45 protein-coding genes and 1 tRNA gene (2 of these 46 running past the window's edge) are annotated in these 57671 nt (G+C 66.4%); 21 read left to right on the top strand and 25 right to left on the bottom strand.

Annotation, left to right across the window (positions count from 1 at the left end):
* The 7 genes from dnaG to ACXI0U_RS26815 all read left to right on the top strand — a co-directional run.
* Positions 1–1855: the 3' portion of a DNA primase gene (dnaG, locus tag ACXI0U_RS26845; protein ID WP_431483264.1), read on the top strand. Its footprint begins 137 nt before the window's first position; only the last 1855 of its 1992 coding nucleotides appear in the window; its start codon lies beyond the left edge, outside the window; it ends in the stop codon at positions 1853–1855.
* A 67-nt stretch (positions 1856–1922) separates the two neighbouring features.
* Positions 1923–3773, top strand: coding sequence for an RNA polymerase sigma factor RpoD (gene rpoD / locus ACXI0U_RS26840; protein WP_031288519.1), 1851 nt, complete (start codon positions 1923–1925; stop codon positions 3771–3773).
* Between the two features lie 101 nt (positions 3774–3874).
* Positions 3875–7609 (top strand): bifunctional diguanylate cyclase/phosphodiesterase, encoded by a 3735-nt coding sequence (locus ACXI0U_RS26835; RefSeq protein WP_431483263.1) that lies wholly within the window; start codon positions 3875–3877, stop codon positions 7607–7609.
* Between the two features lie 16 nt (positions 7610–7625).
* Positions 7626–7702, top strand: a tRNA-Ile gene (locus ACXI0U_RS26830).
* Between the two features lie 317 nt (positions 7703–8019).
* Positions 8020–8637 (top strand): adenylyl-sulfate kinase, encoded by a 618-nt coding sequence (gene cysC / locus ACXI0U_RS26825; protein ID WP_431483262.1) that lies wholly within the window; start codon positions 8020–8022, stop codon positions 8635–8637.
* 337 nt (positions 8638–8974) lie between these two features.
* On the top strand, positions 8975–9967 hold the full coding sequence (locus ACXI0U_RS26820) for a glycosyltransferase family 2 protein (protein WP_431483543.1): 993 nt from the start codon (positions 8975–8977) through the stop codon (positions 9965–9967).
* Between the two features lie 278 nt (positions 9968–10245).
* Entirely contained in the window at positions 10246–10539 is a 294-nt protein-coding gene (locus tag ACXI0U_RS26815) for a BRO-N domain-containing protein (RefSeq protein WP_431483261.1), read from the top strand.
* Between the two features lie 92 nt (positions 10540–10631).
* Here the strand turns inward: ACXI0U_RS26815 and ACXI0U_RS26810 are convergent, their stop codons facing one another.
* A complete protein-coding gene (locus tag ACXI0U_RS26810; RefSeq protein WP_009615518.1) occupies positions 10632–10790 on the bottom strand; it encodes a YqaE/Pmp3 family membrane protein in 159 nt (52 codons plus the stop codon).
* 129 nt (positions 10791–10919) lie between these two features.
* Here ACXI0U_RS26810 and ACXI0U_RS26805 point away from each other — a divergent pair, with 129 nt between their 5' ends.
* From ACXI0U_RS26805 to ACXI0U_RS26795, 3 genes are all read left to right on the top strand, one after another.
* Positions 10920–12383: a sigma-54 interaction domain-containing protein gene (locus ACXI0U_RS26805; RefSeq protein ID WP_479551063.1), complete on the top strand. Its 1464-nt coding sequence runs from the start codon at positions 10920–10922 to the stop codon at positions 12381–12383.
* Positions 12384–12836: 453 nt separating this feature from the next.
* Positions 12837–14222, top strand: coding sequence for a GntP family permease (locus ACXI0U_RS26800; protein ID WP_479551062.1), 1386 nt, complete (start codon positions 12837–12839; stop codon positions 14220–14222).
* 136 nt (positions 14223–14358) lie between these two features.
* Positions 14359–15918, top strand: coding sequence for an acyl CoA:acetate/3-ketoacid CoA transferase (locus ACXI0U_RS26795; RefSeq protein ID WP_479551061.1), 1560 nt, complete (start codon positions 14359–14361; stop codon positions 15916–15918).
* Positions 15919–16083: 165 nt separating this feature from the next.
* Here ACXI0U_RS26795 and speB read toward each other — a convergent pair whose 3' ends face one another.
* Together speB and ACXI0U_RS26785 are read right to left on the bottom strand one after the other, a co-directional pair.
* Positions 16084–17046: an agmatinase gene (gene speB, locus ACXI0U_RS26790; protein ID WP_165673661.1), complete on the bottom strand. Its 963-nt coding sequence runs from the start codon at positions 17044–17046 to the stop codon at positions 16084–16086.
* 43 nt (positions 17047–17089) lie between these two features.
* Positions 17090–18172 carry a polyamine ABC transporter substrate-binding protein gene (locus tag ACXI0U_RS26785; RefSeq protein ID WP_479551060.1) on the bottom strand — a complete coding sequence of 361 codons (1083 nt, stop codon included), beginning with the start codon at positions 18170–18172 and terminating at the stop codon, positions 17090–17092.
* A 112-nt stretch (positions 18173–18284) separates the two neighbouring features.
* Between ACXI0U_RS26785 and ACXI0U_RS26780 the strand changes: the two genes are divergently transcribed.
* Complete coding sequence (locus tag ACXI0U_RS26780; RefSeq protein WP_479551059.1) at positions 18285–19184, top strand: LysR family transcriptional regulator; 900 nt, start codon at positions 18285–18287, stop codon at positions 19182–19184.
* Positions 19185–19372: 188 nt separating this feature from the next.
* On the opposite strand, the gene ACXI0U_RS26775 is transcribed toward ACXI0U_RS26780, so the two are convergent.
* The 3 genes from ACXI0U_RS26775 to ACXI0U_RS26765 all read right to left on the bottom strand — a co-directional run bounded on the left by ACXI0U_RS26775 (position 19373) and on the right by ACXI0U_RS26765 (position 22759).
* Positions 19373–20725, bottom strand: coding sequence for a glutamine synthetase family protein (locus ACXI0U_RS26775; RefSeq protein WP_479551058.1), 1353 nt, complete (start codon positions 20723–20725; stop codon positions 19373–19375).
* Positions 20726–20887: 162 nt separating this feature from the next.
* A complete protein-coding gene (locus tag ACXI0U_RS26770) occupies positions 20888–21445 on the bottom strand; it encodes a helix-turn-helix domain-containing protein (RefSeq protein ID WP_043244086.1) in 558 nt (185 codons plus the stop codon).
* A gap of 24 nt (positions 21446–21469) precedes the next feature.
* A complete protein-coding gene (locus ACXI0U_RS26765) occupies positions 21470–22759 on the bottom strand; it encodes an NAD(P)/FAD-dependent oxidoreductase (protein WP_479551057.1) in 1290 nt (429 codons plus the stop codon).
* Between the two features lie 192 nt (positions 22760–22951).
* On the opposite strand from ACXI0U_RS26765, the gene ACXI0U_RS26760 reads away from it, so the two are divergent.
* On the top strand, positions 22952–23473 hold the full coding sequence (locus ACXI0U_RS26760; protein ID WP_111259532.1) for a tetratricopeptide repeat protein: 522 nt from the start codon (positions 22952–22954) through the stop codon (positions 23471–23473).
* Between the two features lie 22 nt (positions 23474–23495).
* Positions 23496–23816 carry a DUF2388 domain-containing protein gene (locus ACXI0U_RS26755; protein ID WP_479551056.1) on the top strand — a complete coding sequence of 107 codons (321 nt, stop codon included), beginning with the start codon at positions 23496–23498 and terminating at the stop codon, positions 23814–23816.
* Here ACXI0U_RS26755 and ACXI0U_RS26750 read toward each other — a convergent pair.
* A complete protein-coding gene (locus ACXI0U_RS26750; protein ID WP_479551055.1) occupies positions 23807–24577 on the bottom strand; it encodes a COG4705 family protein in 771 nt (256 codons plus the stop codon). The two genes, ACXI0U_RS26755 and ACXI0U_RS26750, sit on opposite strands and share 10 nt — an antisense overlap.
* 152 nt (positions 24578–24729) lie before the next feature.
* On the bottom strand, positions 24730–25929 hold the full coding sequence (locus tag ACXI0U_RS26745) for a GGDEF domain-containing protein (protein WP_184488524.1): 1200 nt from the start codon (positions 25927–25929) through the stop codon (positions 24730–24732).
* A gap of 375 nt (positions 25930–26304) precedes the next feature.
* Between ACXI0U_RS26745 and ACXI0U_RS26740 the strand changes: the two genes are divergently transcribed.
* Positions 26305–26883 carry a hypothetical protein gene (locus ACXI0U_RS26740; RefSeq protein ID WP_479551054.1) on the top strand — a complete coding sequence of 193 codons (579 nt, stop codon included), beginning with the start codon at positions 26305–26307 and terminating at the stop codon, positions 26881–26883.
* A gap of 359 nt (positions 26884–27242) precedes the next feature.
* Here ACXI0U_RS26740 and ACXI0U_RS26735 read toward each other — a convergent pair whose 3' ends face one another.
* The 6 genes from ACXI0U_RS26735 to ACXI0U_RS26710 all read right to left on the bottom strand — a co-directional run bounded on the left by ACXI0U_RS26735 (position 27243) and on the right by ACXI0U_RS26710 (position 35792).
* Positions 27243–29201 (bottom strand): PhoX family protein, encoded by a 1959-nt coding sequence (locus ACXI0U_RS26735; protein WP_479551053.1) that lies wholly within the window; start codon positions 29199–29201, stop codon positions 27243–27245.
* A gap of 37 nt (positions 29202–29238) precedes the next feature.
* Positions 29239–30054 (bottom strand): energy transducer TonB, encoded by an 816-nt coding sequence (locus ACXI0U_RS26730; RefSeq protein ID WP_479551052.1) that lies wholly within the window; start codon positions 30052–30054, stop codon positions 29239–29241.
* The gene (gene tolR / locus ACXI0U_RS26725; RefSeq protein ID WP_021221553.1) at positions 30051–30497 is read right to left on the bottom strand and encodes a protein TolR; all 447 of its coding nucleotides are present in this window, start codon (positions 30495–30497) and stop codon (positions 30051–30053) included. Before tolR ends, ACXI0U_RS26730 begins: the two co-directional genes overlap by 4 nt.
* 8 nt (positions 30498–30505) lie before the next feature.
* On the bottom strand, positions 30506–31207 hold the full coding sequence (tolQ, locus tag ACXI0U_RS26720; protein WP_479551051.1) for a protein TolQ: 702 nt from the start codon (positions 31205–31207) through the stop codon (positions 30506–30508).
* Between the two features lie 72 nt (positions 31208–31279).
* The gene (locus ACXI0U_RS26715) at positions 31280–33208 is read right to left on the bottom strand and encodes a phytase (RefSeq protein ID WP_479551050.1); all 1929 of its coding nucleotides are present in this window, start codon (positions 33206–33208) and stop codon (positions 31280–31282) included.
* Positions 33209–33263: 55 nt separating this feature from the next.
* Complete coding sequence (locus tag ACXI0U_RS26710; protein WP_479551049.1) at positions 33264–35792, bottom strand: TonB-dependent receptor; 2529 nt, start codon at positions 35790–35792, stop codon at positions 33264–33266.
* 402 nt (positions 35793–36194) lie between these two features.
* On the opposite strand from ACXI0U_RS26710, the gene ACXI0U_RS26705 reads away from it, so the two are divergent.
* Positions 36195–37112: a GGDEF domain-containing protein gene (locus tag ACXI0U_RS26705; RefSeq protein WP_184488516.1), complete on the top strand. Its 918-nt coding sequence runs from the start codon at positions 36195–36197 to the stop codon at positions 37110–37112.
* A gap of 8 nt (positions 37113–37120) precedes the next feature.
* Positions 37121–38155, top strand: a complete 1035-nt coding sequence (locus tag ACXI0U_RS26700) for an AraC family transcriptional regulator (RefSeq protein ID WP_479551048.1) — start codon at positions 37121–37123, stop codon at positions 38153–38155.
* Positions 38156–38161: 6 nt separating this feature from the next.
* Here ACXI0U_RS26700 and ACXI0U_RS26695 read toward each other — a convergent pair whose 3' ends face one another.
* Positions 38162–39157 (bottom strand): fimbrial protein, encoded by a 996-nt coding sequence (locus ACXI0U_RS26695; protein ID WP_479551047.1) that lies wholly within the window; start codon positions 39155–39157, stop codon positions 38162–38164.
* A gap of 772 nt (positions 39158–39929) precedes the next feature.
* On the opposite strand from ACXI0U_RS26695, the gene ACXI0U_RS26690 reads away from it, so the two are divergent.
* Positions 39930–40400: an Lrp/AsnC family transcriptional regulator gene (locus ACXI0U_RS26690; protein WP_374979667.1), complete on the top strand. Its 471-nt coding sequence runs from the start codon at positions 39930–39932 to the stop codon at positions 40398–40400.
* A 4-nt stretch (positions 40401–40404) separates the two neighbouring features.
* Here ACXI0U_RS26690 and ACXI0U_RS26685 read toward each other — a convergent pair whose 3' ends face one another.
* Positions 40405–41397, bottom strand: a complete 993-nt coding sequence (locus ACXI0U_RS26685; protein ID WP_479551046.1) for a fimbrial protein — start codon at positions 41395–41397, stop codon at positions 40405–40407.
* 289 nt (positions 41398–41686) lie between these two features.
* Between ACXI0U_RS26685 and ACXI0U_RS26680 the strand changes: the two genes are divergently transcribed.
* Complete coding sequence (locus ACXI0U_RS26680; protein WP_043246987.1) at positions 41687–43369, top strand: flavin monoamine oxidase family protein; 1683 nt, start codon at positions 41687–41689, stop codon at positions 43367–43369.
* Between the two features lie 14 nt (positions 43370–43383).
* On the top strand, positions 43384–44172 hold the full coding sequence (locus ACXI0U_RS26675; protein ID WP_479551045.1) for a carbon-nitrogen hydrolase family protein: 789 nt from the start codon (positions 43384–43386) through the stop codon (positions 44170–44172).
* Between the two features lie 464 nt (positions 44173–44636).
* On the opposite strand, the gene ACXI0U_RS26670 is transcribed toward ACXI0U_RS26675, so the two are convergent.
* Genes ACXI0U_RS26670 through ACXI0U_RS26655 form a run of 4 tightly spaced genes read right to left on the bottom strand, consistent with a single transcriptional unit; the run spans position 44637 to position 47466 of the window.
* On the bottom strand, positions 44637–45341 hold the full coding sequence (locus ACXI0U_RS26670; RefSeq protein WP_479551044.1) for a type 1 glutamine amidotransferase: 705 nt from the start codon (positions 45339–45341) through the stop codon (positions 44637–44639).
* Between the two features lies 1 nt (position 45342).
* Positions 45343–46539 carry an acetylornithine transaminase gene (locus tag ACXI0U_RS26665; RefSeq protein ID WP_479551043.1) on the bottom strand — a complete coding sequence of 399 codons (1197 nt, stop codon included), beginning with the start codon at positions 46537–46539 and terminating at the stop codon, positions 45343–45345.
* Entirely contained in the window at positions 46532–46771 is a 240-nt protein-coding gene (locus ACXI0U_RS26660) for a hypothetical protein (RefSeq protein WP_479551042.1), read from the bottom strand. The genes ACXI0U_RS26665 and ACXI0U_RS26660 overlap by 8 nt, the downstream gene beginning before the upstream one ends.
* Positions 46768–47466, bottom strand: coding sequence for an MOSC domain-containing protein (locus ACXI0U_RS26655; protein ID WP_236206452.1), 699 nt, complete (start codon positions 47464–47466; stop codon positions 46768–46770). Before ACXI0U_RS26655 ends, ACXI0U_RS26660 begins: the two co-directional genes overlap by 4 nt.
* A 102-nt stretch (positions 47467–47568) precedes the next feature.
* On the opposite strand from ACXI0U_RS26655, the gene ACXI0U_RS26650 reads away from it, so the two are divergent.
* Together ACXI0U_RS26650 and ACXI0U_RS26645 are read left to right on the top strand one after the other, a co-directional pair.
* On the top strand, positions 47569–48459 hold the full coding sequence (locus tag ACXI0U_RS26650) for a LysR family transcriptional regulator (RefSeq protein ID WP_479551041.1): 891 nt from the start codon (positions 47569–47571) through the stop codon (positions 48457–48459).
* 406 nt (positions 48460–48865) lie between these two features.
* Positions 48866–49519 (top strand): endonuclease I family protein, encoded by a 654-nt coding sequence (locus ACXI0U_RS26645; protein ID WP_479551040.1) that lies wholly within the window; start codon positions 48866–48868, stop codon positions 49517–49519.
* Positions 49520–49781: 262 nt separating this feature from the next.
* On the opposite strand, the gene ACXI0U_RS26640 is transcribed toward ACXI0U_RS26645, so the two are convergent.
* The 5 genes from ACXI0U_RS26640 to ACXI0U_RS26620 all read right to left on the bottom strand — a co-directional run.
* Complete coding sequence (locus tag ACXI0U_RS26640) at positions 49782–51560, bottom strand: acyl-CoA dehydrogenase C-terminal domain-containing protein (protein WP_021222740.1); 1779 nt, start codon at positions 51558–51560, stop codon at positions 49782–49784.
* Between the two features lie 194 nt (positions 51561–51754).
* Entirely contained in the window at positions 51755–53551 is a 1797-nt protein-coding gene (locus tag ACXI0U_RS26635; RefSeq protein ID WP_265170341.1) for an acyl-CoA dehydrogenase C-terminal domain-containing protein, read from the bottom strand.
* Positions 53552–53667: 116 nt separating this feature from the next.
* Positions 53668–54960 (bottom strand): GGDEF domain-containing protein, encoded by a 1293-nt coding sequence (locus ACXI0U_RS26630; protein WP_431483238.1) that lies wholly within the window; start codon positions 54958–54960, stop codon positions 53668–53670.
* A gap of 191 nt (positions 54961–55151) precedes the next feature.
* Positions 55152–56957, bottom strand: a complete 1806-nt coding sequence (locus ACXI0U_RS26625) for a phenylacyl-CoA dehydrogenase (RefSeq protein ID WP_021222743.1) — start codon at positions 56955–56957, stop codon at positions 55152–55154.
* Positions 56958–57123: 166 nt separating this feature from the next.
* Positions 57124–57671, bottom strand: the 3' portion of a protein-coding gene (locus tag ACXI0U_RS26620; RefSeq protein ID WP_431483237.1) for a putative metalloprotease CJM1_0395 family protein. 154 nt of this gene lie beyond the right edge of the window; only the last 548 of its 702 coding nucleotides appear in the window; its start codon lies off the right edge, out of view; the stop codon is at positions 57124–57126.

Raw genomic sequence — 57671 nt, 5'->3', positions numbered from 1 at the left:
GACGCCCTCTTTCAGCGTCAGCCCCGACAAGCAGTTCTACTACTGCTTCGGCTGTGGCGCCGGCGGCAACGCCCTCGGCTTCATCATGGACCACGACAACCTCGACTTCCCCGAGGCTGTCGAGGAGCTGGCCAAACGTGCCGGCATGGACGTACCGCGCGAAGAAAGCGGGCGCAACAATCGCCCACGCCAAGCCACCGACTCGCCGCTCTACGCCCTGCTCACAGCTGCCTCGGATTACTACCGCCAAGCCCTGAAGAGCCACCCGACACGCAAGGCCGCCGTCGACTACCTGAAAGGACGCGGCCTGTCCGGTGAAATAGCCCGCGACTTCGGCCTCGGCTTCGCCCCACCGGGGTGGGACAACCTGTTCAAGCACCTGGCCAGCGACGCCTTGCAGCAGAAGGCCATGATCGATGCCGGCCTGCTGATCGAGAACGCCGATAGCGGCAAGCGCTACGACCGCTTCCGTGACCGCGTGATGTTCCCCATCCGCGACAGCCGGGGCCGGGTCATCGCCTTTGGCGGTCGCGTACTGGGCGACGACAAACCCAAGTACCTGAACTCGCCGGAAACACCGGTCTTCCACAAGGGCCAGGAACTCTACGGTCTCTACGAAGCCCGCAAGAACAACCGCAACCTCGACGAGGTGATGGTCGTCGAAGGCTACATGGACGTTATCGCCCTGGCCCAGCAAGGCCTGCGCAACGCCGTCGCCACCCTCGGCACCGCCACCAGCGAGGAGCACATCAAGCGCCTGTTCCGCCTGGTGCCCAGCATCCTGTTCTGCTTCGACGGCGACCAGGCCGGACGCAAGGCCGCCTGGCGAGCACTGGAAGCCACGCTACCGTCCCTGGAGGACGGCCGGCGCGCACGCTTCCTGTTCCTCCCCGAAGGCGAAGACCCGGACAGCCTGGTACGCGCCGAGGGTACCGATGCCTTCCGCGCCCGCATCACCCAGCACGCGCAGCCCCTGGCCGATTACTTCTTCCAGCAACTGAGGGACGAAGCCGATCCCAGCTCCCTGGAAGGCAAGGCGCACTTGGTAACCCTGGCCGCTCCACTGATCGACAAAGTGCCCGGCGCCAACCTGCGTACGCTGATGCGTCAGCGCCTGTCGGAAATCACCGGTCTGAACGGTGAGGCCATCGGCCAGCTAAGCCACGACGCGCCGCCGCACAGCGGCGAAGCGTCGCACTACCCCGACGACCACCACTACGGCACCCCTGCCAGCTACGAAGGCTATGGCGATGCCGGCCAGGAGCACTACTTCGAGCCACCCGCCCGGCAACAACAGGGCGAATGGCAGAAGCCCGAGCGCAAGAAAGGCGAGTGGAAAGGCGACTGGAAAAAGGGCGGAAAGCCCTGGGACAAGAAGGGCGGCCAAGGTGAATTCAGGCGCCCCCCGCGCACTGAAATCAAGGTCGAGTCGCCAACCCTGACGGCACTCAGGACACTGCTTCACCATCCAAACCTTGCGCAGAACGTCGAGAATGCCAGCCATTTCGCTGCAGAAGACGACACTTACGCTCGCTTGATGGTGTCGCTCCTCGAAGCCCTGCAGAAGAACCCCAAGCTGCGCTCGCTGCAGCTCATCGCCCGCTGGCACGGCACCGAACAGGGCCGGCTGCTGCAGGCGCTGGCGGAGAAGGAATGGTTGATTTCGAGCGACAACCTTGAACAACAGTTTTTCGACACTATAACTAGGTTGTCGGCCCGCCAACGCGAGCGCAGCCTCGAACAACTGCTACGCAAAGCAAGGCAGAGCGAACTCAGCGCAGAGGAGAAAGACCAGCTGCGCGACCTCCTCAGCCGCAGTCCATCTCCAGCCTCCACCAGCCCAACTGGCGCTTGAGGCCTCTGGTCAGGTATAATCCTCGGCTTGTTTTTAGCCCGCCAAGACCTTAAGTGGATAGGGTGTTATGTCCGGAAAAGCGCAACAGCAGTCTCGCCTCAAAGAGTTGATCGCCCGTGGTCGTGAGCAGGGTTACCTGACTTACGCGGAGGTCAATGACCATCTGCCGGAGGATATTTCCGATCCGGAACAGGTGGAAGACATCATCCGCATGATCAATGACATGGGGATCAACGTATTCGAGAGTGCTCCGGATGCGGACGCCCTGTTGTTGGCCGAAGCCGACACCGACGAGGCTGCAGCCGAAGAAGCCGCCGCCGCACTCGCAGCCGTCGAGACCGACATTGGCCGAACCACCGACCCGGTGCGCATGTACATGCGTGAAATGGGCACGGTGGAACTGCTGACTCGCGAAGGCGAGATCGAGATCGCCAAGCGCATCGAGGAAGGCATTCGCGAAGTAATGAGCGCGATCGCCCACTTCCCCGGTACCGTCGACAGCATTCTCTCCGAGTACCATCGCGTCACTACCGAAGGTGGCCGTCTCTCCGACGTCCTCGCTGGCTACATCGACCCCGACGACGGCAGCGTGCCGGCCGAGGAAGTCGAGCCTGTCGTCCCGAAGGAAGAAAGCGCCGCGAAGGAAAAGGACGAAGACGAAGAAGAGGAAGGTGAGAGCGACGACGCCGAGGAAGAAGGCGACGGCGGTCCCGACCCGGAAGAGGCCCTGCGCCGCTTCACAGCCGTCTCCGACCAGCTGGAAAAGGCCCGTAAGGCGCTGAAGAAGCATGGTCGTTCCAGCAAACAGGCCATCGATGAACTGCAAGGCCTCGCCGAGCTGTTCATGCCCATCAAACTGGTACCCAAACAGTTCGATGCCCTGGTAGACCGCGTTCGTGACGCCCTTGACCGTGTCCGCGCCCAGGAGCGCGCCATCATGCAGCTCTGCGTGCGTGATGCCCGCATGCCGCGTGCCGACTTCCTGCGCCTGTTCCCCGGCAACGAAGTCGACCTGACCTGGGTCGAAGGCCTGACCAAAGGCAAGGCCAAGTACGCCGAAGCCCTGAGCAAGCTGGTCGACGACGTCAAGCGCAATCAGCAGAAGCTGATCGACCTCGAGAAGGAAGTCGACCTCAAGATTTCCGAGATCAAGGACGTCAACCGCCGCATGTCCATCGGTGAAGCGAAAGCTCGCCGGGCGAAGAAGGAAATGGTCGAGGCCAACCTGCGCCTCGTGATCTCCATCGCCAAGAAGTACACCAACCGCGGCCTGCAGTTCCTCGACCTGATCCAGGAAGGCAACATCGGCCTGATGAAGGCGGTGGACAAGTTCGAATACCGGCGCGGCTACAAGTTCTCGACCTATGCCACCTGGTGGATCCGTCAGGCGATCACTCGCTCGATCGCCGACCAGGCCCGCACCATCCGTATTCCGGTGCACATGATCGAGACCATCAACAAGCTCAACCGCATCTCCCGCCAGATGCTCCAGGAAATGGGCCGCGAGCCCACCCCGGAAGAGCTTGGCGAGCGCATGGAAATGCCCGAGGACAAGATCCGCAAGGTATTGAAGATCGCCAAAGAACCGATCTCCATGGAAACCCCGATCGGCGACGACGAGGATTCCCACCTGGGCGACTTCATCGAGGACAGCACCATGCAGTCCCCGATCGACGTGGCCACGGTCGAAAGCCTCAAGGAAGCCACCCGCGAAGTACTGGCCGGCCTCACCGCCCGTGAAGCCAAGGTCCTGCGCATGCGCTTCGGCATCGACATGAACACCGACCACACCCTCGAGGAAGTCGGCAAGCAGTTCGATGTGACCCGCGAGCGGATCCGCCAGATCGAAGCCAAGGCGCTGCGCAAGTTGCGCCACCCGTCGCGAAGCGAGCATCTGCGCTCCTTCCTCGACGAGTGATCGAACAACCCCCGGCCAGTCCGGGGGTTTTTCTTTCTGCTACCAAAGCGCCAGCTGCCGCGTCTACACTTCCGCCTATCACTTCGTGGAACGGGACCGTCATGGCGCGTCTGCCTGCCATTCTCCTGCTGTGTCTGGCGTTCTGGGCAGCCCCGTCCGGAGCGCTCACCTTCACCCAGGAAGAACAGGCATGGCTGCAGGACCACCCCGTCCTGCGCATGGGCATCGACGCCTCCTGGCCCCCCTTCGAATTCCGCGACAGCCAGGGCCGCCACCAGGGCCTCGCCGCCGACTACGTCAAGCTGATCCAGGAACGCCTGGGCGTCCGCCTCGAGCCGGTGGAACCACGCAACTGGGGTGAAGTGCTGGAGCAGGCCCGCAATGGCCAGCTCGACCTGCTGCCCGGCGTCATGTCCACCCCCGAACGCCAGCAATACCTCAGTTTCACCCGCCCCTACCTCGACTTCCCCATCGTCATCCTCGCCCGCGACGGCGGCCCACAGCCCAAATCGCTCGGCGATCTCTACGGCCTCAAGATCGCCGTGGTCGAGGACTATGCCCCTCACGAACTGCTGCGCAGCGGCAATCCCGACCTCAACCTCCTGCCCTTGCCCAACGTCGCCGCCGGCCTCCAGGCCCTCGCTACCGGGCAGGCCGACGCCTTCGTCGGCGACCTCGCCTCCAGCGTCTGGAGCCTGCGCCAACTCAGGCTCGAAGGCCTCTACATCAGCGGCGAGACGCCCTACCGCTACCAGCTCGCCATGGCCACGCCGCGTAGCGACACCCCCCTGGTCGGCATCCTCGACAAGGTCTTCGCCGACATCAGCGCTGCCCAGATCGAAGCCATCCAGGACCGCTGGGTCGGCGGCGTCATCGACCGGCGCCCGGTCTGGACCACCCTCATCGCCTACGGGCTCCCCGCCCTGCTACTGATCGGCCTCGCCCTGGTCTTCGTCCTGCGCATCAACCGCCGCCTCAGCGGCGAAATGTCACGCCGCGCCCTGCTCGAAGACGAACTGCGCACCAGCGAACAGCACTACCGTGGCCTGGTCGAAAGCCTCAACGCCATCGCCTGGGAAATGCGCCTCGACGAACACCGCTTCACCTACGTCTCGCCCCACGCCGAACGCCTGCTCGGCTACCCCCTGGCAGACTGGCTCGAGCCCGGTTTCTGGCAGCGCACCCTCCATCCCGAAGACGCCCAGCACGCCGAATACGTCTGCAACGAAGAAGTCGCCGCCGGGCGCGACCACAGTTTCGACTACCGCATGCTCGCTGCCGACGGCCGCGTCCTGTGGATCCGCGACATCGTCACCCTCGACCCCCAGGGCGACAGCCAGATCATCCGCGGCCTGATGATCGACATCACCGAAGCCAAGGACACCGAACACGCCCTGCGCCTCTCCCAACAGAAGTTCGCCTCCGTATTCCACAACTGCCCCGACGTCATCGCCCTCGCCCGCCGCCAGGACGGCCGCCTGCTCGACGTCAACCGCACCTTCGAGCAACAGACCGGCATCGACGCCGCCCAGGCCATCGGCCGTACCGCCACCGAACTGGGCATCTGGGGCACCCCCGACATGGGGCCCGGCCTCCTCCAGCGCCTGCAGAACGAAAGCCTGCACAACCTGGAAATGACCTTCCGCCGGCAGAACGGCGAAAGCTTCACCGGCCTCATCTCCGCGCAACCCATCGACCTCGACGGCATCCCCGCCCTCATCGTCGTCGTGCGCGACATCACCCTGGTCAAAGAAACCCAGCAGCAACTGAAGATATCCGAAGAGAAATTCGCCCGCGCCTTCCACGCATCCCCCGACGGCCTGCTCATCACCCGCCTGGTCGACGGTCGGCTCATCGAAGCCAACGAAGGCTTCACCCGCATCACCGGCTACGTCGCCAGCGAAGCCGCCGACCGCTCCACCCTCGAACTCGGCATCTGGGCCAATCCCGAAGACCGCCAGCAAATGGTCCGCGCCATCCGCGACCAGGGCAGCCTGCGCAACTTCACCGCCCCGATACGCACCAAGGGCGGCAGCATCCGCCTCTGCGAACTCACCGCCCAGCCCATCCCCATCAACGGCGAAGCCTGCGTCCTCACCATCGCCCGCGACATCACCGAGCGCCAGCAGATGCAGGAAAAGCTCCTGCAGGCCGCCACCGTCTTCGAAAGCACCGCCGAAGGCGTGATGATCACCGACACCGAACAGCGCATCACCGCCGTCAACCGCGCCTTCACCGAAATCACCGGCTACAGCGAAGCCGAAGCCCTCGGCCAATCACCGCGCCTGCTCGCCTCCGGCCAGCACGACAGCGCCTTCTACGCCGCCATGTGGCACCAGCTCGCCGCCGACGGCCACTGGCAGGGCGAAATCTGGAACCGCCGCAAGAACGGCGAACCCTATCCCGAATGGCTGACCATCAGCGCCGTGCGCAACCGCGGCGAGCAGATCACCCACTTCGTCGGCGTCTTCGCCGACATCTCCACCCTCAAGCACGCCCAGGCCCGCCTCGACTACCAGGCCCACCACGACCCCCTCACCGGGCTGCCCAACCGCATCCTCTTCGAAAGTCGCCTGCAGGCCGCCCTGCTCGACGCCACCACCGACGCCCAGCGAGGCGCCGTACTCTTCATCGACCTCGACCGCTTCAAGCACATCAACGACAGCCTCGGCCACCCGGTCGGCGACCTCCTGCTCAAAAGCATCGCCTCCCGCCTCAAGGACCAGCTGCGCGACATCGACACCGTCGCCCGCCTCGGCGGCGACGAATTCATCATCCTGCTGCCCGGCCTGCACACCGCCGCTGACGCCGAGCACATCGCCAGCAAAGTGCTCGCCTGCTTCAGCGCCCCTTTCGAGGCCGACGAACACGAGTTCTTCACCAGCGCCAGCATCGGCATCAGCCTCTACCCCGAACACGGCAGCGACGTCGCCACCGTCGTCAAGAACGCCGACGCCGCCATGTACCGCGCCAAATCCAAGGGCCGCAACCGCATCGAGTTCTACACCCGCGACCTCACCTTCCAGGCCAACGAACGCATGGCCCTGGAAAACGAACTGCGCCGCGCCCTCGAACGCGGCGAACTCAGCCTCTACTACCAACCCAAGCTGTGCCTGCAAAACCGCCGCCTGATCGGCGCCGAAGCCCTGATCCGCTGGCACCACCCCCTGTTCGGCGAAATCTCCCCCGAGCGCTTCATCCCCCTCGCCGAAGAGAACGGCCTCATCCTCCCCCTGGGCGACTGGGTCCTCGCCGAAGCCTGCCGGCAGATGCGCGAATGGCAGGACCGCCACGCCCCCTTCGGCCCGCTCTCCGTCAACCTCGCCGGCGCCCAGCTGCGCCAGCCGCAACTGGTCGAGCGCATCGACCGCCTGCTGCAGGACACAGGCGTCGTCCCCTGCCACCTGCAACTGGAAATCACCGAAGGCTTCATCATGAGCCAGGCCGAAGAAGCCCTCGCCGTGCTCCACGCCCTCAAGGCGCTCGGCGTGCAACTGGCCATCGACGACTTCGGCACCGGCTACTCCTCCCTCAGCTACCTCAAGCGCCTGCCGCTGGACATCATCAAGATCGACAAATCCTTCGTCCGCGGCCTGCCCGACGACCTCGAAGACGCCGCCATCGCCCGCGCCATCATCGCCCTCGGCCGCAGCATGCAACTCACCGTCATCGCCGAAGGCGTCGAAACCCACGCCCAGGAAGCCTTCCTCACCGCCGAAGGCTGCGAACAGATCCAGGGCTACGTCGTCAGCCGCCCCCTCCCCGCCGACGTTTTCGCCCGGCAATTCCTCGATCCCTGTCAACCTGTTGGCACTCCTGAGAAGGCGCCGGTATAATCCGCCGGCCTTCTGGGGGCCTATAGCTCAGTTGGTTAGAGCAGAGGACTCATAATCCTTTGGTCCACGGTTCAAGTCCGTGTGGGCCCACCACCAATCACCAGATGTGCCCAGCGCCTTAGGCTGGCCTTCCTTAGTGCCCGCAGGGAAATGATGCGCTCCGCGCAACTCAACCTCCATATCAAGACGGACACTTATTCCTTAGCGGCCTACAAACAGCGGCGATGATGCCCCCTAACTCTCTTCTTCTAATCTGCAGAAGAGTGCAGCATTTATCCCCTAGCCGCTAGATAACCAAACCCCCCACTTTTCAAGCACATACCTAGTTTATTGCGATAGCTCTTGACTGACTGGCATAGACTGTAATATTAGCTGTGGACTTTAAGTTCTAAAATGGAGCGAGGACTGCATTGAGCGATATTAAATCTTATGAAACCGCTCTGAATCCACAAGCTAGAGCAGCGCTGAAGATGCAACATCCCCGAGTCATCTGGCTGACTGGCCTGAGCGGAGCGGGAAAGTCAACAATTGCGAACGAGTTAGAAGTAGCACTGAATGCACGTGGAAAGCATACTTATCTACTAGACGGCGATAATGTACGAGCCGGACTGTGTAGCGACCTAGGCTTTAGTGACCAAGACCGTGAAGAAAACATCCGCCGCATTGCAGAAGTGGCCAAGCTATTTATCGATGCCGGACTTATCGTCACCACAGCGTTTATCTCTCCCTTCAGGCGCGATAGAGAACTGGCCCGCAAGATAATTGGAGAATGCCATTTCATTGAGGTTTTTATTGACACCCCAATATCTGAATGCGAGCGCCGCGACCCTAAAGGGCTTTATAGCAAAGCAAGATCTGGTCTACTTAAGAACTTCACCGGCATCGACTCAGCCTACGAACCACCCGCAGCACCAAACATCCACATCAACACAATTGAGGACAGCGTCGCGCATGCGGTCAGCAAAATCTTGGAAGTAATTTACAAAGCAGAAAAGACGCATATATTACCCGCCCCCCCCAAAAAATAGGCACTCTAGAAACTCTAAAATCAAATCTCGCCTCTCACCCTCGATAACTTCAGCGCACCAGTCGTTACAATAAGAACCCTCCCAAATCATAAACACTTAACCACACTCTATTTACCGACACACATAACACCCTACACAACAAGCAGCTCGAATTTAGTAGCACAACACCCTTCGCTTACATCAAAAAACACCGGCAGCCGACGAAGGCACCCATACAGCTGCTTGTTGAGTTTCTGATACAAACTCGCTAAAATCCTGTCATTCCAGCTCCGTGCAACATAAGCAATTACCAAAATTCGCATAAGCGAGTTTGGCTCAGGGATGAATAAACGTGACTATGCTTCTTCAAGCTTTTGATGCCAGTATGCCGAACAGCTTGCCCCCCCAAAAAAAGCACACCCTCCCTCATGAAGGTCATGTCGCAATTTTATTATGCACTTATAATGGTGAGAAATTCCTACCCCAACAGCTCAAGTCATTCGAACAGCAAACCCACCGAAACTGGTCTCTGTATATTTCGGATGATGGCTCACAAGACCAGACAGAAGCACTTCTCCAACACTATGCAAAAACTTGGGGGGAGCAAAAAATAGAGATTAACGAAGGTCCACAAGCTGGCTTTGTGCGTAACTTTCTTTCTCTAACCTGTCGAGCTGATATTTATGCTGACTATTTTGCCTGGTCTGACCAAGATGATATTTGGGACAAGGAGAAACTTGAGGTCGCTATCAAGTGGTTAAATGGCATTCCCAGCAACGTGCCCGCACTATACTGCGGAAGAACTCAGATCATCTGCGAAAATGGGACAACTCTTGGTATGTCGCCCATCTTCCCTTATCCTCCACACTTCAAAAACGCCCTGGTTCAGAGTATAGCTGGAGGAAATACCATGGTGTTCAACAAGGCTGCCAAGGCTTTAATCATGGAAGCAGGTTACGATTTAGATATCCCATCACATGACTGGTGGCTTTATCAAATAGTTTCTGGGTCCAACGGAGCTATCTATTACGATCCGAAGCCCAGGGTTCTCTATCGCCAGCACAAAAACAATGTAGTCGGAAGCAACTCTGATTGGCGCGCTCGTATGCAGCGCTTGAGCATGGTATTTCAAGGGCGCTTTCATGAATGGAACAACCAAAATATTAGGGCTCTAGAGTCGATGTCTCACTGTCTGAGTGAAGAGCATCGCCAGACTTTAGCGCTGTTCAAAAAAGCTCGCCAACAGTGCTTACCTGCCCGTGCGATAAACATCCTAAGGTCAGGACTTTATAGGCAAACTATTTTTGGCAATCTCGGTTTATTTCTGGCGACCATCGCAAGAAAAATATAATAATTTAACGCTTAAAAATTGCAAAATAAAGCAGTTAGACCTTCGAGCAGATCACCTCACAACTGCATACAGCTATTTATACCTTATAGATCCTGACAAAATATCAGATTAGTAAATCCCCTACCTTCGCGCTCAGTCTCCATAAATTATTAAAGCGAAATCAGCGGTTGCTTCAAACTCAAAAACTCAACTGCGCCACACCCTCAGCTTATACACGACAACACATCGACGTCCGGCTCCCCCGCAAGCTCGACACGGACCAGTGGCGCAGCGAGCGCGTGGAGAACCACCAGGGCGCGGTGGAAACCCTGTTGCTGATCAGCGAGAGCGCCGTCTGCGAGCTGCTCAAGGTCAACTTCTACCACCCCGAGCACCGTGGCCTGCGCCAGTGGATCACCGGCGAGGTGATCCCCGCGCTGCGTTCCCAGGCCACGCCGCACCTGCCCCGCCAACGCCGGGTGACCTGGCAGGGCAGGGAGTTCAGCGTCATGGAATGGCAGGGCCGCCAATGGGTGCGGGTGAAGGATGTGGCGGAGCTGTTCGACGGCGGCGAACGGGCCACGCTGCAATAGAACGGAGTCGGGGACGCATGGCGTCCCCGTTCCCTTGAGCAGTGTGTCTGGAAGCGCAGCAGCGGCCACGCAGTCAGTTTTTCACCAGCCGGCTAGCGTTTGGCGATGATGTACACGGCATGCACGATGCCGGGGATGTAGCCCAGCAGGGTGAGTAGGATGTTCAGCCAGAAGGCGCCGCCGAAACCCACCTGCAGGAACACGCCCAGCGGCGGCAGGATGATGGCGATGAGGATGCGGATCAGGTCCATGCAAAAGCTCCTTGTAGGGAAATTCGTCTACCTCCTGATCGACTGCCGGAGAGCGCAAAGGGTTCCTTGCCGATGTTTCCGCGCCCCGCCCATAATCCGTCGCTCCCGCCCCTCCGGACCTCACCGCCCATGGCCATTTCCCGCGACGACCTCGACGAACACGGCCTGATCATCGGCGTCTCGCCCGAGCGTTTCCGCGCCGTGGCGATGCCCCTGCTGTTCGACCACCTCAACGCCCAGTGCGAGGGCACCATCGCGGTGAACCGCCAGGCGCGGATCGTCTGGATCAACGACAAGTACGCACAGAAGATCGGCATCGCCGACCCGCGCAGCGTGCTCGGCAAGGAGGTGGAGGAGGTGCTGCCGGCCAGCCGCCTGCGCGAGGTGGTGGGCAACGGGCTGCCGAGCATGCTCGACCTGATGGCCTTCGGCGACGAGCACTTCGTGGTCACCCGCATCCCCCTGCGCGACGAGGACGGCACCCTGGTCGGCGCCCTCGGCTTCGTGCTGTTCGACCGCGCCCGCCACCTGCAGCCGGTCATGGCCAAGTACAACCAGTTGCAAACCCAGCTGGCCGCCGCCCAGCACGAGCTGGCCCGCGCCCGCCGTGCGCGCTACACCATCGCCGGCTTCATCGGCACCAGCGCCGCCGCCAGCGAGGTGAAGCGCCAGGCCCGCCGCGCCGCCCAGCTGGATGCCACCGTGCTGCTGCGCGGCGAGACCGGCACCGGCAAGGAGCTGCTCGCCCAGGGCATCCACAACCTGTCGCTGCGGGCCAGCGGGCCCTTCGTGGCGGTGAACGTGGCGGCCATCCCGGAATCGCTGGTGGAAGCGGAGCTGTTCGGCACTGCGCCGGGCGCCTTCACCGGCGCCGACCGCCGCGCGCGGGCCGGCAAGTTCGAGCTGGCCGACGGCGGCACGCTGTTCCTCGACGAGATCGGCGACCTGCCCCTGCCGCTCCAGGCCAAGCTGCTGCGGGTGCTGCAGGAGCAGGAAGTGGAGCCGCTGGGCTCCAACCAGGTGAAGACCCTGAACGTGCGGGTGATCGCCGCCACCCATGTGGACCTGGAGGCCAAGGTGGCCGCCGGCGAATTCCGCGAAGACCTCTACTACCGCCTCAACGTCCTCGCCCTGCGCGTGCCGCCCCTGCGCGAGCGCCGGGAAGACCTGCCCGCGCTGGTGGACTACCTGCTCGACGACATCGCCACCCGCTCCGGCCAGCCGCCGCTGGAACTGCAGCAGGGCGCCCTCGACCTGCTCTGCGCCCAGCCCTGGCCGGGCAACGTGCGCGAACTGCGCAACCTGCTGGAACGGGCGCAGCTGCTGGGCGATGGCAACCGCCCGCTGGAGGCGCGCGACCTGCGCACCCTGCTGGTGGACCCGCAACCGGCCGCACCCGCCCCGGCGCCCGCAGCGGCTGCCGAGCCCGCCCCGCCCGCCGTGCGCCCGCTGGCGGACAGCCTCGCCGAGGCGGAACGCGCGGCCATTCTCACCGCCCTCGCCGCCTGCGACGGCAACCGCACCCAGGCCGCCGAACGCCTCGGCATCGCCCGCGCCAGCCTCTACAACAAGCTCCAGGCGCACGGGTTGTAGCCAGGCCTGCGGGCCGGCACGCCAGCGGCATACCCCCTGCGAAGCTCCCAGGCCGGCGTAGGGTGGATCGCGCTTCATCGATCCACGCGGTGCGGGGTTGGTCGCCGGGCAGGGTGTGCATTTTCCTGCGGCCACGGTGCTTGGGGGCGGGCGCGGTGGTGGATGGAAAAAGCGCCATCCACCCTACACATCCGGGCACCTCGCGGCGGGGTATGGAATGTCCATATTTTTGGACAACGATGAAAATAGGTGTCCAATAAACAAGACGTCGCCCAATTAATTGGACACCTCAAGCGCCCCCTCGTCTCCCGGCTAAATTACCCCCACCCCAGCACCAGCGCCTTCCCCAGGGCTTTTCAGCCCACCTGGCACAGCTTTCGCTCTATACCGGCAAAGGGCCGACCCAGGCCCGGCCGCTGCGGCGGTTCAAAACAACAACAAGAAGGAAATCCCATGGGTACCCTCGGAATCCTGCTGTCCCTCGCACTGCTGATGTTCCTGGCCTATCGCGGCTACAACGTGTTGATCCTGGCGCCGCTGATGGCGCTGCTGGCGGTGCTGTTCGCCGGTGATGCGGCGTTGATGCTGCCCACCTACACCCAGGTGTTCATGAAGTCCCTGGGCGGCTACCTGATCCAGTTCTTCCCGCTGTTCCTGCTCGGCGCCATCTTCGGCAAGTTGATGGACGACTCCGGCTCGGCCCGCGCCATCGCCCAGGGCATCGTCACCCGGCTGGGGCGCGAGCGGGCCATCCTCGCCATCGTGCTGGCCTGCGGGCTGCTGACCTACGGCGGCGTGTCGCTGTTCGTGGTGGCCTTCGCCGTGTACCCCATCGGCACCGCACTGTTCCGCGAGGCGGGCATTCCCAAGCGCCTGCTGCCCGGCGCCATCGCCCTGGGCGCCTTCACCTTCACCATGACCGCCCTGCCCGGCACCCCGGCGATCCAGAACGCCATCCCCAGCCCCTTCTTCGGCACCGACGCCTTCGCTGCGCCCATCCTCGGGCTGATCGGCGGGCTGATCATGCTCGGCCTCGGCAGCTGGTGGCTCGCCACCCAGGCCCGCAAGCTGATGGCCGCCGGCGAAGGCTACGGCAGCCACAAGGACGACCCCACCGAGCAGAGCGGCCTGCCGGTGACCGGCTTCTGGCTGGCGCTGCTGCCGATCCTGCTGGTGATCGCGCTGAACTTCCTGATGGCCAAGCAGGTGCTGCCCAACCTCGACACCAGCTACCTGGCCAAGCCCGAATTCGGCGGCCTGCAGGATGCCAAGTCGGTGATCGGCATCTGGTCGATCATCGTCGCCCTCGGCGCGGCGGTGCTGCTGCTCATCGGCCTGCACTGGCGGCGCTGGGCGGACCTGAAGCAGAGCCTCAACGACGGCACCTTCGGCTCCATGCTGCCGATCCTCAACACCGCCTCCGAGGTGGGCTACGGCACCGTGATCGCCTCCCTCGCCGGCTTCGTGGTGATCCGCGACCTGGTGCTGAGCGTGCCGGGCAACCCGCTGGTGTCCGAGGCGGTAGCGGTGAACATCCTCGCCGGCATCACCGGCTCCGCCTCCGGCGGCATGTCCATCGCCCTCAAGACCCTCGGCGCGCAGTACCTGGAGATGGCCAACGCCGCCGGCATCAGCCCCGAGCTGCTGCACCGGGTCGCCGCCATGGCCTCCGGCTGCATGGACACCCTGCCCCACAACGGCGCGGTGATCTCGCTGCTGGCCATCTGCAAGCTGACCCACCGCGATTCCTACAGATTCATCTTCATGAACACGGTGATCTTCCCCCTCGCCGCCCTGGTGGTGGTGATCACCCTCGGCAGCCTGTTCGGCAGCTTCTGATGTGCGGCTCGTGGGAGCGAATTCATTCGCGATGCGACCCGCAGGGGCGCCCCGGGTCCGCTGCGCGGCCCTTCGCGGCTGAAGCCGCTCCCACGGGAGAAGCAGGCCGCCCCCAATTCCACGCTCGAGGTATGACATGAGCAAAGTGATGAGCGCCGCCGAGGCGGTGGCGCGTATCCCCGACAACGCCCACCTGGCCACCGGCGGCTTCGTCGGCATCGGTTTCGCCGAGGCCATCGCCATCGCTCTGGAGCAGCGCTTCCAGGCCGAGCAGGCACCGCGCGACCTGACGCTGGTCTATGCCGCCGGCCAGGGTGACGGCAAGGGCCGGGGCCTCAACCACCTGGCCCACGAGGGGCTGGTACGCCGGGTGATCGGCGGGCACTGGGGCCTGGTGCCGGGGCTGCAGAAGCTGGCGGTGGAGAACCGCATCGAGGCCTACAACCTGCCCCAGGGGGTGATCTCCCAGTTGTTCCGCGACATCGCCGCCGGCAAGCCGGGGCAGCTGTCGCGGGTGGGCCTGGGCACCTTCGTCGACCCCGAGCACGGCGGCGGCAAGCTCAATGCGCGTACCACCGAGGAGCTGGTGCGGCGCATGCCCCTCGACGGCGAGGACTACCTCTTCTACAAGACCTTCCCCATCCACGTCGGGGTGGTGCGCGCCACCAGCGCCGACGAGGACGGCAACCTGACCATGGAGCGCGAGGCGCTGACCATCGAGAGCCTGGCCATCGCCATGGCCGCGCGCAATTCCGGCGGGCTGGTGATCGCCCAGGTGGAGCGGGTGGTCGCCCGTGGCTCGCTCAACCCGCGCCTGGTGAAGATCCCCGGCATCCTCGTCGACTGCGTGGTGGTGGCCGCGCCGGAGCACCACCAACAGACCTTCGCCACCGCCTACAACCCGGCCTTCGCCGCCGAGGTGCGGGTGCCCGAGGGCAGCCTGCAGCCGATGCCGCTGGACCTGCGCAAGCTCATCGCCCGTCGCGCCGCGCTGGAACTCAAGCCCGGCGCGGTGGTGAACCTGGGCATCGGCATGCCCGAGGGCGTGGCGGCAGTGGCGGCGGAAGAAGGCGTGATCGACCTGCTGACCCTCACCGCCGAGCCCGGGGTGATCGGCGGCGTGCCGGCCTCGGGCCTGGACTTCGGCGCGGCCTGCAACCACAGCGCGCTGATCGACCAGCCCTACCAGTTCGACTTCTACGACGGCGGCGGCCTGGACCTCGCCTTCCTCGGCCTGGCCCAGGCGGACGCGGCGGGCAACCTCAACGTGTCGAAGTTCGGCACGCGCCTGGCCGGCGCCGGGGGCTTCATCAACATCAGCCAGAACGCCAAGGCGGTGGTCTTCGTCGGCACCTTCAGCGCCGGCCCGCAGGACATCCGCATCGAGAACGGCGCCCTGCGCATCGTGCAGGACGGCGCGCTGCGCAAGTTCGTGCGCGAGGTGGAGCACCGCACCTTCGCCGGCCGCCTCGCCGCCGAAGCCGGCAAGCCGGTGCTCTACGTCACCGAGCGCTGCGTGTTCCGCCTGACCACCGAAGGCCTGGAGCTGATCGAGGTCGCGCCGGGCGTGGACATCGAGCGCGACATCATCGAGCGCATGGATTTCCGCCCCATCGTCCGCGCGCCGAAGCTGATGGACGTGCGCCTGTTCGAGGAGGCGCGCATGGGCCTGCGCGGGATGATCGGCGAAGCCTGAAGGTTGTGCGTGAAACGCGGGCCCGCCCTGGGCCCGCGTCTTTTTACACAGCGCGTAGGATGGGTAGAGCGAAGCGAAACCCATGCTGCCGGTGTAGTCCGCAATGATGGGTTTCGTACCTCGCGGAACGCCGCCCGACCCATCCTACAGAAGCGTCTCGGCGCTTCAGCGCTCCCCCAACTTATGCCGCGCGGCGTACAGGCAGATCATCTCCATCGCCAGGGTGGCGCCGGCCAGGGCGGTGACTTCGGCGTTGTCGTAGGGCGGCGCCACTTCCACTACGTCCATGCCCACCAGGTTGATGCCGCGCAGGCCACGGAGGATTTCCAGCGCCTGGTGGCTGGAGAGCCCGCCGCACACCGGCGTGCCGGTGCCGGGGGCGAAGGCCGGGTCGAGGCAGTCGATGTCGAAGGTCAGGTACACCGGGTTGTCCCCCACCCGCGCGCGGATGCGCTCGGCGATCTGCTCGGGCGTGTGGCGGTGCACCTCGCGGGCGTCCAGCACCTGGAAGCCCATCACGTCGTCATTGGTGGTGCGCAGGCCGATCTGCACCGAGCGCGCCGGGTCCACCAGGCCCTCGCGGGCGGCGTGGAAGAACATGGTGCCGTGGTCGATGCGCTGGCCCTCTTCGTCCGGCCAGGTGTCGCTGTGGGCGTCGAAGTGGATCAGCGACAGCGGCCCGTGCTTTGCGGCGTGGGCCTTGAGCAGCGGGTAGCTGATGAAGTGGTCGCCGCCCAGGGTGAGCATCGCCGCACCGGCCTCGAGGATGTGCGCGGCGTGGGCCTGGATCGCCTCCGGCGTGTGCTGCGGCGTGCCGTGGTCGAAGGCGCAGTCGCCGTAGTCGATCACCGCCAGGTGGTCGAAGGGGTCGAACTCCCAGGGGAAATGCCGCGCCCAGGCCATCTGCACCGAGGCGGCGCGGATGGCGCGGGGCCCGAAGCGGCTGCCGGGGCGGTTGGTGGTGGCGGTGTCGAAGGGCACCCCGCTCACCACCAGGTCGACGCCGGCGAGGTCGCGGCTGTAGCGCCGGCGCATGAAGCTGGTGATGCCGGCGTAGGTGGCTTCGGCGGCCGTGCCCAGCAGGCTCGGCCGGGTGATGGCCTGGTCGTTGTCGTAGGCGTGTTCCATGTCATCGGGCTCCATCGGTGGGGTGTTTCCCGTCTGCGCGGGTTCAGTACTGGGTGCGGAAGCGCGTCCAGAGGCGGGTGCGCTCGCGCTGCTGCTTGAGGGTCAGTTCCTGCTCGCCGAACAAGCGGTCGCGCACGGCCTGGGGCGGGTAGATGTCCGGGTCGTTGGCCACCGCCGGGTCCAGCAAGGGCGTCGCGGCCTGGTTGGCGTTGGCGAAGAACTGGCTGTTGGTCAGCTCGGCGATGGCCTCGGGGCGCAGCATCCAGTCGATGAAGGCATGGGCCGCCTGGGGGTGCGGCGCGTCGGCGGGGATGGCCAGGGTGTCGAACCAGATCAGCGTGCCCTCGCGGGGGATGCGGTAGACCACCTCGAAGGGCATCTTCGCCTCGCGGGCCTGCTCGGCGGCGATGGCGGCGTCGCCGTTGTAGGTCAGCGCCAGGCAGATCTCGCCCTTGGCCAGGTCGTTGATGTGCTTGCCGGCACCGACGTAGCGCAGGTTCGGCTGCAATGCGGTGAGCAGCTGATGGACCGCCGCGAGGTCGGCCTTGGCGGTGCTGTACGGGTCCTTGCCGAGGTAGTGCAGGGCGACGCTTATGACCTCCTGGGGCGAGTCGATCACGGCGATGCCGCAGTCCTTCAGGCGGCTGGCGTACTCGGGCTTGAACAGCAGGTCGAGGCTGTTCAGCGGCGCGTCGGGGATGCGTTTCTGTACCGCGTCACGGTTGATGCCCAGGCCGATGGTGCCCCAGGTGTAGGGCACGCCGAAGCGGTTGTCCGGGTCCACGCTGGCCAGCTTGGCCAGCAGCTCCGGGTCGAGGTTGGCGTAGTGGTGCAATTGCTCGCGCTGCAACGGCTGCACCGCATTGGCCTTGATCGCCCGCGCCAGGCCGCTGCTGGCGGGGAACACCACGTCATAGCCGCTGCCGCCGGTCATCAGCTTGGCGTCGAGGGCCTCGGCGCTGTCGAAGATGTCGTACTTCACCTGGATGCCGGTCTCGGCCTTGAAGCGCTCCAGCGCCTGGGGCGGGATGTAGGCGGACCAGCTGTAGAGGTTCAGCTCCCGGTCCTCTGCGTGGGCGGGCAGGACGCAGGTGGCGAGCAGGGCGAACAACAGGGAAAGGCGCATGGCGAAAGCTCCCGGGGTCGGTGGATGGAACGATCCTGCGCCGGGCTTTGCTTCGGATAAATATGAAGTGTTCTACTTTGGCATCGCTCGCCATCGATGTTTGGAGATTCCCATGCTCGCCCAACTCCAGGACCTGGACCTGCAACTGCTCAGGCTGTTCATCGCCGTGGTGGAGAACGGCGGCTTCAGCGCCGCCCAGGGCGCGCTGGGGGTGGGCCAGTCCACCATCAGCACACAGATGGCCAAGCTGGAGACGCGCCTGGGCTTTCGCCTGTGCGAACGGGGCAAGGCCGGCTTCCGCCTCACGCCCAAGGGCGAGCAGGTACTGGCGGCCACGCGGCGGCTGTTCGGCGCCATCGAGACCTTCAAGGGCGAGGCGCGGGGCATGGCCGACATGCTCCTGGGCGAGCTGCGCATCGGCCTCTCCGAATCCCTCGACGACACGGTGATGCTGCGCCTGGCCGACGCCATCCGGCGCTTCCGCGCGCGTAACCAGGCGGTGCGCATCGAGCTGCTCAGCGCCATGCCCGCCGAACTGGAGCGGCGCCTGCTGCAGGACCAGCTGCACCTGGCCATCGGCTACTTCTCCGGCAACCAGCAGGCGCTGGAGCATCGGCCGCTGTTCGTCGAGGAGCAGCTGCTGTTCTGCGGCGCCGGGCACCCGCTGTTCGACCGCAAGCGCATCACCGAAGACGACCTGCGCCACTGCGACCGGGTGCTGCACCCCTACCGCTTCATCGGCGAGGCCGAGCCCTTCCAGTCCGCCGCCAGCAGCGCGGTGACCGAGCAGGTGGAAGGCACCCTGGCGCTGATCCTCTCCGGCGCCCATATCGGCTACCTGCCCCGCCACATCGCCGCGCCCTGGGAAGCCCGTGGCCAACTCCGCGCCCTGCTCCCCGAGCGGCTGGGCTTCGACGTGGAGTTCCGCCTCACCCACCACCGCGGCCGCGAAGCCAGCGAAGCGCAACAGGCGTTCGTCGAAGATCTGGTGGCCGCCTTCGGCGGAGCTTGAAGTTGATTTAGCTGGAAGCTGGAAGCCCAGAGGCTGTGCCGCTTTCGCAGGCCGGGGAGCACCCGGCATCCAAGCGGGTGGACCACGCTTCACCGGCCCACCATTCGGCGTCGTGTCGAACGCCGACCGCGTGGGTTTCGCTACGCTCTACCCACCCTACGCAGGACACTCCGGCTTCCAGCTTCCAGCTACATGTACCACCGATATTCCCGCGCGCTGACTTCGTTGATGAAGTCGAGGTACTCCTGGCGCTTGTTCTCGCAATAGACCATCACGAACTCGCTGCCCAGGCCTGCATTGACGGCGGCGCTCTGGCGCATGGCGGTGACGGCGGCGGGCATGTCGGTGGGGAAGTCGATGCCGCTGGAGCGGTCTTCGTTGAGCGGGGGGATGGGCTCTTTCGCGGCGTCGAGGCCGTGTTCCATGCCGGTGAGGATGGCCGCCAGCACCAGGTAGGGGTTGGCGTCGGCGCCGGCCAGGCGGTGCTCGATGCGCAGGTTGCGACCGTCGGATTCGGGGATGCGGATGCACGCATCGCGGTCCTCGAAGCCCCAGCTGGCGCGGCTGGCGGCGTTGACCATGGCGCCGTAGCGGCGGAAGGCGTTGTGGTTGGCGGCGAAGATCGGCATGCAGTGCGGCAGCAGCTCCAGGCAGCCGGCCACGGCATGGCGCAGGGGGCGCTGGCCATCGGCGTCGAGCAGGTTGGTACCGGCCTCGTCGTAGAGACTGACGTGCACGTGCATGCCGCTGCCCGGCGCGTCCAGGTAGGGCTTGCTCATGAAGCTGGCGCGGTGGCCGTGCTTGAGCGCCACGCCCCGGGTGCTGCGGCAGAACAGGGCGGCCCAGTCGGCGGCCTGCAGGCCGTCGTCGCAGTGGCCGAAGTTGATCTCGAACTGCCCCGGGCCCAGCTCGGCGGTGATGACGTTGGCCGCCACGCCCTGCTGGTTGGCCGCTTCGACCATCTCGTGGAGCACGGTGGAGAAACGCGACAGCCGCTCGATGTGCATGTTCGGCTGGTCGTCCTCGTCGTCGCACAGGGCGTCGCGGGGGTATTGCGGCAGGCCGTTCTTGAGCGTGCGGTCGAACAGGTAGAACTCCAGCTCGAAGGCCACCACCGGGCGGATGCCGCGACGGGCCAGGCGTTGCAGCACACGGGCCAGCACCTCGCGCGGTTCGAACTCGATGGGCGCCTCGGTGCCGTCGGAGGTGATCAGCATCTGCCCCAGCGGCTGGCGCTCCCAGCACACCGGCTTGAGGGTGCCCGGTACCAGGCGCCGCGGCGCATCCGGGTCACCGTCGGCGAAGCAGTAGTCACCGATGGGGTACAGCCCGCCCTGGGTGCCCAGCAGCACGCAGTTCTGCGGCAGCTTCAACGGGCTGCCACCGGCGACCTTCTCCAGCATCTCCACCGGGTAGCGCTTGCCGTAGAAGTGCCCGGGGATGTCCAGGCAGATCAGGTCCACGTAGCGGATTTCCGGGTACTGGGCACGGAAGGCACGCACTTCGGCGAGCAGGTCGGGATGCGGGTTTGTTGTTGTCATCGCTGTGGTCCTGCAAGAGATAAGAGTCGGTTTAGGGCTGAGCGAGCTAGAGCGAGGCAAGGCGAAAGCGATCGAAGAAGCGGAGTCTACGAGCGGTAAATGAGCATTCTGAGATCGCTTTCAACGCCGCATCGCCGACGCGCAGCCGGCCATAAGCCGGCTCTAGGTGAATACCCATAGGACTCGGGTGGGCCTATCGGAAAGGTTGGCGTAGCGGAACTGCGCGTGGGCCGGCAGCTGGAAGCTGTCGTTGGGGTGCAGCACCACCGGTTCCTCGGCGTCGTCGAGCCAGATGCTCAGCTCGCCTTCGAGCACGAAGCCGCCCTGCTCGGAGCTGTCGTCCAGGTGGCCTTCGCCGCTGGTGGCACCGGGCTCCAGGTGGCTTTCGAGCATGGAGAAGCCGGCCGACATGTTCGGCGAGGCCAGCACGTCGGTGATGCCGCCGGCGTAGTAGAGCGTGCGGCGCTCGCCAGGGCGGGTCACCCAGCGCACCTCGCGGGGCTTGCTCAGGCTGTAGAAGTAGGTGGTGGGCACGCCCAGGGCCTCGCTGATGGCGGTGAGGTCGGCCACCGTGGGGCGCGACAGGCCGCGCTCCACCTGGGAGAGGAAGCCCACCGAGCGGTCGATGCGCGCGGCCAGCTCGCCCAGGGTCAGGTTCTTGTGCTTGCGCAGGTCGCGGATGAGGATCGCGAGGCCTTCGATCTCGTCTTGCATGTCCATGTCGAATCTCCTTCGGTGCCGGCGTCAGGCCAGGTCGCGCAAGCGATACCAGGCTTTGCCGGCGGCTTCCAGCGGTGCGGCCAGCAGCGAGCCGCCGGGGAAGCGCGGGTTGTCCAGGCCCTGGTAGAGCGCCAGCAGCTGCTCGTCGCCGAGGATGGCGTCGGCCACCGCGCGGGCGCCGGCCAGGGTCGGCAGGATGCCGTGGCCGGAGAAGCCCTGCAGCCAGTAGCGCTGGCCCTGGCGGCCGATGTCGGGGGTGCGCTTCATGGTCACGTCGATATGGCCGCCCCAGCCGTAGTCGATCTGCACGCCCTTGAGCTGCGGGAACACGCGCTCCAGGTAGGGCCGGGTGGCCGCCGGCACGTCCTTGGGCAGGCCGCCCAGATAGGTGCAGCCGCCACCGAACAGCAGGCGGTGGTCGGGGGTGAGGCGGAAGTAGTCGGGCACGAACTGGTTGTCGATCACGCAGCTGTTCTTCGGCAGCAGCGAGCGCGCCAGCTCCGGGTCCAGCGGCGCGGTGGCCACCTGGTAGGAGCCCACCGGCAGCAGGCGCGAGGACAGCTGGCGGTCGAGGCCGTCGACGTAGGCGTTACAGGCCAGCACCAGCACGTCGCCACGCACCTCGCCCTCGGGGGTGCGCGCCACGTAGCCGGCCGGCGTCTCGCGGTATTCCAGCACCTGGCTCTGCTCGAAGATGCGCCCGCCGGCGGCTTCGATGGCGGCGGCCAGGCCCTGGGCCAGCTTCAGCGGGTTGAGGTGGGCGGCTTCCGGGTCATAGAGCGCGGCCTTGTAGCGCGGGCTGGCGATCCACTCCGGCAGCTCGTCGCGCTCGATCAGGCGCATGGCGTCGTAGCCCCACTTCCGCTCGGCGTCGCGCTGAGCCTCGCGCAGCAGTTCGACGCGGCGCTCCAGCACCGCCGTCCACAGGCTGCCCACGCGGTAGTCGACGTCGAAACCGTGGCGCTGGGGCAACTCGCGCATCTCGCCCGCAGCCCAGCGCATGCTGTCCCAGAGGCGGCGGGTGCGCTCCTGCCCCAGGGCCTTCTCCAGCGGCGGCATATCGCAGGACCAGCCCAGCAGCGCCTGCCCGCCATTGCGTCCGGAGGCCGCCCAGGCCACGCGGCTGGCTTCCAGCAGCACCACGCGCTTGCCGGCCAGGGCCAGGCGCAACGCAGTGTGCAGGCCGCTGAAGCCGGCGCCGATGATCAGCACATCGCTGTCCAGGCTGCCCTGCAGGCGCGGGCGCAGCGGAATGGAACAGGGGTAGGTGGCGGCGTAGAAGGTGCCGACATGCTGGGCGGATTGCTTGAACATGCGAGCCTCATGAAATTCTTATTGATAAATTTCATGAAAATCTAGCATTGAAATTTCACAAAGCCAAGCGGCGAGATGCCGACGATCACGACCGGCTCACAGGATGGCGTTGCACCCGAGGCAAAAGCTGTTGTCCGATAAGCCGGTAAGAACCATCGAGCCGCGAGCCCTCGCGGCGGCAGGAGTGAACGGATGAAAGCGACAACCCTGGCAGCGCTCTGCGCCCTGGCCCTGCTGGCCGGCTGCAGCCATGACCAGCCCAAGCCCGAAGCACCGCCGCAGCGCCTGCCCAACCAAGTGCAGGACCAGCCCACGCCCCTGGAGCTGCTGCGCACCAACGCCGAGCGCGGCGACCTGGAAGCCCAGTTCCAGCTCGGCAGCCACTTCTTCGTGAGCAAGCCGGCGGACCTCAAGCAGGCCGAATTCTGGTGGAAGCGTGCCGCCGACCAGGGCCACGCCATGGCGGCGGTGAGCCTCGCCTACCTCTACACCGGGCGCAACGACCCGGCCTACGCCAACCAGCAGGCGATGCTGAAGTACCTCAACCAGTCCGCCGCCGCCGGCAACCCGATGGCCCAGCACGTGCTCGGCAGCCTCTACCTCAAGGGCGAACAGGGTGTGCCGCGCGACCCGGACCAGGCCCGGCGCCTCTACCAGGCCGCCTGCGGCCAGCGTTACGAGGCCAGCTGCGCAGCCCTCAAGAGCCTGCCCTGAACCCCGCGATCAAGGACGAATCATGCGCATCCCGTTCTGCCTGATGCTGCTGGCCCTGCCCGCAGCCGCCATGGCCGACGAAGGCGCCGGCTCCTGGCTGCTCAGCAGCAGCGCGGCCACCACCTTCGCCCCCGCCACCACCCGCAACCTCAGCCGGGAGGGGCGCGAGCCGGGCGCCTATGCGCTGGCCCGCGACGACGCGGCGGCCTTCGTCGCCAGCGATGGGCGCATCCGTGGCGCGCAACTGGAACAGGCGCTGCAGGCCCTGCACCAACAGCCCGCGACGGCGGGCACCGACGACATGAGCCTAGCCCGCGCCCTCGCCGCCTCGGCCTATCGCTGAGGCGAACGCGCCAGCGGCAGCTCTGCGTAGGCGGCGCGCTGGCGCTGCACCCAGGTCGCGTACACCACCAGCATCAGCAGCACGCCGCCCAGCACCAGGGACGAGCCGACGGTGCCGAAGTCCAGCCCGCCCTTCTCGTGGGTCTTGGTCAGCACGTCGCCCAGGGTCGCGCCGAAGGGCCGGGTGAGCACGAAGGCCAGCCAGAACAGCAGCACGGTGGAGAGGCGCGTCAGGTAGTGGGCGGCGACCACGATGGCCAGCGCACCGCCGATCAGCAAGGCGCCACCGGCGAAGCCGAGCCCGGAGTCATCGGCGAGGAAGTCGCCCAGCGCCGTGCCCAGTGTGTTGGAGAAGAGGATCGCGCCCCAGTAGAACAGCTCGCCGCGCCGCGAACGGATGCGGTCCACCGACAGCGACCCCTCGGTGACCCGCCACAGCGCGAAGATGCACAGCAGGATGCCCACCAGGATCGCCGAGCCGGTGGCGTAGCCCAGGCCCAGGGTGCGGTCCATGAAGTCCGACATGGTGGTGCCGGCGGTGCTGGTGGAGAGGATCACCGCCCAGTACACCAGCGGGTTGTAGCGCTTGCTCGCCAGCTGCGTGAGCAGGGTGGCGAAGAAGGCGCTGATGAGGATCAGCGAGCTGATGGCGTAGCCGACGTCCAGGGTCATCGACAGCAGGTCCCCGGCGGTCTCGCCCAGGGTGGTGGCGCAGATCTTCATGATCCAGAAGGCCAGGGTGATCTGGGGCAATTTATTCATCACGACTCCCGGGGCCCGCACGGATGTGGCTGCCTGATGGATGCAGCCCTCTGCGCGGACACGGACCCGGTCTGCCCAGCGCGAGGCGAGAGTGACCGGGAAGGAGTGAAAACGCGGTGAAGGAAGGATGAAAAAAACATCACCCGAGGGGCTCAGCCCACTTCGGCGGCCAGGGTCGCGCGGTTGCGGCCCTCCCCTTTCGAGGTGTAGAGCGCCTCGTCCGCCCGTTTGTAGAGGCTGTCACGGGTGTCGCCGGGCTGGCTCAGGGCCATGCCGACGCTGACGGTCAGCACCGGGCCGATGCTGGAGCCCTCGTGGGGAATGGCCAGCCCCTCGATGCGCCGGCGCACCTCTTCCGCCACCCGCTCGGCGAACACCGGCACCAGGTCGCAGAACACCAGGGCGAACTCCTCGCCACCGAGCCGCGCGGCGAAGTCCAGGGAGCGCCGGGGCGTGCTCTGCAGGGCTTCGGCCACCGCTTTGAGCACCGCGTCCCCGGCCGGGTGGCCATAGAGGTCGTTGTAGCGTTTGAAGAAGTCCACATCCACCAGCATCAGCCCCAGGCAATGGCGCTCGCGCTGGCTTTCACGCAGGGAGCGATCCAGCAGGATCTCGAACATGCGCCGGTTGCACAGGCCGGTCAGGCTGTCGCTGTCGGCCAGCTCCTTGAGCGCCGCGCGGGTGAGGAACTGGCGCCGCGTGGCCGACTCCTGGAAGTAGCGCGACATGCCGGTGAAGCACATGGCGACCAGCGGGTAGATGGACAGCGCGACGAAGTCGTCGAGGTAGCCTTCCGGCAGGTAGAGCGGGATCAGCACCAGCATGGCGATGAAGGTGATCACCGCGCACACCACCGAGCCCCAGTAGCTGTAGCCCACGGGAAAGAAGATGGCGATCAGCACCAGGATCATGCCGTCGATGTTGAACGGCATGCCCACGTCGTCCAGCACCTGCATGTAGAGGATGGTGCTGGCCAGCGTCGTGGCGCTGATGACGAATATCGCGCAGGGCACCCAGAAGGCCCCGGCACTGCGGTCGTTGCCCTGCAGCACCATGGTGGCCGAGAGCATGATCCCGGCCAGGGCCACCAGGCGCATGGCGAAGATCGCCGGGGTCAGCGTCGCGTCGTAATGGCGCAGGGCGTAGAAGACATCGACACCGAGAAAAAACAGCAGCGCCAGCAGCAGGATCGAAATGGCCCCGATGCGCGTGTTGCGAAAGGCCCGGTAATTGGAGATGCGGTACTCCGCCTCCAGTTCGGGCTCGAAACGCAGCCATCCAAAGCCTTTGTTGAGCTGCCGCGTGTAACGGCTCTCGGCGTAGTGGCTGAGCAACAGCTGGACCTTATCCATCCCTGACCTCACCTCCCGCACCCTCAGGTAAACAGCTTCCAGGGGATCGCCCATACAAAGCCGACTTGGCGAAAGTATGGCACGGCGCCACCAGCGCCAACCCTCCCTGTATCAATCCTTGTGCGGGTTTCAGGCCATACCGCTGGTCGCCAGGCGCCGCCTCGCCCCCCTGGCGCCATGCCGTTGAAACGCTGAAGGCGCGACTGAATGCCGCATCCGATGGGTAGCCGAGCCAGCCGGTGCGGACCGCCTTCGAAGCCTTCGCCGATGAACTGGCCGCCCTGTACCACTCGGCTTGAGCACGATAACGGTGGCGCACCCGGGGTTCCGCTGCGCTGCTAAGCTCGCCGCCTCACAGACGCATGGATGACGACGATGAAACGCCTGCTGCCGCTGGCCCTGCTGGTGATTGGCTCGAACGCCCTGGCCCAGGGCTGCGACTATCGCCCTGCCCCGCAACAGGAACTGACCGCCGCCAAGGCGACGGGCCTGCCGCTGGTGCTGGCGGGCAAGGAGAAACTGCAACTGGGCCTGGTGGAGCAGCCCGAGCTGCTGCTGCACAGCGGTGATCTGCTGATCGCCCGCTACCCCGGCGGCCACAGCCTCGCCCACCATCCGATGACGCAGCAGGAGCTGGGCAATGCCGGCCTGGGCACCCCGGCGCAACAGGTGCGCCTGCTGTTCGGCGATGACAGCGCCGCCACGCCCGAGGCCCGGGAATGGGTGTTCGCCATGCGCCAGGCCATGGACCTGTGCGGCGACAAGGCCAGCCTCACGCCCTACCGCATCGACGGCATCGAGCTCTTCGCCTGGCGCACCAGCCAGGACGGCAAGCCCTACCAGGTGTTCTTCATCCCCGATGGCGAGCAGGTGCATTACCTCGAAGTACGCGGCCCCGCCGCCTTCGCCGACAAGGTGCTAGCCGGCGTGCACAGGCGGCCGCCGAAGCCATAGCGGAGCGTCGGGTTCCACCCGACCTACGAGAGCGGCGTCATGCACCCCGTAGGTTGGGCCGAGGTACGAGGCCCAACGCGCGGAGTCGAGCCCGACATCGTTGGGCCTCGCTGCGCTCGGCGCCAACCTACGGAGAGCGGCCCGGCATCGGAGGTTCCGGGCCCCTTGTAGGGCGGGTGAAACCCGCCACCTCGGCGTCGCCAAGCTTCGCGAGCAGAGCTCGCTCCTACGAGAGCCGGCGTCATGCACCCCGTAGGTTGGGCCGAGGTACGAGGCCCAACGCGCGGAGTCGAGCCCGCATCGTTGAGCCTCGCTGCGCTCGGCGCCAACCTACGAAGAGCGGTTCATCATCGCGTGCATCAACTGCCGATGACGCCGCCGTCGTTCTTGGTGATGAGCACGGTGGTGGAGCGCGGGCGGCTCTTGCCGTCGCTGGCGGGGTAGCTGATGCCGGGGTGCTGGATGTTCACCCACATGCTGCGGCCGTCCGGGGTGAAGGTGATGCCGGTGAGTTCGCAGCCACGCGGGCCGACCAGGAAGCGGCGCACCTCACGGGTCTTGGGGTCGGCGCAGAGCAGCTGGTTGCAGCCGATGCGCGCCATGGCCGGCTCGATGTCGTCGAAATCGGTCTCGATCCATAGGCGGCCGGCGGGGTCGAAGGCCAGGCCGTCCGGGGAGGAGAAGGCGTCGCCGTTGATGGTGCCGATCAGGTTGGCCGGCACCGCCTGGCCCTTGTCGTCCTTGGCACCCTGGGGTTCGCCGGCGAGGAGGAAGATCTCCCACTGGAACGAAGTCGCGGTGGGATCGCCGCCTGCCTCGTTCCAGCGCAGGATCTGCCCATGCAGGTTGTGCGGGCGCGGGTTGGCGGCGTTCACCGGTTTCTTGCTGCCACGGTCGTCGTTGTTGGTGAGGGTGACGTAGACCTCACGGGTCTCCGGGTGGGCGGCCACCCACTCGGGGCGGTCCATGGGCGTTGCGCCGAGTATGTCGCCAGCGGCGCGGGCGTTGAGCAGCACCTCGGCCTGGCTGGCGAAGCCGTTCTCGGCGGTGAGGCCGTTCTGGCCGTGCACCAGGGCCAGCCACTGGCCCTTGCCGTCATCGTCGAAGCGGGCAACGTAGAGGGTGCCCTCGTCCAGCAGGTCGCGGGCGGCCTTGGGGTTGGCGGCGTCGAAGCGGCCGCTGGGCACGAACTTGTAGATGTACTCGCCCTTGGTGTCGTCGCCGTAGTAGTAGGCCATGCGCCCGTCCTTGCCGAGGGACAGGGTGGAGCACTCGCGGCAGAAGCGGCCGACGGCGGTGCGCTTCTTCGGCGTGCTGGTGGGGTCGAAGGGGTCGATCTCCACCACCCAGCCGAAGCGGTTGGGTTCCTGCACATGGCCGTCGTGGGGCTGGTCGCGGTAGGGCGTGGCGTCGAAGCGGGCGTCGGCGGTTTCCCAGCCGTAGTTCTTGCTCACCCCCTCCTTGGCGATGCCGTAGCGCTTGTGGGACACGCGCTGGGCATAGTCGGCCGGGTCGCGGTTGATGAAGTAGTTGTGCCAGTTCTCCTCGCAGGCGAGGTAGGTGCCCCAGGGGGTCACGCCCATGGAGCAGTTGTTGAGGGTGCCGATCACCTCCAGGCCGCTGGGGTCGGAAGCGGTCTTCATCGCGGCGTTGCCAGCCAGCGGGCCGGTGAGCTGCATGGGCGTGAGGGTGGAGATGCGGCGGTTGTAGCGCGAGCCGGCGACCCGCTGCCAATGACCGTCGCCGTCCTTCTTCACCTCGATGACGCTGACGCCATGGGCCGCCTGCTCCTTCTTCACGTCCTCCGCCTTGCGCTTGCCCTCGACGAAGACGATGCCGGCGCTGTGCAGCGTGGGGTTGATGTACTCGTGGTTGATCACCAGCAGGCCGTGGTCGTTGGGCGCGTCCGGGAAGGGGAAGAAGTGCATGCCATCGTGGTTGTCGCCGGCCTGCTTGAGCTGGTCTTCCCAGGTTTCGCTGGCATCGCCCTTGAAGGCCGGCGCATCGGCCAGCACCGCATCGCCCCAGGAGAAGAACGGCGTGGCGCTGTAGCCGTCGGCGACTATCACCTTGTCGAACTTGGCATCGAACTGCTGGGGCACGCCCTTGAAGCCCAGCAGGCCGCCGTCGGCCACCGCGCGGCAGGCGCTGATGCCGCCGCCGAAGAAGCCCAGGGCGGCCATGGCCAGGCCGCCCTTGAGCACGTTGCGGCGGCCGGCGTCCACCATCTGGTCCAGGCTGCGGTTGCCGCTGGGGTTGATGGCCACGTCGTCATGGGCGGCGAGTGCGGCGTGGAAGGCGTCGAAATCCTGGGTCATCACGGTTCTCTTCTGGTTATGCGCCGGCGCTCCGCGCTCAGCGTTCGATGCGGTAGTGGAAGGTGTTGCGCACGCCGGGCACGGTCACGGGTTGGCCGTTCTCGAGGCGCGGCTGGTAGCGGAAAGTCTGCGCCGCGACCAGTGACGGGCGGATGAACAGCGGGTGACAGTCGCCCACCACCTGCGGGTCCTCGACGCGGCCTTGCGGGTTGACCCGGTACTCCACCGTGCAGTCGCCCTGGATGCCCTTGTCGAGGGCGCGCTGGGGGTAGTCCGGCGCCTCCTTGGCGATGGGCAGGTACTGGCGGCTGTTGGCGGCGGCTTCGGCCTGGCGGGCGCGCTCGGCGGCCTGGCGTTGCTGTTCCGCCTGGCGCGCCAGTTCCAGCTGGCGCTGTTGCTCGGCAGCCGCGGCGACGCGCTCGGCTTCCAGGCGCTGCTGCTCGCGGCGCCGGGTTTCCTGCTGCACCTGCTCCTGGCGCTGCTGTTCTTCCACGCGCTTGCGGGCCAGGGCGGCCTGCTCCAGCTTGCGCTGCTCGATTCGCGGGTCCACCTGCGGCGGCACCGGCTCGACGGGCGTCGGTAGCGGTTCCACCGGGGCGGCTTCCGCGACAGCCGGCTGCACCGGCGCGGGAACCGGTTCGGGGGCTGGCGCAGGCAGGCTGATCAGTTGGGTGGTGAGCACCCGCTGGGCCGGCTCGGCGGGACGCTCGGGGGCCCAGCCGGCCATCAGCAGCGCCAGCACGCCCAGGTGCAGGGCCAGGGCGCAGCCGGCGGCGAAGGCGTTGCGCCAGGCGCGGGCACTGGGCAGCGACAGGCGGGAAAGAGGCGCATCGCTCATGACCATCGCGCTCATTGCGGCGCCTCGGTGATCAGCCCCAGGTTGGCCACCCCGCCCTGCTGCAGCGCGGCCATGGCTGCCACCACCTTGCCGTAGCCGGCGTCCTGGTCGGCGCGGATGTACACCTGGGTGTCGCCGCGCTCGGCGATCAACGCGCCCACCTTGGCGGTCATCTCCTCAAGGGCCACGGCGCTGTCGGTCTGGCTTTCGGTGTCCAGCTCCGTGCCCAGGTTCCAGTAGTAGCCGCCGTCGGCCTTCACCGAGAGGGTGAGGATGCGTTGCTGGCTGTCACGGGGCAGCGCCTCGCTGGCCACCTTGGGCAGTTCGATCTTCACGCCCTGGGTGAGCATCGGTGCGGTGACCATGAAGATCACCAGCAGCACCAGCATCACGTCGATGTAGGGCACCACGTTCATTTCGGCCTTGGGGCCGTGCTTGCGCTGGGGACGGACGAGCATGCTGCACCTCAGGCCGCGGCGGCGACGGGGTTGGCGCCGGCCAGGCGACGTTGCAGGCGGCCCTGCAGCTCGTTGCCGAAGGCGTAGTAGCGCGCCACCAGGCCCTGGGCGCGGGCCGAGAAGCGGTTATAGGCGATCACCGCGGGGATGGCGGCGAACAGGCCGATGGCGGTGGCGATCAGCGCTTCGGCGATGCCCGGAGCGACGGTGGAGAGGGTCGCCTGCTGCACCTGGGACAGGCCGATGAAGGAATTCATGATCCCCCACACGGTGCCGAACAGGCCGATGTAGGGGCTGACCGAACCGACGGTGGCGAGGAAGGTGAGGCCCCTCTCCAGGCGCTCTTCCTGCTCGGCGATGGCGACATAGAGGGCGCGCTCGACACCGTCCACCACCATCTCCGGGGCAATGCCCGGCTCGCGGCGCAGCTGGGCGAACTCCTGGTAGCCGGCCAGGAAGATGCGCTCCAGGGCGGCGTCCTCGTCCGCGTCGTCGCGGCGCTGCAGCTGGGTGAGGTCGGCGGTGCCACGGAAGCGCGCCTGGAAGGCCTTGGCCTGGCGCTCGACGCGCGCCAGCAGGGCGCCGCGCTGGACGATCAGGTACCAGCTGAACAGGGAGGCGAGCAGCAGGATCGCCATCACCCCTTTCACCAGCAGGCTGGCGTCGCTGATCAGGCCCCAGACGGTCATCTGTTCCAATGTTGCGTGCATGGTTGGTTCCTCGTGTTGCCGGGCCCCGCAGGGCCCTATTCGATTACGCGGCGATGACGGGTTGATGACAGCTCAGTGCAGGCCCAGGGTCCGGGCCACCTCGGCCCAGGGCACGAACTTGAAGTTCTGCGTCTGCTCGGGCATGCGCTTGCGGCCGTCCTGCACCACCAGCATTCCCTGGCTCCAGGGGCCGCCGAGGTTAGCGGAGGTGACTTCCAGGCCGTCGGTCTCCGAGGCGCCGTCGATGCCGGCCGCGGCGTTGAGGCCGACGCGGAAGGCACCGCGCAGGGCGAAGGGCGGCTCGGCGTCGAGCACCACGTAGCTGTCGTTGCCCTGGCTGGAGATCACCAGGTAGTCGCGGGCGTCGCTCTGGTACAGGCCCAAGCCCTCGACGTCGGCGTGCAGCGTCTCGCCCACCTTCATCACCGACTTGAGGTCGGCGGGGGCGTCGGCGCGGGCGTCCAGGGCCCAGACGCCGACGTCTTCCTCACCGATGAACAGGCGCTGGCGCTGGTCGTCGGCGACACAGCCCTCGGGCTGGCTGTCGACGCGGAACTCGCGCACCAGTTGCCCGCTCGCCGCGCCGCTGGCGCCGTCCAGGCGGTATTGCAGGAAGCGCCCGTCCTTGCCGTTGGCGAAGGCGTAGAGCTCGCCGGAGGCCGGCTGGAACAGGCAGATGCCGTAGATCTCCTTGAGCGGGGTGCGCACCTCGCCGGCCGGTTTCACCTCGCCCGTGGCGCGGTCGATGGCGAACAGGCTGAGGCTGTTGGTGTCGCGGTTGCTGGCCACCGCCAGGTCGACCCGCTGGCCGCCGAGGGCAAAGCCGGGGCGCACGTCGACGTTGTTCAGGCGGCCCACCGGCAGCTCCTGCAGCAGTTGGCCGTCGAGGCCGTAGACCAGCAGACCCTGCTTCTTGTTGGTGCCGAGCACGCGGCTGGCGGCCGGGTCGTTGGGGTTGACCCAGATGGCCGGGTCGTCCGCCGCGTCGCCCTGGCGGCCCACCGGCTCGCTCTGGCGCAGGGAGGCGACGCTGGGCAGCACGGGCGGCAGGGCCACGGGCTGCGCCTGCCAGTCCAGGCGGCCCTGGTACAGGCGCCCGCTGGCGTCGTCCTGCACCAGCAGGTCGGTGCCCTGGGCACTGGTGGCGACGGCGATGCGTTCGGGCTCTTCCAGGCCGGGGAGCGCCAGGCTGGCCACGGCTTTCCAGGCCTCGCCCTGCTGCTGGTAGAGGTGCAGGCGGGCGGCGCCAGGGTCCAGCGCCAGCAGGCCGCCGGGGACCACGGCCATGGCGCCGGCGCTTTTCGCCAGGCCGCCGAAGGGGGCGACCAGGTCCACCGGCACGCGGGCGCTGTCGGCTTCCGGGTGGGCCGGGTAGGCCCAGAGGCCGACGTTCTCTTCGTTGACGAACAGGCGGTTGGCGGCGTCGTCCACCTGGCAGTACTCGGCGGCCGGCGGCAGGGCCAGGCCGCGCACATGGCGGGCTTCGGCGTTGAGGCGCTCGCCGGCACCCACCAGCCACTGCTCGCCGTGGCCGTCTTCGCCCACCAGGAACAGGTAGAGGTTGCGGGCGTCGTCGCGGTACAGGCAGAGCCCGGCCACGGCGTAGTCACGGGCCGGCAGTTGCAGCGTGCGGCCCCAGCGATGGGTGTCGGTATCCAGGCTCACCAGGGTGGCCTGCTGGGTGGCGTTGTCGAGGCTGGCGGCAATCAGGCCCTTGGGGCCGGCGCTGCGCAGGTCGAGGCTGGAGAAGGAGCCGGGCAGGCGCGCCAGCTCCTGGCCTTCGCCGTCCAGCAGGAGCAGGCCGTTGCGCTCGCTGGCGGCCAGGCGCATGGCGGAGCCGGGCAGCTGGCGCAGGTCTTCGGCCTTGACCTTGGCCGAGGCGCCCCAGGGGCTGAGGGCCAGTTGCGGGGCCTGGGCTTCGGCGGCCGGCTGCGGCTGGCAGGCGGCCAGGCCGAGCAGGGCCGCGAGCAGCAGGGGATTGCGGGTGCGGGTGTGGGTCATCGGGCGGTTCCAGGCGATGCGGGGGAGCGCCCTCCCCGGTGGGAGGGCGCGGCGATCAGAAGTGGGTGAAGGTCAGGCCGAGGGTGTAGGTCGGGCCGTATTCCTCGTACTGGGCGTTGTAGCTGCGGCTGCCGGTGTAGACGTAGTAGCTCTCGTCGGTGAGGTTCTGCGCCTCGAAGGACAGCTGCAGCTCCTTCGTCAGGAAGTAGCGGGCGCTGAAGTCGACGAAGGTCTGCGCATCCACGTGCAGGTCGTGCTGGCGGTCGCCCACCGGGGCCACTTCGTAGAGGTAGTCGGACTTGTAGTTGGCCGAGAGGCGCAGGCTGAGCTTGTCGTTCTCCCAGCCCAGCATCAGGTTGCCGACGGTGTCGGACTGGTTGGGCAGGTCGATGTCGCGCTTGAGGGTGCGGCCGCTGGCCTGGTCGAAACCCTCGATGCTGGCGTCGGAGCGGCTGAAGGTGGCGTTGGCGCCCAGCAGCAGGCCGTTCCAGGGGGCGGGCAGCCAGTCGAATTTCTGCGAGTAGGCCAGTTCCAGGCCGTAGAGCTTGGCGCTGTCGCCGTTGGCGAAGGTGTTGGCTTCGTCGAAGGTCGCCCAGTCGCCGGTGCCGGCCAGGTCGGTGTTGTAGACGAAGTTCTGGATGTCCTTGTAGAAGACGAAGGCCGAAACCACCCCGGCGCGGCCCAGGTAGTGCTCGATGCCGAAGTCGTAGTTGGTCGACTCCAGGGGCGACAGGTCGGGGTTGCCGAAGCTGGCTTCGTCGCCGTCGATGACGAAGCCCGGGGCCAGTTGGCCGAAGGTCGGGCGCACCACGGACTTGGTCCAGGCGGCGCGCAGCTGGGTGTCCTTGTCGATCTGGTAGCGCGCGTGCAGGCCGGGCAGCCAGTGGTGGTAGTCGCGCTTGCGCTCGATGCTCTCGTAGTCGCCATCGCGGATGCCGGTGCCCTTGGCTTCGAACTCGGTGCCCTCGTAGCGCATGCCGGCGATGAAGCGCCAATCATCCACGTCCAGGGTGTTCATGAGGTAGGCGGCGTTGATGTCTTCGCTCATGTCGAAGTCGTTCACCCGCGACTCTTCCTCGTTGTAGAAGTCGGCGGCGTTGAGCTGGCCGAGCAGGCCCTTGATGGCGCTGGCGCTGATGCCGGGGCCGAAGCGGTCGAGGGTGTAGTGCACGTTGCCCTTCTGGAACTGGCCGAGGTTGAGCTGTTCGTCGCTGAAGAAGTTATCCAGGTCCTCGTAGGTCCAGGCTTCCAGGTCGTTGGTCTTGTCGCGGCGGCTGAGCTTGCCGCCGAACTTGGCCTGGGCGGCGTAGCCGGAGAGGTCGTAGTCGCGGGCGAGGTCCAGGCGGATGTTCTTCTCGGTGTCCTCGGTGTTCTGCTTTTCCCAGTCGACCTGGTCGAGGGCGAAGTTGGCCGGGTCGTAGAAGCCGTTCTCGACGTTCAGGCGCGGCTTCTTGCTGTCGTCGAAGCCGGTGCCGGTGAAGTCGCGGATGCCTTCGAAGGTGGCACCGGCGATGTGGCCGGGGCTGTCTTCGCTGGATTGGCTGTAGCCAGCCTGCCCGCTCAGGGTCCAGAGGCCCATCATGCGTTCGCCGCCGAAGACGTAGGACTGGATCTCCTGGGTTTCCTCGCGGTCCTTCAGCTCGCGGTAACCCTCGCCGTCACCGGTTTCGCCCGGCAGGCGCGCGTCATCGAATTCGATGCCGGCGGCGTTGCGCGTCTCGCTGTCCTTGTAGCGGCTGTAGAGGGTGCGCAGGTAGTAGCTGGAAACGTCGTCGGGCTTGTAGTCGAAGTTGAGGCCGCCGCCGGCGCGCTCGCGGGTGATGGCATAGTCGCGCTGCTCCAGCTCCTCCAGGCGGGCGCCGTCTTCGAAGTCCCAGGCGCCGCCGGTCTCGACGTTGTCGGAGCCGAACTTGCGCTCCTGCCAGCTCAGGGCAGCGGCCACGCCGAAGTTGTCGATGCCGTCGCCGAGGCTGAAGCGGTCGCTGATGGCGCCGGAGAACTTGGGGCTGGTCTTGTCGGTGTTCTCGTCGTAGCTGGCTTCGGTGCTGCCGGTGTAGAACAGCCCCTCGTGGTCGAAGGCGGAAAGGCTCTCCACGTCGACGGTGCCGCCGAGGGAGTTGGCGTCCATGTCCGGGGTGAGGGTCTTGATCACGGTGAGCGACTGCACCAGTTCGGCGGGCAGCACGTCCAGGGCCACGGCGCGGCGGTCGCTTTCCGGGGCCGGTACCAGGGTGCCGTTGATGGTGACGCTGTTCAGGTCCGGGCCCAGGCCGCGCACGCTAACGAAGCGGCCTTCGCCCTGGTCGCGCTCCACCGAGACGCCGGGCAGGCGCTGCACCGCTTCGGCGGCGTTCTGGTCCGGCAGCTGGGCGACGCCGTCGGCATGCACCATGCTTTCCACGCTGTCGGAGGCGCGCTGCTCCTTCAGGGCCTTGTCGATGCTCACGGCCTGGCCGACCACCTCGACGTGCTCGGTGGCGCCGGCGGCGCCCTCGTCGGCGGCCAGCGCGACGCCGGCCATGGCCAGGGTCAGCGCGCTGAAGGTGAAGCCCGCGAGCCGGGCGGCGGTGCTGCGCTTGTACATGAATGCTCTCCCCAGGTTTGGTTCCAGGCCAGGCAAATGGCCCGGCAATGTGGGAGCGGACGCTAGGCAGCGCGGATGAAGCTTCTGTGACAGGACAACGGCATAGGGCCGGAATGGCAGGGTTTTGCGGGGGTAACCCTGGGGTTTTGAGCTGATAGGACCCTCCAGAGCCGCCGTAGGGGCGAACTCATTCGCCCGCCGGGCCCCTGCTTGCAGGCCCCGCAGAGGCAGCCCTGCGGGCTGCTGGGCGAATGAATTCGCCCCTACATAAAGCACTCCGAAACCTGAAAAACACCGCACCTGCCCTGAGCCGATCCGACCCTTCCACCCCGCTCCGGCGCTGCAACTTCGCCGTCACAATCATCTGCTCTGCTGGCCCGGTCGAACCTCCCGGACAGCGCCATGACCTCCCTGCTCAAGCTGCATCGCCTCAAGCTCACCGCGCTGTTCCTGGCGGCCAATATCGGTCTGCTGCTGCACCTGGCGGTGGGCGACCTGAAGGCGACGTCGGAGTGGGTCTGGCTGGACATCCTCGGCGAGGGTGGCTCGGCGCTGCTGGCCCTGGTGTGGATCGGCCTGGTGCTGAAAAGCCGGCCCGCCGGGCGGGTCACCAACCTGCTGGTGCTGGGGTTGGCCGGGGTGTTCTTCTCCTGGTGGATCGACAGCCTCGACGAGTTCATCCGCATGCCCGACACGGTGCACTGGGACCATTGGCTGGAGTCGGTGCCCATGCCCATCGGCCTGGTGCTGCTGACCCTGGGCATCTACCACTGGCACCGCGAACAGCTGGCCATCAGCGCGCAGATGGAGAAGCGCGAGCGGCTGTTCCGCGAGCACCGCCAGTTCGACACGCTCACCCCGCTGGGCGACGCCGACTACCTGCGCCGCCAGCTGGAGCTGGGCCTGGGCGAGGCCGCCGCGAACGGCCAGCCGCTGTCGCTGGTGATCCTCGACATCGATGACTTCAGCCAGGTCAACGACCGCTTCGGCCACGACGAAGGCGACCACCTGCTGCTGGCGCTGACGCAGTTGCTGCTGCTCAACCTGCGCCGCCAGGACCTGCTCTGCCGCCTGGCCGGCGACCGCTTCGTGGTGCTGCTGCCGAACACCGGCGAGCGCCAGGCGCACCAGTTGGCCACCGAGCTGGGCGAAGCGGTGATGCACTTCGCCCACCGCACCCGCCAGCACGGCGAGCGCCTGCAACTGCGCGCCAGCACGGCGGTGGCGATGGCCCTGGACGAGAGCCCCGAGGCGCTGCTGCAACGGCTCAACCTGGCCCTGGCAAAGGCCCGCTCGCCGCGCCTGGCCCACAGTGCCTGAGGTGCGCGATGACCATCAGGGGTGACTGGTACGAGTGCGACAGCCGCTTCATTCCGGCCCATGGCCAGCCGGCGGTGCTGATCGACCTGGCGCTCTCGCGGGGGATCGACAGCCACCGCCTGCTGCGGGGGACCGGCCTGTTCTACGAGGACATCCTCGCCGGCGGCCAGCTCGTCAGCCCGCAGCAGTTCCTCGGGCTGATCGGCAATGCCCGGCGTCTGCTGGCCGCTGATGACACGGCCTTTCTCTTCGGCCAGCGGCTGCTGCCCGGCCACTACGGCGCCGCCAGCCACACCCTGCTGCATGCCGAGCACCTGCAGGATGCGCTGGGGCAGCTAATCCGCCAGCGCGCGCTGCTGACGCCGTTGCTGGCGCCCCGGCTGGTGCTGGACGAGCAGGACGCCTGGCTTTACTGGGTGGACGCCTGCGGGGCGGGGGAACACCGGCGCTTCTTGCTGGAGGCGAGCATGGCGGCAGTGGCAGCGCTGTGCCGGCGCCTGGGCGGGGAGCGGCTGCCGTGGCGCTACCACTTCGCCCATGGCCAGCCGCGCTGCATCGAGCAGTACTGGGTGCACCTGGGGGACGAGGTGCGCTTCGACCAGCACGTGGATGCCATGCAGGTGCCGCGCGCCTGGCTGACCCGGGCGCTGCCGGAAGCGTCGCAGACCGCCGGCCAGGTCGCACGCCAGGAATGCGCGCGCCACCTGGCGGCGCTGGGCCATCGCGCCAGCCTGCTGGACCGGCTCTACGGCTGGCTGCTGGAGCGGGTGCGCGAGGCGCCGGTGCTGGAGGACGCGGCCCTGGCCTTCGCCATGAGCCCGGCCACCTTCAAGCGCAAGCTGGCCAAGCACGGCACGCACTACCAGGAGCAGCGCGACCTGGTGCGCAAGCACGTGGCGCTCTACCTCTACCGCATCAAGGGCTACGGCAACGACGAGGTGGCGGCGTACCTGCACTTCCACGACAGCACCAACTTCCGCCGCTCGCTCAGGCGCTGGACGGGGCTTTCTCCCAGCGCACTGCGCCAGCTGTTCGGGGCTTGAGGGGCGTTATTCGTAGAACAGGGTGAGCGTGGCGGCGGTCAGCACCTGGCCCGGTCTGACCGTAGGCTCGAGCTGGTAGTAGCGGGCGATCAGCGAAATCATGCTGGGGCCGCCAGCTGTGCCCGTGTTCAGGGGGTGGGTCTTGACGCCCAGCGCCAGGGGCGTCGCACCATCGCCCTTGAGCAATTGCACGCCGATGCCCTGGGCCATGTTCGGGCCTATCACGTTCTTGAGCACTGAAGCGGCGGCCGTCAGCCCATCCAGCTGGTAGGAGACCTTGATGTCCGGGTCGCACTTGAGCTTGATGTCGAACGCAAACGGCCGGGCCGAGCTGCCCACACCATCGAAGTGGTGCTGGTTGGCTGTGGGCAGGGGCACTTCGATCGAGGGGTTGAGCACCTGGCAGCCGCGCTGGGTGACCACGACCGGGACCGGGAGGAAGACCAGTTCGTTGGTCAGTTCGTCGTCGTAGTAGATCCGGACCTGGGGCATGGCGAAGGTGCCCGACTGAATCGGACCGGTCTTGATCAGTTGGACCCAGAAACGCTGGGCGGGGGCGTAGTGGTCCCGCGGGATGGACGTTCGGGTACGTTCGCCGCGCATCATTCTCCCGCCCTCCATCTGGCTCGGTGTATTCGTGCTTGGAGACCACGCAACGCGGACGCCGACGCCAGCCAGGGCGGAGGCGTAGACGTCGCTCTTGCCAGGAACCTTGACCTCGGCAGGGCTGGAGATGAAGCCGGCCCCCTGGTAGTGCGGGTAGAGCTGCATGCACTCGACGTAGGCATCCCCCGTTCCGATCCAGCCATTGGTGTCGTAGATGACGCTGCCAATGGGCAGGTCGCGGCTGAGGTTCAGGGTCGACGGGATGGGAAAACGCGTCTCGCCCTTGCGCTTGAGGGTGCAGCCCCAGGCGTCCGAGTGCAGGGTGCCCAACAGCAGGCCGAGGCTGAGCAAGGCGAGCACCGCACGCCTCGGCTGGTACTTGGATTGTGCGCTCACGATGTCCACCTCCCCATGTGCCACGGCGCGCCGCCCTGCACGCCGTTGATCAATACCCGACGCAACAGGTGGCATCGCTGCAGTGCCGAGACCTCGAGCGTTGGCTTCATAAACACGCTGCAAAGCGCGCGGTTGCCGGCCGCCCGGTGGTGGTGCCGCCCAGGGCGCAGCCAGCACGAAACAGGTGACGCGGCCGCCCATCCACCGGCTGTTGATGCCGTAGAACACGCGTCCAGACGCGGCGCCCCGCAGCACGTACAGGGCCGTCGGCAGTTGGTTCGTCCCTGTCGATCCCGTGGGGTGGTCCCCCACACGAAGTTCGCGATCGGCAGGAGTTCCAGAGCGCCCGCCAGTTCGCCGTATGCGATGTGGTTCATCCGGATGACCGATGGAGAAGGAGAAGGGGCGAGGATTTTATCGGCCCGCCAAGCCTTCCGATGTCGGGCCACGCGTAAAGCTCACCGTTTACCGGGTAGGCCTGCTCCCCTTGGCACGTAGCCACACACCTCTAGAGGACAATGCCCGCCCCGTTATCAGGCAGGCGGTACCTCTGTGGGGGGGCTCACCGTACCCTGGCTGTGCCTAGGCCAGGACGCGGTCATGACAATCCCGCCAAGGGCACGGCTGCCGCCCCAAGACTCCAGCGTGGTGCCGAACAGCGGATGTGCCGGTGCCATTCACCCCGGACCGCCCGTGGTGCGTGCGTCGGCACCGTGACATCCCCCGCGATTCGGGTAGCCTTGTCATCCCCTGACCCGCCCGAAGCCTCGCCATGCCAGATGCACCCGCCTTTCTCGACGAAACCGACCGCCAGTTGATCGCCGCCCTGCAGATCAACGCCCGGGAAAGCGTCGCCACCCTCGCCCGCCGCCTGGGCATCGCGCGCACCACGGTGAACTCGCGCCTGGCACGCCTGGAGCGCAGCGGGGTAATCAGCGGCTATGGGGTCCGCCTGGGCCAGCGGGTGGCGGAGGGGGGTCTGCAGGCCTATGTGGGCATCACCGTGCGGCCGCGCAGCGGCAAGGACGTGCTGCGCCGTCTGACCGGCATGGCCGAGGTGCAGTTGCTGTGCACCGTGAGCGGGGAGTTCGACTACGTGGCCTGGCTGCGGGCCGAGTCACCGGAGCGGCTCGACCTGCTGCTGGACGAGATCGGCAATGTCGAGGGCGTGGAACGTACCACCACCTCGATCATCCTCAGTTGCAAGATCGACCGGGGCCAGCCATTGCCGGGCCCGGCCTGAGCGATCAGCGGTAGAACAGGGTCAGCGTGGCCATGGCGACCACCTGGCCGGGGGTCACCGTCTCCGCCACTTGGCGGTAGCGGGCCATCAGTGGGATCCGCACTCTCTTTTCGCCCATCGCGCTGCGCCCGAGCGGGTACTCGCTGCCGAGCGACAGCGGGAGGCCCTGCAAGTCGGTCAACTGCACCCCTACGCCACGTGCCATGGCGAGTCCCGCACTGTTCTTCAGGGTCGACGCATCATGGTTCAAGCCATCGAGACGGTAGGCGATGTCGAGGTCGGGATCGCATTCCAGGGCGATGCTGACGTCGAGCGGCCAGGCGGTGCTGCCGATGCCGGAAAAATCCTTGAGCCAGGTCTTGTGCAGGGTGCGGGTGAGGACAGTGCCTTCGACCAGCCGGCAACTGCGCGCCTGGAAGGCGATGGCGATGGCGGGGAAACGCAGGGAGTTGGTGCGCTCGTCGTGGTAATGCACTTCCACTGCCGGGATGCTGTAGGTGCCACTGGAAATCGGCCCGGTCTTCACCAATTGGATCCACCAGTTGCTCGCGGGGGTGTAGTGCCCCCAGGCCAGCGCATCCGTCTTGCGCGGCGAGTTCATGAACTCACCGCCGCTCATCTGCGCCGGCAACGTCGTCGCGTTCCGCGACCAGGCCACGCGGATGCCGATGCCCGGCACGCCGCTGGGGTAGACGTTCGCATGCCCCGCAACGCTCGCCCCACTGGTAAAGCCGCGGCGCAGCCAGAGGTCGCCGTGCTGCAGGAACCCGCCGCAGTTGACGTCCGCCTTGCCGCCCTGGATCCAGCGCTGGGTATCGAACAGCACGAGGCCGTTCGCCGCGTCGCGCGGCACCACCAGTTCCGTTGGCAGGGGCGCCGTGGTCGGCGGCGCCTCGGCAGTCCTCTTGCAATAGGCCGTGACCGCCCAGGCAGGCTGCTGGCTGATCACCAGTATCGAGAAGAAGAGAATGAATGAACGAACGAGCCCAGCGTGCATGAGGCATCTCCCGGTGTTTCGGTTTCGAAGGCTCAGATGATCGCCGATCGATATCTTCGCCCGGCCCGCGCGCGTCTTGCCGTGTTGGAAGACTTGTCTCTACGCGTAGATGAATATTCCTTGGCTACCTGGCTGGGCGGGATAGCATTTCGTCATATCGCCATTAATGGTCGTCGTTTAGCTATAAAAACTGGCTTAGTGACGACACAAAACGTCTTATGGACGAAAATAAGCCTCCCTAGAATGACGCCAACGCTGCCCAGACAGCCCTCTCATTCTTCAGGTCGCCATGCACACCACCAATCGCCACCCCGCCGACGGCAAGAAGCCGATCACCATCTTCGGCCCCGACTTCCCCTTCGCCTTCGATGACTGGATCGAGCACCCCGCCGGCCTGGGCAGCATTCCCGTCGAGCGCCAGGGCGAGGAAGTGGCCATCGTCGGCGCCGGTATCGCCGGGCTGGTGGCCGCCTACGAGCTGATGAAGCTGGGCCTCAAGCCCGTGGTGTACGAGGCTTCGAAGATGGGCGGTCGCCTGCGCTCGCAGAGCTTCGAGGGCACCGAGGGGATCATCGCGGAGCTGGGCGGCATGCGCTTCCCGGTGTCGTCCACGGCCTTCTACCACTACGTCGACAAGCTGGGCCTTGAGACCCGCCCCTTCCCCAACCCGCTGACGCCGGCCTCCGGCAGCACGGTGATCGACCTCGAGGGCAAGACCTACTACGCCGAGAAGATGGCCGACCTGCCGGCGCTGTTCCGCGAGGTGGCCGATGCCTGGGCCGATGCCCTGGAGGACGGCGCGCAGTTCAGCGAGATCCAGCAGGCCATCCGCGACCGCGACACCAAGCGCCTGAAAGCGCTGTGGAACAGCCTGGTGCCACTCTGGGACGACCGCACCTTCTACGACTTCGTCGCCACCTCCAAGGCCTTCGCCAAGCTGTCGTTCCACCACCGCGAGGTGTTCGGCCAGGTGGGCTTCGGCACCGGCGGCTGGGACTCGGACTTCCCCAACTCCATGCTGGAGATCTTCCGCGTGGTGATGACCAACTGCGACGACCACCAGCATCTGGTGGTGGGCGGCGTGCAGCAGGTGCCGCTGGGCATCTGGCGCCACGTGCCGGAGCGCATGGCCCACTGGCCGGCGGGCACCAGCCTGGCATCCCTGCACAACGGCGCGCCGCGCCCGGGGGTGAAGCGCATCGCCCGCGCCGCCGACGGCCAGTTGGCGGTGACCGACGCCTGGGGCGACACCCGCCACTACGCGGCGGTGCTGACCACCTGCCAGAGCTGGCTGCTGACCACCCAGATCGAATGCGAGGAATCGCTGTTCTCGCAGAAGATGTGGATGGCCCTGGACCGCACCCGCTACATGCAGTCGTCGAAGACCTTCGTGATGGTCGACCGGCCCTTCTGGAAGGACAAGGACCCGGTCACCGGCCGCGACACCATGAGCATGACGCTCACCGACCGCCTCACCCGCGGCACCTACCTGTTCGACAACGGCGACGACAAGCCGGGGGTGATCTGCCTCTCCTACTCCTGGATGAGCGACGCGCTGAAGATGCTGCCGCAGCCCATCGAGAAGCGCGTGAAGCTGGCGCTGGACGCCCTGAAGAAGATCTACCCGGACGTGGACATCGCCAGCCACATCATCGGCGACCCGATCACCGTTTCCTGGGAGGCCGACCCGCACTTCCTCGGCGCCTTCAAGGGCGCGCTGCCGGGCCACTACCGCTACAACCAGCGCATGTACGCGCACTTCATGCAGGACGACATGCCCGCCGAGCACAAGGGCATGTTCATCGCCGGTGACGACGTGTCCTGGACCCCGGCCTGGGTGGAGGGCGCGGTGCAGACCTCGCTCAACGCCGTGTGGGGGATCATGAAGCACTACGGCGGCGCCACCCACGCCGCCAACCCCGGCCCGGGCGATGTGTTCGCCGAACTCGGCCCCATCGCCTTGCCGGAATGATCAGGAGAGACGCCATGCGCATCGCCCTCTACCAGTGCCCGCCCCTGCCGCTGGACCCGGAGGCGAACCTCGCGCGCCTGCTCCGCCAGGCCACCGAGGCGGCACGCCGCGGCGCCCGCCTGCTGGTGGGCCCGGAGATGTACCTGAGCGGCTACAACATCGGCCGCGAGGCGGCGCAGGAACTGGCCCAGCCCAGCGATGGCCCCTGGGCGCAGCGCATCGCCGCCATCGCCCGCGAGCAAGGCATCGCCATTCTTTACGGCTACCCGGAACGGGGCGCTGACGGCGCCCTGTTCAACTCGGCGCAACTGATCGACGCGCGGGGCGAGCGCCTGGGCAACTACCGCAAGACCCACCTGTTCGGCGAGCTGGACCGGGGCCTGTTCAGCCCGGGCGAGGCGCCCTGCCCGATCCTCGAGCTGGAAGGCTGGAAGCTCGGCGTGCTGATCTGCTACGACGTGGAATTCCCCGAGAATGTGCGCCGCCTGGCCCAGGCCGGTGCCGAGCTGGTGCTGGTGCCCACCGCCAACATGGTGCCGTACGACTTCGTCTGCGACGTGCTGGTGCGCACCCGCGCCTACGAGAGCCAGTGCTACCTCGCCTACGCCAACTACTGCGGCGCCGAGGGGGCCATCCGCTATTGCGGCCTCTCCAGCCTCAACGGCCCGGACGGCGAACAGACCGCCCGCGCCGGCCGCGACGAAACCCTGCTGCTGGCCGATATCGCCCACGAAGCCCTGGAAACCTCCCGCGCCGCCATCACCTACCTGCACGACCACCGGCCGGAGCTGTACCGCCCCTAGGCTGGCGCCGAGCACTGCTGTTCGGAAATCGACCACCCAACGAAGCGTTGCGTAGTGCAAGGCGCGCAGCCAGGTACACACACCTTATCCACAGCCCCATCCACGGTTTCCGGGGACAGGTAGGGCGGGTGAAACCCGCGTGGGCTCCGCGCCCGGGCCGTCGGGTTGCACCCGGCCTACGAGGCCGCACCGCCCGTAGGTTGGCGCCGAGCGCAGCGAGGCCCAACGGAACCATGGCGAACCCACCTGCTCGGAAATCGATCACCCGACGAAGCGCTGTGCAGTGCAAGGCGCGCAGCCGTGTACACACAGCTTATCCACAGCCCCATCCACGGTTTCCGGGGACAGCCCCCCGCAGAAGCGAGCCCTGCTCGCGAAGCCTTTCATCGCCCTGAATGAAAAACCGCCCGGGGCAAAGGGCAGGGCCACCGGGCGGTTGAGAAAACAGACTCGAGGGGAAAGGGTCAGGTCAGCACGGCGTGGGGACCGGTGAGGTAGTCGAGCAGGCGAAACAGCGTCGGCGCCAGGGCGCTGCAGTGGGGGTAGCCGTCACGGATGGCTGCGGCGCTTTCCACCGAGCCGGCGAGGGCCAGGTCTTCGGGGCAAGCTTCGAGCAGCGCGTGGATGCTTTCGGGGGTGCTTTCCAGGTGGCATTGCAGGCCGATGGCGCGCTCCTGCCAGACGAAGCCCTGGTTGGCGCAGGTGGCCGAGCCATAGAGCGGGATGGCGCCCGCCGGCAGGTCGAAGGTCTCGCCGTGCCAATGCATGGCCATCAGGCGCTGCGGCAGCATGCGGCCCAGGGGCGAGTGTTCGGCCAGGGCGTGTTTCTCCATGGGCCACCAGCCGATCTCGGCCTCGCCCGGGCGCACCTGCGCTCCCAGGGCTTCGGCCAGCAACTGGGCGCCCAGGCAGATGCCCAGCACCCGCTTGCCGCCCTCGAGCGCCGCGCGGATCAGCGCCTTCTCGCCGACCAGCCAGGGCAGCACGGCTTCGTCGTGGACGCTCATCGGGCCGCCCATGACGATCAGCAGCTCGAAGTCATCCAGCTGCGGCAGCGGGCAGTCGGCATAGAGGTCGTGCACCCGCACCTGGGCGGAACGCAGGTCGAGCCATTGGGCGATACGGCCGATGCCCTCGAAGGGCACGTGCTGGAGGATGGCGACGCGCATATCAGGCGGGCTCCTTGTGTTTGCCCTTGGCCAGGGCGAAGGCGCGGTTGAGGCGCTTGAGCATTTCATCGACGTTGGCGTGGCTGACCGTGAGCGCCGGGGAGAAGCGCAGGCAGTCGCTGGCCAGGCCGTTGATCAGCAGGCCCTCCCCCAGCGCGGCGCGGACCACGGCATCGGCGCGCTGCTCGATCAGCGGCATGCCGATCAGCAGGCCATGGCCGCGCAAGGGGCCGTGCCCATGACGACGGGCGACGCGGGCCAGGCCTTCGCGCAGGTGCTGGGCGACCTCGCGCACCTGTTCGAGGAAGCCCGGCTCCAGCACGGTGTTGAGCACGGCGAGGCCGGCGGCGGTCATCAGCGCGTTGCCGTGGTAGGTGCCGCCCTGCTCGCCCGGTTCGAAGCAACAGGCGTTGCCACGGGCCAGCAGCGCGGCCAGGGGCACCCCGCCGCCCAGGCCCTTGCCGAGGGTGATGATGTCGGCGCGCACGCCGTAGAGGTCTTCGGCCAGCAAGGCGCCACAACGGCCGACGCCGGTCTGCACTTCGTCGAGGATCAGCAGCACGCCGCGTTCGCGGCACAGGCGCTCGGCGCCCTGCAGGTATTCGAGGGTGGCGGGGATGACCCCGGCCTCGCCCTGCACAGGCTCCAGCATCACCGCCACCGTGCTGTCGTCGACGGCCGCGCGCAGGGCGTCGAGGTCGTTGAACGGCACCTTGGTGAAGCCGGGCACCTTGGGCTCGAACATATCCTGGAAGGCCGGCTTGCCGGACGCGGACATGGTGGCGAGGGTGCGGCCATGGAAGCTGTTGCAGGCGGTGACGATGCCGTAGGCGCCGCCCCGGTGCAGCTGGCCCCATTTGCGCGCCAGCTTGATCGCCCCTTCGTTGGCTTCGGCACCACCGTTGAGGAAGTAGACCTGGTCGCTGCCACTGGCCTGGCACAGGCGCGAGGCGAGCTTGAGCATGCCGCGGTTGTAGAAGGCCGGGCCGGGGTTGATCAGCGCTTCCGCCTGGCGCTTGAGCGCCTCCACCACCACGCCTGGGCTGTGGCCGAGGCTGTTGACCGCCCAGCCTTGGGTGAAGTCGAGGTAGGCGCGGCCGTCGGCATCCCACAGCCAGGAGCCCTGGCCCCGCACGAAGACCTGGGAGGGGCGCTCGACGGTGCGCATCAGGCGCAGGCTGGCCAGGGGGTCACGCATGTTCGGGCACCTCTTCGTGGCGGTATTCGATGCCCAGCAGGCGCAAGCCTTCCGGGCCCTGCTCGAGGATGCGGCGCAGCTCGCGGCGACGGCGGATGCGCAGGCCGAAGCCTTCGGCGAGGGGAAAACGCTCGCGCAACAGGGCGGTGGTTTCCACGTAGCGCGCCTGGCTCACCTCCAGGGTGGCGAGCAGCACGCCGTGACGTTCCAGGTTGATCTGGTAGTCGCTCATGCGCGCATGCCCTCCAGCGGCAGGCCGTGCAGGCGTGCATTCCAGTCTTCGACCTGGCCGCTGGCCAGGCGCCGCGCGGCACCATCGCGCCAGCGGCCGCTCAGGGCTTCGCAGGCCTGCAGCAGGTGCAGGCCCTCGCGCTCCAGGGGCTCGTGGAAGTAGGCACGCACGGCACGGGCGACGCTGAGTTCCGGATGCGGGCGGTCGAGCAGCGAGAGGCGATCCTCGGTGCTGACGAAGCCGGGTCGCAACACGCGGTAGAACCAGCCGCAGCGACCGGTGTCCTGCACCAGGCGCGGCAGTTCCTCGATGCCCCAGCGACGGCTCAGGCGGTAGCAGGGGGAACGCGGCTGGCTGACCTGGATGATGGCTTCGCCCCAGCGGAAGCTGTCGCCGATGCACACCTGCTCTTCGGTGAGGCCGTAGGTGGAGAGGTTCTCGCCGAAGGACGGTGCCTTCCAGGCGAGATGGCGGTAGTGCTTGCGCCAGTAGCGGTAGTGCTCGGCCGGGTAGTGGTGCAGGGCGCGCTCGGGGCCGCCGTGGAAGCGCGGGTCGCCCTGCTCGTCGCTGCCCAGGCCCTGGGGCCAGAGCCAGAGCCGGTGTTCCACCGGGCGCTTGTCGATGGCGCTGCTGAGTCCACCGCCGATATCTTCGGCTTTGCCTATGAATACACCCTTTACTTCCAGGCCCTGCATGTCGTGCTCCAGCGCTTGAACCAGGTTCTATGGCCGCTAGAATAGGGCCTTGCCGCTGCGCATGACATTTCGATTTTTCAGTTTCTTCGATAAGTAACCCTTATGGATTTCCGCCAGCTCCGCTATTTCGTCGCGCTCTACGAGGAAGGCCATGTCGGCCGCGCCGCCGAGCGCCTGAGCATTTCCCAGCCGGCGCTCTCCCAGCAGATCCGCCAGTTGGAGCAAGGGCTGGACGTGAGCCTGTTCCAGCGCACCGGCAAGCGCCTGCTGCCGACCCTGGCCGCGCACACGCTGTACAACCATGCGCTGCCCCTGCTGGACGGCATGGAACGGGCACGGGAGGCGTTGCGCAATTTCCGTGGCCAATCGCCCCGCAGCCTGGCCATCGGCGTGCTGCAGACGGTCAACGCGAGCCTGGTGCCGCTGCTGCTGGAGCGCCTGCGCGAGGCCCAGCCGCACCTGGTGGTGCAGATCTACGAATTGTCGGGGCTGGATATCGAGCGGCGGCTGCTGACCGGCAACCTGGATATCGGCATCGGCTTCCTGCCGCCGCGCCAGCCCGGGCTGCACAGCCAGCTGCTGTACGAGGACGAGCTGCAGTTGGTGATCCCCGAGGAGCACCCGCTGAAGGAGTTCCGCAAGGTGTCCCTGGCCCAGGCGGCCGAGCTGCCGATGCTGTTGCTGGGCGAGGAGTTCCGCGTGCGGCAGATCTGGCAGGAGCAGTTGGCGCTGATCGGCCGGCGCCCCCAGGTGCAGGCGGAGCTGAACCATATGGCCGGCATCCTCGACAGCCTGCCGCACACCCGCCTGGCCACGGTGCTGCCCGGCCGGGCGCGGCAGCTGCACGCCAACCAGGCGCTGTTGTGGAAGCCCTTGAGCGAACCGCGGGTGCCGTTGAAGGTGGGACTGGTGTTCCGCGATGCCCAGCGCCAGCAGGCGACGCTGGAGCTGCTGCAGGCGCTGCTGGAGAAGCTGGTGACGCCGACTGCGTGAAACCTGGGCCAGAAAAAGAAAAACCCCGCCGAAGCGAGGTTTTTGCAGACTTGTATCCCTGACATCCCTGATCTACCCACCATCCTGGCGGAAATCCGGCGTAGTCCCTGTTATTCAGTGCGCTTCCTGCGCTACGTCCCTATGGAGCAAAGATTAGTCCTGTACCCATGTAGGCGGAAGCAGCTAAAACCTTCAGGCAATGTAAGCATTAACTTACAAATCAGTGGATTGGCGATCTGATCACAAAATGCCATCAATTCGATAAAACCCCCATTCCAGAGGTGCTACCGCTACCGAGCAAGCGATCGGTAGGTTTTGTCTTCAGAATAGTCGCTTGATAGACTCCGCATTGTCCTACAAGAACGAAGTAGCCAGCCTTTTCCGGCGGTCTTACAGGGTCATGACCATGCGCGTAGTAACGATTGCGCTTTTCTGCCTCGCTCCCTGCATCCCCCTTTCCGCCCTGGCCGGCGGCCAGACACGGCTCCCCGACCCGAAGGCGGCCGTGACCCAGGCCTTCTGGCAGCAGCTCTACCCTGGCGCGGGCACCACGCTCTATTGCGGCAAGGCCTTCAACGGCCAGAGCGGGCTGCTGGCGGCGAGCCCCGTCTACCCCATCAAGCAGATCAAGAGCGCGTTGCGCTGCGTCACCGATAGCCAGTGCAAGACCGCCAACCCGCAGTACCCCTTCATGCTCGCCGACCTGCACAACCTCTACCCGGAACTGGCGCGGGTCGAGCTGGCGCGGCGCAACGCGCTGTTCGGCATGGTGGGCGATGTGCCGAGCAAGTTCGGCGCCGACTGCGACCTCAAGGCCAGCTTCCAGCTGGTGGAGCCCCGCGATGCCGCCAAGGGCAACGTGGCCCGGGCGATCTTCTACATGCACATCGAGTACGGCCTGCCTATCGTCGGCCAGGTGCAGATGTTCAAGGAATGGCACCGTCTGGACCCGGTAGACGCCGAGGAGCGCGCACGCAACGAGCAGATCGCCGGCCTCCAGGGCACGCGCAATCGCTTCATCGACGACCCGGGCCTGGTGGACACGCTGATTGCGGATTGAAGGGGCGCAACCAGGCTTCGGAGCCTGCAGCCGCCGCTCACTCCGAACGTAGGGTGTGCTGCGCGCACCTGGGACTCGCCGGAAGCACCGAGCGGCGGTGCGCACGGCACACCCTACGGCACGAGCTCATCCTGTCAGTCCTCGGCGCGAACCGTCACAGGCACAGAGCCGGCGACTCATGACCACGTCCTGAAGACGCGGTTTCCCACGCTCAAATGAAAAAGCCCCGCATCGGCGGGGCTTTTTCGTTTGCGGGGGCCGCTTAGAACTGGGCGGCGTCCAGCAGGTACAGCGACTCGCTGCCGGCTTTCACCGAGGCGGTCAGGGAGTGGATGCGCGGCAGCAGGCGGGCGAAGTAGAAACGCGCGGTGCCCAGCTTGCTGGCGTAGAACTCGTCCTGGCCTTCCTTGCCCAGCGAGGCCTTGGCCATCAGCGCCCACATGTAGGCATAGGCGGTGTAGCCGAAGGCGTGCAGGTACTCGACCGACGCGGCGCCGATCTCGTTGGGGTTGGACTTGGCGCTTTCCAGCAGCCAGGCGGTGAGGTCGTCGAGGTTGGCGACCGCAGCGTTCAGCGGCTCGACGAACTCGGCCAGGTCAGCGGAGGCGCTGCCGGTGAAGGCCTTGATCTCGTCGGAGAAGTGCTTGTAGAACGCGCCGCCGCTGCCGACGATCTTGCGGCCGACGAGGTCCAGCGCCTGGATGCCGTTGGTGCCTTCGTAGATCTGGGTGATGCGCACGTCACGCACCAGCTGCTCCTGGCCCCATTCGCGGATGAAGCCATGGCCGCCGAACACCTGCTGGCCGTGGACGGTGGTTTCCAGGCCGAGGTCGGTGAGGAAGGCCTTGGCCACGGGGGTGAGCAGGGCGACCATTTCTTCGGCGCGTTTGCGCACGACGGGGTCTTCGCTGAACTTGGCGGTGTCCAGCTGCATGGCGACGTAGGTGGAGAAGGCACGGCCGCCTTCGTTGGCCGCCTTCATGGTCAGCAGCATGCGACGCACGTCGGGGTGCACGATGATCGGGTCGGCGGCCTTGTCCTTGGCGACCGGGCCGGTCGGCGCACGGCTCTGGATGCGGTCGCGGGCGTATTCGACGGCGCTCTGGTAGGAACGCTCGCCGGAAGCCAGGCCCTGGATGCCAACGCCGAGGCGCTCGTAGTTCATCATGGTGAACATGGCGGCCAGGCCCTTGTTCGGGGCGTCGACGATCCAGCCGGTGGCGCCGTCGAAGTTCATCACGCAGGTAGCGGAGGCCTTGATGCCCATCTTGTGCTCGATGGAGCCGCAGGACAGGGTGTTCTTCTCGCCGAGGGAGCCGTCGGCATTGACCATGAACTTGGGCACCAGGAACAGCGAGATGCCTTTCGGGCCGGCGGGCGCGTCGGGCAGCTTGGCCAGGACCAGGTGGATGATGTTCTCGGTGAGGTCGTGCTCGCCGCCGGTGATGAAGATCTTGGTACCGGTGACCTTGTAGCTGCCGTCGGCCTGGGGTTCGGCCTTGGTGCGGATGATGCCCAGGTCGGTGCCGGCGTGGGGTTCGGTCAGGCACATGGAGCCCGCCCAGACGCCCGCGTACATGTTCGGCAGGTACTTTTCCTTGAGCTCTTCGCTGGCGTGCGCGTTGATCGACAGGCAGGCACCGGCGGTGAGCATCGGGTAGAGGCCGAAGGAGAGGTTGGCCGAGTTGACCATTTCCTCGACCTGGGCGGAGATCGCCTTGGGCATGCCCATGCCGCCGTAGACCGGATCGCCACCGACACCGACCCAGCCGCCTTCGGCGTAGGTCTTGTAGGCCTCGGGGAAACCGGCAGGCGTGGTGACCGCGCCGTCGCTCCACTGGCAGCCTTCTTCGTCGCCGGAACGGTTCAGCGGGGCGATGGTGCCGCCGGTGACCTTGCCGGCCTCTTCGAGGATCGCGGATGCGGTTTCGGCATCGACGGTCTCGGCCAGGGCGGGCAGCTCGGCCCAGAGCTTGGCAACCTCGAAAACCTCGTTGAGGACGAAGCGCATATCGCGCAGGGGCGCTTTGTAGTCAGCCATGTGCAAAACCTCGCAGGAACTCTACAGGCGGCCGGAAGGGCCGGTTTCACGGAACAGGGCGGCAGTGTACCCGAACAACTTTTGAGACACATAGGGTCGTTGCGTGACCATATGTTATCGATAAGTCACAATTCGCAACCCGGATGAAAAGGGCCCGCACATGGCGGGCCCCTGGATACACCGAGATTAGACGCTTAGAGCGCGAACTGGTCGGCCGGCAGGGCCATCAGGCAGTCGCTGCCCGCCTCGACCCCGGCCTGATGGGCGGTGGTGCGGGGCAGCAGGCGCTTGAAGTAGAAGTCGAAGGTGGCGAGCTTGGTCTGGTAGTACGCCGCCTCGCTGGTACCGGCGTCGAGCTTGGCCTGGGCGACCACGGCCATCTGCAGCCAGAACCAGGCGAGCACGATGTAGCCGGAGTACATCAGGTAGTCGACGGAGGCGGCGCCCACTTCGTCCGGGTTCTTCATCGCGGCCATGCCGACCTTCTGGGTCAGCTCGCCCCACTGCTGGTTGAGCCGTGCCAGTTCGGCGGCCTGTGCCTTGAACTGCGGGTGCTCGGCCTGGGCCAGGCAGAACTTGTGCACGCGCTTGGTGAAGCCGCGCAGCAGCTTGCCCTGGCTACCGAGCACCTTGCGACCAAGCAGGTCGAGGGCCTGGATTCCGTTGGTGCCTTCATAGATGGGAGCGATGCGGCAGTCGCGCACCAGTTGCTCCATGCCCCACTCGCGGATATAGCCGTGGCCGCCGAACACCTGCATGCCGAGGTTGGTGGCTTCGAGGCCGGTCTCGGTCATGAAGGCCTTGCAGATGGGGGTGAGGAAGGCCAGCAGGTCATCGGCTTCCTGCCGCTGCTCGGTGTCCTGGCTGCCGTGGGCGATATCCAGCAGTTGCGCGGTGAAGTAGGAGAGCGCGCGGTTGCCTTCGTTGAACGCCTTCATGGTCAGCAGCATGCGGCGCACGTCGGGGTGCACGATGATCGGGTCGGCGGCCTTTTCCGGGGCTTTCGGCCCGGTCAGTGCGCGCATCTGCAGGCGGTCGTTGGCGTAGCGCACGGCGCCCTGGTAGCTGGCCTCGCCGAGGCAGAGGCCCTGCATGCCGGTGCCCAGGCGGGCGTGGTTCATCATGGTGAACATGCAGTTGAGGCCCTTGTTGGCCTCGCCGATCAGGTAGCCGGTGGCGGAGTCGAAGTTCATCACGCAGGTGGCGGAGGCCTTGATACCCATCTTGTGCTCGATGGAGCCACAGGACACGGCGTTGCGCGCACCGACGGCACCGTCGGCGGCGGGCATGAACTTGGGCACGATGAACAGCGAGATGCCCTTGGTGCCGGCGGGCGCATCGGGCAGTTTGGCGAGGACGAGGTGAACGATGTTCTCGCTCATGTCGTGCTCGCCGGCGGAGATGAAGATCTTGGTGCCGCTGACCGCATAGCTGCCGTCGGCCTGGGGCACGGCGCGGGTCTTGATGATGCCGAGGTCGGTGCCGCAATGGGGCTCGGTGAGGCACATGGTGCCGGTCCAGCGGCCTTCGGTCATGCGGGTGAGGTAGGTCTGCTTCTGCTCTTCGGTGCCGTGGGCGTGGATGGCCGACATGGCGCCGTGGGTGAGACCGGGGTACATGGCCCAGGACTGGTTACTGGAGGCGACCATCTCGCTGATGATCAGCCCGAGGGAGTGCGGCAGGCCCTGGCCACCGTAGGCCGGGTCGGCGGCCAGGCCGTTCCAGCCCCCTTCCACGTACTGGGCGAAGGCTTCCTTGAAGCCCTTGGGCGTGGTCACCACGCCGTCGTTCCACTGGCACTCTTCTTCGTCGCCGGAACGGTTGATGGGCGAGAGCACCTGCTCGCAGAACTTGGCACCCTCTTCGAGAATCGCCGAGACCATGTCCGGGGTGGCGTCGCTGGCACCGATGGCGGCGTAGGTGGCCGGGAAATCGAAGACTTCGTCGATGAGGAAGCGCATGTCGCGCAGGGGGGCCTTGTACTCGGGCATGGCAGGTTCTCCGTCGGGTGAGCGCCATGGTCGGCGCCAATCATCCGACCCTACTGCTCAAGCCGCAGCCGGACAACGACGCTGCAAGCGCTGAATGCATCGCCATAACCTGCGGTCTACGTGGCGGCCCGCTTCACCCGCACGGCGCCGCGACGGTTCTGCCCGTGCAGGAAGACCCGGTTGCGGCCGGCGCTCTTGGCGCTGTAGAGGGCCTGGTCCGCCACCTTGATGACTTCCTCCGGCGTGCGCTGTTCGGCGTCACGCTCGGCCACGCCGATGCTGATGGTCACCGAGACGCTCTGCCCGGCACCGCCGCTGCGCTTGCTGCGGCCCTGCTCGTCGCTCTTGGGGCGGCTGTCCTTGTCGCGCAACTGCATGCTGTAGTTCTCGATGGCTTCGCGTATCGCCTCCAGGTGCGGCTGGCATTCCTCCATGGTCTTGCCGGTGAAGACGATGGTGAATTCCTCGCCGCCATAGCGATACGCCTTGCCACCGCCGGTGACCTTCTTCAGGCGGCTGGCGACCATGCGCAGCACCTGGTCGCCGACATCGTGGCCGTAGGTGTCGTTGAATTTCTTGAAGTGGTCGACGTCGGTCATCGCCAGCACGTAGTTGCGTCCGAGGCGCTGCAGGCGCTCGTTGAGGGCGCGGCGGCCGGGCAGCCCGGTGAGCTCGTCACGGAAGGCCATCTGGTAGGCCTCGTGGGCCACCGAGGCGGTGAGCGCGAGCATCGCCAGGCTGCTCATGGCATGCAGTGCATGGGGCAGGACGAAGACCTTGGGCAGCATCCACCAGATGCCCAGCAGCGCCAGGAGCTGGGCGGCATGTTGCGGCCTGGGCTGGCGCACATAGATGACCGCCAGGGCGATCAACGCGCCGACGAAGGCGAAGTAGGAAAGCTGGATCAGGCTCATCCAGGTGCCATGCAGCAACGGCCAGTGCACGGCGGTGAGCGCAGGCAGCACGGATTCGGGGTAGCTGCGACCAAGCGCGACGGCAACGCCGACCACGGCGAGCATCACCGCAGCGCGGGCGACGAAGTCCTGCAGCAGATGGGTGCGCTCCTGCCAGCAACCGAACAGGCCGAACAGCAGGGGCAGCAGCAGGCTGCAGAGGTGGAACACCAGGGCCGCGTCTTCGCGGACCACGCGTTCGGTCTGGTAGTAGTCGACCTGGGTGTCGAGCAGGTAGTAGGCGAGGTAGAGGATCAGCAGCAGGAACAGCTGGCGCAGGCGGCCGTAGGCGGCGCAGAACGAACCGCCGAGCAGCAGCAGGAGCGTGGGCAGCACGTTGAACAGCGAGACGAAGAACTCCGTCATGACCGTCAGCGAGCCCATCACGCCGCCGGCCAGGATCAGGGCCAGGGGCGGGACGAAATGACTGACGCGAAAGGACGAGAAAGACCGCACTGATGCTGATCCAGACAGGTATCGAAGGGGGTGGGCGAGCTGGCCATATGATTGCATTTCTGCAGGGGCCACGCATCCGTCTGCGCGACGAAACGCCCCTATTCGCGCCCTCTTGGCCGAGGTTGCGGGCACATTCACACGCCCATGAAAAAGCCCGCCTTGCGGCGGGCTTCTTCGTACAGCGCTAAGCCTTAGTAACCGAGGGCGAAGTCTTCTTCGGCCAGGTCCATCAGGTTGTTGGCGCCGGACAGCATGGTTTCAACATGGGTACGGGTACGCGGCAGGATGCGCTTGAAGTAGAAACGCGCGGTCTGCAGCTTGGCCTTGTAGAAGGCGGCGTCGCCTTCGCCGGCAGCGATCTTCTCGGCAGCCAGGCGAGCGATGTCGGCCCAGAAGTAAGCCAGGCAGGCGTAACCGGAGTACATCAGGTAGTCCACGGAGGCGGCGCCGACTTCTTCGCGATCTTTCATCGCAGCCATGCCGACCTTCATGGTGATGTCGCCCCACTCCTTGTTCAGCTTGGCCAGCGGCTCGACGAATTCCTTGACGGCTTCGTTGCCTTCGTTGGCCTGGCAGAACTTGTGCACGATCTTGGTGAAGCCCTTCAGCGCTTCGCCCTGGGTCATGAGGATCTTGCGGCCCAGCAGGTCCAGAGCCTGGATGCCGGTGGTGCCTTCGTACAGCATGGAGATGCGGCTGTCGCGAACGTTCTGCTCCATGCCCCACTCGGCGATGAAGCCGTGGCCGCCATAGATCTGTACGCCGTGGTTGGCCGACTCGAAGCCGACTTCGGTCATGAACGCCTTGGCGATCGGGGTCAGGAAGGCCAGCAGCGCGTCGGCGGCTTTCTTCTCTTCCTCGTTCTGGCTGTATTTGACGATGTCGACCTGCTTGGCGGTGAAGTACACCATCGCGCGGTTGCCTTCGGCGAAAGCTTTCATGGTCAGCAGCATGCGACGCACGTCCGGGTGGACGATGATCGGGTCAGCGGGCTTCTCGGGCGCTTTCGGGCCGGTCAGAGCACGCATCTGCAGACGCTCGCGAGCGTATTTCAGGCCACCCTGGAAACCGATTTCGGCGTGGGCCAGGCCTTGCAGCGCGGTACCCAGGCGAGCGGTGTTCATGAAGGTGAACATGCAGTTCAGGCCTTTGTTCGCCGGGCCGATCAGGAAACCGGTAGCGCCGTCGAAGTTCATCACGCAGGTGGCGTTGCCGTGGATACCCATCTTGTGTTCGAGGGAACCGCACGCAACGGCGTTGCGCTCGCCCACGCCGCCTTCGGCGGTCGGCAGGAACTTCGGCACGATGAACAGGGAGATGCCTTTGGTGCCGGCCGGTGCATCGGGCAGGCGGGCCAGGACGATATGGACGATGTTGTCGGCCATGTCGTGTTCACCGGCGGAGATGAAGATCTTGGTGCCGGTGACTTTGTAGGAACCATCGGCCTGGGGCTCGGCCTTGGTGCGCAGCATGCCCAGGTCGGTACCGCAGTGCGGTTCGGTCAGGCACATGGTGCCGGTCCACTCGCCGGATACCAGCTTGGTCAGGTAGGTGTGTTTCTGGTCGTCGGTGCCGTGGGCGGACAGGGTGTTCATCGCGCCGTGGGACAGGCCGGGGTACATGCCCCAGGACCAGTTGGCTTCGCCGACCATTTCGCTGATGGCCAGGCCGAGCGACTCGGGCAGGCCTTGGCCGCCGTGGTCGACGTCATGGGCCAGGCTCGGCCAGCCGCCTTCGACGAACTGCTTGTAGGCTTCCTTGAAGCCGGTCGGGGTCTTCACGCCGGACTCGCTCCAGGTGCAACCCTCGATGTCACCCACGCGGTTCAGCGGAGCGATCACCTGCTCACAGAACTTCGCACCTTCCTCGAGAATGGCGTCAACCATGTCCGGGGTGGCGTCCTGGCAGCCAGGCAGGCTCTGATAGTGCGCTTCGTAGCCGAGCAGCTCGTCACGTACGAAACGGATATCACGCAAGGGGGCCTTGTAATCAGGCATAGCAGTAAACCTCTACGGTGGGTTCCTAGTTAAGGTGACCGGCACATCGGTCGCTTACAACATCACGGTAGTCGCTGTGGGCTGCGCGGAAGCCGCCCGACAATCAAACAGGTGTTTGAAACATACGTTTACGCCAATCCCTTGTCAAGCATCCGCCTGTCGCGGCTCAGGCGCGGATATCCAGCAGGGGCCCGGGCGCGTCGGAGCGAGCGACCTGGAGGTAGAGCCCAAGCTCCTGATTGGCGCCCGGTGGGGACGATTCGGAGGCGTCGTCCGTCTCGGCGCGCGCCTCGGCCTTGCGAGCGGTTTCCTCGGCGGCTTCCTCGCGGCGCAGCTGGCCGAGCTCGACCAGCGCCTGAGCGGCCTTAGCGGCAGCCTCGGCGGCGACGCGGCGGTCCTGTGCGGAGGGATCGGCCGGCGCCAGCGCCGCGCGTTGCACCACCTCCATCTTGCGCAAGGTGGCCTCGGGATCGCCGGCCACGGCACTGACGTCGATCCCCACTTCGCCGCCCACGGCATAGGATTGGCCGTCCGGCCCGCGCTTGAAGGTGTAGCTGGGTGAGCCCGCGTAGGCGGCACCTACCGAGGCATGGGCCTGCTCATGGGCGCGGACTTCTCGGTCCCGCGCGGCCAGCTCGGCGATTTCCTGCAGGTCCTGTTGCTCCTGCTGACGGGTCTGGCGCGTGGCGGATGCACCTGCGCCGCGCGCATCGG

Source organism: Pseudomonas sp. C9D1, from assembly GCF_056491235.1.
The sequence above is the reverse complement of the archived record's forward strand: the minus strand, read 5'-3'. Positions and strand labels throughout refer to the sequence as shown.

What these genes read in the sequence shown, in the direction of transcription:
- rpoD (WP_031288519.1), top strand. Translation starts at nt 1,923, where the DNA reads ATGTCCGGAAAAGCGCAACAGCAGTCTCGCCTCAAAGAGTTGATCGCC.
- ACXI0U_RS26835 (WP_431483263.1), top strand. Translation starts at nt 3,875, where the DNA reads ATGGCGCGTCTGCCTGCCATTCTCCTGCTGTGTCTGGCGTTCTGGGCA.
- ACXI0U_RS26820 (WP_431483543.1), top strand. Translation starts at nt 8,975, where the DNA reads ATGCTTCTTCAAGCTTTTGATGCCAGTATGCCGAACAGCTTGCCCCCC.
- ACXI0U_RS26810 (WP_009615518.1), bottom strand. Translation starts at nt 10,790, where the DNA reads ATGGACCTGATCCGCATCCTCATCGCCATCATCCTGCCGCCGCTGGGC.
- ACXI0U_RS26805 (WP_479551063.1), top strand. Translation starts at nt 10,920, where the DNA reads ATGGCCATTTCCCGCGACGACCTCGACGAACACGGCCTGATCATCGGC.
- ACXI0U_RS26800 (WP_479551062.1), top strand. Translation starts at nt 12,837, where the DNA reads ATGGGTACCCTCGGAATCCTGCTGTCCCTCGCACTGCTGATGTTCCTG.
- ACXI0U_RS26795 (WP_479551061.1), top strand. Translation starts at nt 14,359, where the DNA reads ATGAGCAAAGTGATGAGCGCCGCCGAGGCGGTGGCGCGTATCCCCGAC.
- speB (WP_165673661.1), bottom strand. Translation starts at nt 17,046, where the DNA reads ATGGAACACGCCTACGACAACGACCAGGCCATCACCCGGCCGAGCCTG.
- ACXI0U_RS26785 (WP_479551060.1), bottom strand. Translation starts at nt 18,172, where the DNA reads ATGCGCCTTTCCCTGTTGTTCGCCCTGCTCGCCACCTGCGTCCTGCCC.
- ACXI0U_RS26780 (WP_479551059.1), top strand. Translation starts at nt 18,285, where the DNA reads ATGCTCGCCCAACTCCAGGACCTGGACCTGCAACTGCTCAGGCTGTTC.
- ACXI0U_RS26775 (WP_479551058.1), bottom strand. Translation starts at nt 20,725, where the DNA reads ATGACAACAACAAACCCGCATCCCGACCTGCTCGCCGAAGTGCGTGCC.
- ACXI0U_RS26770 (WP_043244086.1), bottom strand. Translation starts at nt 21,445, where the DNA reads ATGGACATGCAAGACGAGATCGAAGGCCTCGCGATCCTCATCCGCGAC.
- ACXI0U_RS26765 (WP_479551057.1), bottom strand. Translation starts at nt 22,759, where the DNA reads ATGTTCAAGCAATCCGCCCAGCATGTCGGCACCTTCTACGCCGCCACC.
- ACXI0U_RS26760 (WP_111259532.1), top strand. Translation starts at nt 22,952, where the DNA reads ATGAAAGCGACAACCCTGGCAGCGCTCTGCGCCCTGGCCCTGCTGGCC.
- ACXI0U_RS26755 (WP_479551056.1), top strand. Translation starts at nt 23,496, where the DNA reads ATGCGCATCCCGTTCTGCCTGATGCTGCTGGCCCTGCCCGCAGCCGCC.
- ACXI0U_RS26750 (WP_479551055.1), bottom strand. Translation starts at nt 24,577, where the DNA reads ATGAATAAATTGCCCCAGATCACCCTGGCCTTCTGGATCATGAAGATC.
- ACXI0U_RS26745 (WP_184488524.1), bottom strand. Translation starts at nt 25,929, where the DNA reads ATGGATAAGGTCCAGCTGTTGCTCAGCCACTACGCCGAGAGCCGTTAC.
- ACXI0U_RS26740 (WP_479551054.1), top strand. Translation starts at nt 26,305, where the DNA reads ATGAAACGCCTGCTGCCGCTGGCCCTGCTGGTGATTGGCTCGAACGCC.
- ACXI0U_RS26735 (WP_479551053.1), bottom strand. Translation starts at nt 29,201, where the DNA reads ATGACCCAGGATTTCGACGCCTTCCACGCCGCACTCGCCGCCCATGAC.
- ACXI0U_RS26730 (WP_479551052.1), bottom strand. Translation starts at nt 30,054, where the DNA reads ATGAGCGCGATGGTCATGAGCGATGCGCCTCTTTCCCGCCTGTCGCTG.
- tolR (WP_021221553.1), bottom strand. Translation starts at nt 30,497, where the DNA reads ATGCTCGTCCGTCCCCAGCGCAAGCACGGCCCCAAGGCCGAAATGAAC.
- tolQ (WP_479551051.1), bottom strand. Translation starts at nt 31,207, where the DNA reads ATGCACGCAACATTGGAACAGATGACCGTCTGGGGCCTGATCAGCGAC.
- ACXI0U_RS26715 (WP_479551050.1), bottom strand. Translation starts at nt 33,208, where the DNA reads ATGACCCACACCCGCACCCGCAATCCCCTGCTGCTCGCGGCCCTGCTC.
- ACXI0U_RS26710 (WP_479551049.1), bottom strand. Translation starts at nt 35,792, where the DNA reads ATGTACAAGCGCAGCACCGCCGCCCGGCTCGCGGGCTTCACCTTCAGC.
- ACXI0U_RS26705 (WP_184488516.1), top strand. Translation starts at nt 36,195, where the DNA reads ATGACCTCCCTGCTCAAGCTGCATCGCCTCAAGCTCACCGCGCTGTTC.
- ACXI0U_RS26700 (WP_479551048.1), top strand. Translation starts at nt 37,121, where the DNA reads ATGACCATCAGGGGTGACTGGTACGAGTGCGACAGCCGCTTCATTCCG.
- ACXI0U_RS26690 (WP_374979667.1), top strand. Translation starts at nt 39,930, where the DNA reads ATGCCAGATGCACCCGCCTTTCTCGACGAAACCGACCGCCAGTTGATC.
- ACXI0U_RS26685 (WP_479551046.1), bottom strand. Translation starts at nt 41,397, where the DNA reads ATGCACGCTGGGCTCGTTCGTTCATTCATTCTCTTCTTCTCGATACTG.
- ACXI0U_RS26680 (WP_043246987.1), top strand. Translation starts at nt 41,687, where the DNA reads ATGCACACCACCAATCGCCACCCCGCCGACGGCAAGAAGCCGATCACC.
- ACXI0U_RS26675 (WP_479551045.1), top strand. Translation starts at nt 43,384, where the DNA reads ATGCGCATCGCCCTCTACCAGTGCCCGCCCCTGCCGCTGGACCCGGAG.
- ACXI0U_RS26670 (WP_479551044.1), bottom strand. Translation starts at nt 45,341, where the DNA reads ATGCGCGTCGCCATCCTCCAGCACGTGCCCTTCGAGGGCATCGGCCGT.
- ACXI0U_RS26665 (WP_479551043.1), bottom strand. Translation starts at nt 46,539, where the DNA reads ATGCGTGACCCCCTGGCCAGCCTGCGCCTGATGCGCACCGTCGAGCGC.
- ACXI0U_RS26660 (WP_479551042.1), bottom strand. Translation starts at nt 46,771, where the DNA reads ATGAGCGACTACCAGATCAACCTGGAACGTCACGGCGTGCTGCTCGCC.
- ACXI0U_RS26655 (WP_236206452.1), bottom strand. Translation starts at nt 47,466, where the DNA reads ATGCAGGGCCTGGAAGTAAAGGGTGTATTCATAGGCAAAGCCGAAGAT.
- ACXI0U_RS26650 (WP_479551041.1), top strand. Translation starts at nt 47,569, where the DNA reads ATGGATTTCCGCCAGCTCCGCTATTTCGTCGCGCTCTACGAGGAAGGC.
- ACXI0U_RS26645 (WP_479551040.1), top strand. Translation starts at nt 48,866, where the DNA reads ATGCGCGTAGTAACGATTGCGCTTTTCTGCCTCGCTCCCTGCATCCCC.
- ACXI0U_RS26640 (WP_021222740.1), bottom strand. Translation starts at nt 51,560, where the DNA reads ATGGCTGACTACAAAGCGCCCCTGCGCGATATGCGCTTCGTCCTCAAC.
- ACXI0U_RS26635 (WP_265170341.1), bottom strand. Translation starts at nt 53,551, where the DNA reads ATGCCCGAGTACAAGGCCCCCCTGCGCGACATGCGCTTCCTCATCGAC.
- ACXI0U_RS26625 (WP_021222743.1), bottom strand. Translation starts at nt 56,957, where the DNA reads ATGCCTGATTACAAGGCCCCCTTGCGTGATATCCGTTTCGTACGTGAC.